This is a genomic window from Corynebacterium sp. ACRPH (genome assembly GCF_022347285.1).
GTDB lineage: Bacteria > Actinomycetota > Actinomycetes > Mycobacteriales > Mycobacteriaceae > Corynebacterium.
In genome coordinates this window covers 113,835-157,393 of sequence record NZ_JAKRND010000005.1, presented here as the reverse complement: position 1 = coordinate 157,393, position 43,559 = coordinate 113,835, and the positions used below count along the sequence as shown (strand labels likewise).

Sequence of the window (43,559 nt, the reverse complement as noted above, 5' to 3'; positions counted from 1 at the left end):
AGAGACAGTGGCGGGGGTGGAAAAAGAGAGCGCGGGGCGGGAATGTCGGAAATGTTGCAGTTCTCAGGCCTAGATGTCGGTAAAGTTGCAAAACTAGAATTCCTGCCAACGACGCGTGAGTAACAAATCGCTCTGACCTGCAGGTTTAGGTAAGTGAGAATGTCTCCCAATAACAAATTGCAACTTTTCCGACATTTAGCCGCTCCGAGGGGTAGTAATAACCGCTCCGAGGGGTGGCAATGGCCGCTGCCGGGGTGGGAAACGTGTCGCCGAGGTGCTTGCCGGGCACGGCCGGGCAGTATTGGGCACTGCGGGTAGGCCTGAAAGGCAGAAAACAGCAAAAGGGCGCCCGCAGGCGCCCTTTTTAAATACAACCGGACCAGCCAGCCGCAGCCGCAGCCGGCTAAAGCCGCCAGCCGGACCAGCAGAAACTACTGCTCCGCGCGTGGCACGTCCAGGTCCGGGTCGTAAGGCTCAGCGGCAACGATCGTCACGGAGACGGTATCGCCAGTGGGGGTCTGGTACTCGCGGGTCTCGCCAACCTTGGCGCCGACGATGGCCGCACCCAGCGGAGCATCGGTGGAGTAGGTCTCCAGGTCCGGGTTAGAAGACTCCAGGCCACGGGTGCCGATCAGGAAGGTCTCCTTATCGTCCTCGTCACCGTCGTAGTAAACGTGGATCACGGAACCAACCAGTGCCACGCCGGACTCCTGCGGAGCCTCGCCGATGGTGGCGCTATCCAGCAGCTCCTCCAGGTAGGTGATGCGTGCTTCCTCCTGGCCCTGCTGCTCGCGGGCCGCGTGGTAGCCACCGTTCTCCTTCAGGTCGCCCTCTTCGCGGCGCTCGTTAATCTCGGCAGCCAGCACTGGACGGTTCTCCTTCAGAGCCGTCAGCTCTGCGTTCAGTCGGTCGTAAGATTCCTGGGTCAGCCAGCGAGTCTGGTTCTCGGCCATTGGGTTCTCCCATCTTCGTTGAAGGTTGACGCGGTCTCTCACGTGGGCGTCAATAGATTATTAAGCAGGCGTGCAAAGTGTAGCACCTGGGCGCCAGGCTACCTGGGCTGCCCGGCCTAGTCGCGCGGGTCGAGGTGCGGCGGTAGCGTGGCGGCGCAACCGTAGGCGGTGGCTGCGTAGCCGCGCTCGCGGGTGGGGATGTCTACCAGGAAGCGCTCTACTTCTTCGCCGCCGCGTGGCACGACGAACTCGCGGCGCCCGACTTCGTTCTTGTCGTAGTCCAGGGCGGTGACGATGCAGTACGCGGGCTTGGAGGGATCCTTGCGGGTGACGTCGATGCTCATGGTCATGCGCTCGTCCGAGACGATCTCTCCGCCAGATTCCTGCGCCGTGACATCCGCTTCCGAATTACGCATGAACTGCGTGACCGCATAGGTCAGCGCCGCTGCCAGCATTACGGCCAGGATTACTACAACGATTTTCCCGGAGAATTTCTGGTTGCGCGTTTCGCCGTAGCGCTCTTCTTGGATGCTCTTCTTCGCCGCCTTCATGATGTCTCTAGTCTAGCCCACCCTTTTATTATTGACGCCCACGTCCCCGGGCTGCCTGGACTGGTGGCTCTATTGGGCAGGGGAGGGCTGGGTAGTAGATTGTATTGGCGTGAGTGAAAAGACATCTTCCGCAGTTACGCCGCGTTATCGCCTGTTGGCGATTCATGCGCACCCGGACGACGAATCCAGCAAGGGTGCGGCCACCATGGCTCGCTATGTTGATGAGGGGCACCGGGTGAAAGTGCTGACGTGCACCGGCGGTGAGCGCGGGGACATCCTGAACCCAGAGATGCAGGAGCTGGCCGAGCAGGGCATCGGAGAGATGATCGAGGTGCGCCGCGAGGAGATGGCTCAGGCAGCCTCCATCCTGGGTGTGGAGCATGAGTGGTTGGGTTATGTGGATTCCGGCCTGCCGGAGGGCGACCCGAAGCCGCCACTGCCGGAGGGCTGCTTTGCCCTGCAGGACACGGAAGAGGTCACACAGAACGTTGTGCGGGTGGTGCGTGAGTTCCGTCCGCACGTCATCATCACCTATGACGAGTACGGCGGCTACCCGCACCCGGATCACATCAAGGTGCATGCGGTTTCCGTCCGTGCCTGGGAGGCTGCCGGCGACCCGAACTACCATCCGGAGCTCGGCGAACCTTGGGAGGTAAAGAAGCTCTACTACACCCATGGCTTCATCCGCGAGCGTTTCGAGAACCTGGCCACCGCCATGTACGAGCGCGGCGCGCAGCTGCCGGAGCACGTCCTGCGGCACTTGGAGATCTGGAGGCAGCTGCCCGATATTTTCTCCCGCGTGACTACCCGCGTGAATGTCGCCAACTGGTTCGAGCGCCGCGATGATGCGCTGCGTGCCCACCGCACTCAGATTGACCCGAAGGGGGCGTTCTTCCTTGCGGACACGGATCTGCAGCAGCAGGTGTGGCCTACCGAGGAGTTCGAGCTCGCGCAGTCGCGCGTGCACAGCGAGCTGCCGGAGACGGAACTCTTCGCGGGCCTGGATTCGGCGGATTAGCGCAGCACTGGGCTGATTCACGCAGCACAAGCCTGATTCACGCAGCGCAGGGTTTCCCCACAGGCGAGCGACAAACTACAGTTAATGGGCAGATAACAAGAAGGAGTTTCCAGCGATGAACACCGCCACCTGGATCATTGCGCAGGCAGAGCGCACCGGCCCGAAGGGCGCCGAGTTCGGCAAGGCCGCCCCCGTGGGCCTGTTCGTGATCGTCATCTTGCTGCTGGTTGTGCTGCTCATCGGCTTCGCCATGAACAAGCGCATCCGCCGCCTCGAGCGCCGCCAGGCTTTCGCCAATGCGCGTGGCATTGATCTGTTCGACACGGAGAAGCTGGAAGCTGCAATGAAGGCCGAAGGCTTCGACGAAACCGCCGGCAAGCGTTCCATGTTTGCCCGAACCGAGGTGCCGCAGACAGATGAGCGTTTCTTGCCCTCCTCCGGCACACTGACCGGCCCCGCTGCTATTGACGCGGAACGGGCGCGGGCTAAGGGCGTCAATAAGGATGGCGAAGAACCCCCGAACCAGCATCAGTAGGATCAATACCGTGAACCGCATCCCCCAGCTGCTATACCCAGCGTACGAGGCCAGCCTGGCGCGCTCGCTGCGCGATAAGCCGCGGCCGAAGCACGTCGCCATCATGGCCGACGGCAACCGCCGCTGGGCGCGCGAGAACGGGTTCACGGATGTGTCGCACGGCCACCGCGTAGGCGCGAAGAAGATCGCGGAAATGTGCGGATGGTGCGATGAACTGGGGATCGAAACCGTCACGGTGTACCTGCTCAGCACCGAAAACCTGAAGCGCTCCCCGGAGGAGCTGTCGTTGCTGTGCAGCATCATTGGTGACGTTGCCGAGGAATTGGCGGATTCTGACGCCGGGTTCCAGCTGCGCACCGTCGGCCACCTGGAGCTACTGCCTGAACAGCTACGCATTCGCCTGGAAGAAAACCAGGCCAAAACGGACGACCACACGGGCGTGCGCGTGAACGTGGCCGTGGGCTATGGCGGGCGCCAGGAGATCGTGGATGCGGTGCAGACCCTCGTGGCCGAGCTGGCGGAGCAGGGGACCGCGCCGGAGGATATGGCGGAGGCAATCACCGCCGAGGCGCTGGGGAACCACATGTACACCTCGGGGCAGCCGGATCCGGACCTGGTGATCCGCACGTCGGGGGAGCAGCGCCTATCCGGTTTCCTGCTGTGGCAGTCCGCGTACTCGGAAATCTGGTTTACCGATACCTATTGGCCGGCTTTCCGGCGCGTGGATTTCCTGCGCGCGCTGCGCGACTACTCGCAGCGGCACCGTCGCTTCGGGCTTTAAGCCGGGGATAACCGGCGATAGGGCGCGGACGATAACTGCCCGCGATAGAGCTCGGGGCTAGATCTTCCGCATCCGCACTTTTTGCACCAGGTGGTCCGGGCCCTTCCGCAGTACTAGAGAGGCACGCACGCGGGTGGGAAGGATATTTTCCATGAGGTTCGGCAGGTTCACGGTCTGCCAGATTTCCCTAGCGACCACGGTGGCCTCTTCATCGCTGAAGTTGGCGAAGTGGTGGAAGTGCGCTTTCGGATCCTTAAACGCAGTGTTCTTCAGGCGCAGGAAGCGGTCGATGTACCAATCCTCGATGTCCTCGCGCCGGGCATCGACGTAAACGGAGAAGTCGAAGAGGTCGGAGACCATGAGGGTGGGGCCGGTCTGCAGAACGTTCAGCCCCTCGACGATGAGGATGTCCGGGCGGTCGACGGTGATGGTCTGGTCCGGAATGCGGTCATAGGCTTCGTGGGAGTACACCGGCGCCTGCACCTTCTGGGTGCCGGACTTCACCTTGGTGATGAAGCTCAGCAGTTCCGCCTGGTCGTAGGACTCCGGGAAGCCCTTGCGGTGCATGAGCTTGCGGCGCTCGAGTTCTGCGGTGGGCAGCAGGAAGCCGTCGGTGGTTACGAGGTCCACCCGCGGGTTTGTCTCCCAACGCTGCAACAGAACCTGCAGCACGCGGGCGGTGGTGGACTTGCCTACGGCGACGGAACCGCAGACGCCGATGATGTAAGGGATCTGCGGCATTGCCTCGCCGAGGAACGTTTCGGTAGCGGCGTTGAGCCTGCGGTGCGCCTCGACACGCAGGAAGATCAGGCGAGACAGTGGCAGGTAGACCTCGGAGACTTCTTCCAGGTCGATTTCGTCGCCGATGCCGCGGAGCTGTTCCAGTTCATCTTCGGTGAGGACCTGGGGCATCGACTTTCTCAAGGTGCGCCACTGAGTACGGTCCAGCTCAATGTAAGGGCTGGGGGAAGTCATAGCACCCATTGTGCCCCGAAAATGGGGCAAGGTGAAATTGGATCGCTTTGGGTTTGTCATGGGACCGCAATGGGAACGCAATGGGGTCGCAATGAGACCGCAATAGTTTGGCAGTGGGGTGGGTGTGGGCTGGGGTTGGGATGAGGTATGGGTTGGGTATAGGGCGCTGCGGGCACTCGCTATGATGGTGATGCAGATAAGCAACCGGTTTTATCTTTCTTAGATTCATCCACAATGGAAGGCCTTGGTAGACGTGACTTCTCCGCAGGATTCGTCCACTCAGAACTCGCAACAGCACAACACTCCTTTGGCGGAGCTGGATCCTCAGGTCGCAGAAGCCATCGCAGGTGAGCTGCGCCGCCAGCGCACAACCCTGGAGATGATCGCTTCGGAGAACTTCGTGCCGCGCGCTGTGCTGCAGGCACAGGGTTCGGTGCTCACCAACAAGTACGCCGAGGGCTACCCGGGCCGTCGTTACTACGGTGGTTGCGAGCACGTGGACGTCGTCGAGGACCTGGCCCGCGACCGCGCCAAGCAGGTCTTCGGTGCAGAGTTCGCCAACGTGCAGCCGCACGCTGGTGCACAGGCCAACGCAGCAGTCCTGATGTCCCTGGCTAACCCGGGCGACAAGATCATGGGCCTGTCCTTGGCACACGGTGGCCACCTGACCCACGGCATGCACCTGAACTTCTCCGGCAAGCTCTACGAGGTCGCCGGATACGAGGTGGATCCGGAGACCTTCCGCCTGGATATGGACAAGATCCGCGAGCAGGCCATTGCAGAGAAGCCGCAGGTGCTGATCGCCGGCTGGTCCGCCTACCCGCGCCACCAGGACTTTGCAGCTTTCAAGTCCATCGCCGATGAGGTCGGGGCGAAGCTGTGGGTGGACATGGCTCACTTCGCTGGCCTGGTTGCCGCGGACCTGCACCCGTCGCCGGTTCCGCACGCTGACGTGGTCTCCACCACCGTGCACAAGACCCTGGGTGGCCCGCGCTCCGGCATGATCCTGGCTAAGCAGGAGTACGCCAAGAAGCTGAATTCTTCCGTATTTCCGGGACAGCAGGGTGGCCCGCTGATGCACGCCGTTGCCGCCAAGGCCGTGGCCATGAAGGTTGCACAGACCGACGAGTTCCGCGACCGTCAGCAGCGCACCCTTGAGGGTGCGAAGATCCTGGCTGAGCGCCTGAACGCTCAGGATACGAAGGACGCTGGCGTGCAGGTGCTCACCGGCGGCACCGACGTACACCTGGTGCTGGTTGATCTGCGCAACTCTCAGCTGGATGGCCAGCAGGGCGAAGACCTGCTGCACGAGGTTGGCATCACCGTCAACCGCAATGCAGTGCCTTTCGACCCGCGCCCGCCGATGGTCACCTCCGGCCTGCGCATCGGCACCTCTGCCCTGGCTTCGCGTGGCCTGGATACCGAGGCCTTCACCGAGGTTGCGGACATCATTGGTACTGCTCTGGCCGGCAACGCGGACATTGCTGCGCTGCGCGCCCGCGTGGATAAGATTGCCGCGGACTTCCCGCTGTACGAGGGCCTGGAAGACTGGAAGCTGGTCTAAGGAGCCCAGCGGCTTCAAGACAGGCAGCTTCAAGGCAAGCGGCTTTGAGAATAGCGGCTATAAGAATTGGGGTTTAGCACTATGGTCAGCACGCAGGTGAAGGATGCAATCATCGTCGTCGACGTTCAAAACGACTTCGTCGATGGTTCCCTGGGAACCGACCGGGGCCTAGAAGTGGCACGGGGGATCAACGCCTGGCTGGGCGGCCTGGTGCACGCCGAGGAGGAAGTCGAAGCAGGCGACGGTTCCTCCGTTGCCGCCCGCCCGCTTATCGTCGGCACAAAGGATTGGCACATCAAGCCCGAAGGCCACTTCGCGCCAGAAGGGGAGGAGCCGGACTACAAGGACACCTGGCCGGTCCACTGCGTAGCCGACACGCACGGCGCGCAGGTCTGTGCCGAGCTGAACCCCGAGCTGGTGGACGCCTGGTTCCACAAGGGCGAATACACCGCCGCATATTCTGGCTTCGAAGGTCACCTCGCGGGCGAGGAGCAGACACTTGAGCAGTGGCTGAACTCCCACGAGGTAGAAAACGTGACGATCGTGGGCATCGCCACCGACTTCTGCGTGCGCGCTACAGCCGAAGATGCGCTCCGGGCGGGCTTCGGCGTGACGGTCATCGAGGAACTTTGCGCCGCGGTGAGCGAGGATGGCGCTACCCAGGCTCTGGACGCCCTCAGGGCTGCCGGCGCCGAGGTTATCGCCCAACCACGCTAGCCATCCCGCGCTAGCGGGTACACAAGAGGGCGATGGCGAGGGGGCGTCACTAGACAAGAAACCACGACAGCATCTGCCCAAAGCACAGCTTTACGCAGCCGCTCCACGTAGCGTATCCAGTATGAGCGAAAACACTAATCTTGTACTGGTCGAAGACAAAGCCGGCGTACGTTACATCACCATCAACCGCGCAGAAGCATACAACTCCCTAGACCAAGGGCTGCGTCTCGCGCTGATCGAGGCATTCCGCAATGCGCAAAAGGATTCGGAAGAACTCGGCTCCGCAGTGCGCGCAGTGGTTCTGCGCGCCAATGGCAAGGCGTTCTGCTCTGGCCAGGATCTGAAGGAACAGCTGCGCGACACGCAGAACCGCACGGGGATGGAAAAGGTGGTGGAGGAGTACAACCCCATGACTGAGCTCCTCGCCGGGATCAGCGTGCCGACGATCGCCGCGATCCAGGGGCCGGCGGCAGGCGCGGGCTGGGGACTGGCAATGGCCTGCGACTTCCGCGTGATGTCCACCGCCGCCTCTTTCAAGGGCGCCTTCACGGGCGTGGGGCTGGCGGCGGATTCGGGCCTGTCACAGACCCTCGTCGACTGCGTGGGCCGCGCTAAGGCCCTGCAGTTGCTGCTCTTGGACCGCAAGGTGCCCGCCGAGGAAGCCGCAGAGCTGGGCCTGGTAGCGCAGCTTGTGGAGCCAGCGGATCTCGAAGCGACCGTGGAGAAACTGGCCAACAGCTTCGCCGCCGGCCCGACCGCGGCGTACAAGGAGATGAAGGCACTGGTGAAGAACACTGCGGCGATCAGCGAGGCTGCCGCAGCGGAGGCAGAGGCACAGCTGCGCCTGTTTAACACCGCCGACCATAGCGAAGCGGTGGCCGCCTTCCTAGGAAAGCGACCACCGCAGTTTAAGGGGGAGTAAGGCTAGACCCTAGCTATCGCCCTTGGCCAGGCGGCGAGAGATGATCTCGATCATGATCTCGTTCGGGCCGCCGTAGATCGGCTGGACGCGGGAGTCCAGGTAGTGGGTGGAGATCGGGTACTCCAGCATGAAGCCGTAGCCGCCGTGCAGCTGCAGAGCCTCGTTGACAACCTCGATCTGCAGCTCGGTGGTCTGGTACTTAGCCATTGCACCGGTGACCTCGTCCAGGGTGCCGTTGACCTTCTCCATGATGCAGGCATCAACGAAGGACTGGGAGCCCTGGATGTTTGTGGCCATCTTGGCCAGCTCCCAGCGGTATGCCTGGTGGTCGATCAGGCGCTGACCGAAGGTCTTGCGGTCCTGAGAGTGCTTGTAAACCAGGTCGAATGCGCGGCGGGAGGTAGCGATGGAGCCCACGGCGATGGACAGGCGCTCCTGTGCCAGGTTGGTGCGGAGGTAGCCGAATGCGGCGCCCTCTTCGCCCAGCAGGTTCTCCTTCGGAACGCGAGTGTCCTCGAAGGACAGCTCAGCGGTGTCCTGGGACTTCAGGCCTACCTTCTTCAGCGGGCCGGTCTTGGTGTAGCCCTCCATGCCGTCCTCAACGATCAGCATGGAAACGCCTGCGCGGCCCTTCTCCGGGTTGGTGACGACGACCAGTAGGGTGAAGTCTGCCTGGACACCGTTGGAGATGAAGGTCTTCGCGCCGTTGACGATGTAGTCGCCGTTCTCGTCCTTCTTCGCGAAGGTGCGGATGCCAGCCAGGTCGGCACCTGCGCCCGGCTCGGTCATTGCCAGTGCGGCGATCTTCTCACCGGCACACAGCGGCTTCAGGAAACGCTCCTTCTGCTCGTCGTTGCCGAAGCGCTGCAGGTAGGGGATGACCAGGTCGTTGATGGTCTGGATGCCCACGATAACGGAACCGGAGTCAGCCTTAGCCAGCTCCTCGGTCAGCACAGCGTTGAAGCGGTAGTCGTTCTCCATACCGCCGCCGCCGAACTCCTCCGGAGCCATCATGCCCAGCAGACCCTGTTGACCGGCCTTCTGGAACATCTCGCGGTCGCAGTAGCCCTGCTCGTGCCAGCGGTCAACGTTCGGGGCGATCTCGGCCTTCACGAAGTCCGCGCAGGCCTCGCGGAACATGTTGTGCTCTTCTTCGAAAATGTTGCGTGGCAGGAAGTTCTTCATGGGTTCCTTTCAAACCAAGACGTTGGCTGCTTGAACTGCCGAACTTGAACTACTGGAATACCAGCAGCGTGCGTAGCGCCAGTGGCAGCAATGTCGGTTATAGAGATTTCTGTGTGTTGCAGCTCGATGTTACATCGCTATTGTGACGTGCATCTCTGCGTTGTTTATGAGAATAGCATTTCTTTGGGGTGAAAGTACAAGGAAACCCCTCGATATTGGGCGAAAACACACTGTTATGTGTCGCACATGGTTGCCACTTCACCCCTGCGGGCAGATCTAGCCACCCCCGCCTGAAAAAAGCCCAGGTCAACTATTTATTCAACATTTTTGTTGTTTAAATATTGACAAGCCAGGTGAGGCTTGGCTAACCTCTTGGATGTGTCGCAGGCTAGTCACCTGAGGCGCACTGCAGTTGTGGAATATGTTGCAGCACCTGTCGAAAGTTCAGTTGTCGGCGCAGTATTCATGCGACGAGGGTTTCTCTCTTCTCCCCGAAGCGCACGAGCATCGGTAGCCACTTTCTCCTCCGAGGTGCTGTGGTTGTTCATCCGGTTACCCGGCAACCGTCAGCTTCGTCACCTGGAGGTTGCTTACCGGATAAAGCTTCTGATGGCTCGTCACCATCGAAGGCCCAAGGTCAATGGCCAAAGGCGAAAAGGCGAGGAAAGGTCCGAAATATCGGGCTTATCCTCGCCTTTTTCTTATTCTTATGCCGCCTCTAGCTGAACTTATTGACGCCCCGTCTCCTCGCGCTCACTAGCCAACTTACGGCGAGCCTCTCGCAGCCACTCCGGCTGCTTTTCAAGCAATGCCTTAATCTCCGCGGTCGTCAGTGGCTTGTCCATGTCATTGTTCTTCAGCGACGTAATGCTAATGCCCAGCTTGCGAGCTACCTCGGGGCGGGGGTGTGGCCCCTCTCGGCGCAGCGTCTGTAGCCACTCGGGCGGGTTCTTCTGCAGCTCCACGAATTGCTCATGGGTAAGTGCGGAATCCTGGAACTCCTGCGGCGTGGCTGGAAGGTAGATGGCCAGCTTCTTTGCGGCGGTGGCGGGCTTCATGGGCGGGCCGGACTTGTAACTTGGGATCGCGTCAGTCATGTTCATCATTCTAATGAACGGCTCTATTATTGGTGCCATGCCCACTCAGCAGAACCACGCCGCGAAACCGCGCCAGCACCTAAAAGTTGTCTTTAGCACTGGCGTGCAGCCGGATAAGTGGTTCCGCCGTTTTGACGAGCGGGTTCCCGGGTGGAAGATCGCCAGCGCGGGCACCGATGACCCGTTGCCTTATATACGCGCAGGCCAGGCGGATGTTGCCTTGGTGCGTCTCCCGGCGGAAGGGTTCGAGCGCCCGGCTGACATGCACGAAGTTGCCCTCTACGAGGAGCAGATCGGCGTTGCCGCACCCAAGGAGCATCCCGCCAGGGTCATGGATTCCATCAACTTCCGGGAGCTGGCCGACGAGAAACTTATGTACGTCACCCCTCCTACCGGCTGGGATAATGTGGCAGCTCTGCGCGAAGCCCTGCAGGTGGTTGCCGCCAATGTTGGCATTGCCGTCGCGCCGCGTCCCTTGCTGCGGGCTATTAACCAGCGCGGGGTGGTGCATCGGGATCTTTCGGGGATTGACGCCACCACGTGCCCCCGCACCCGGGTGGCCCTGATGTGGCTTACCGAATCCGACAGTGACGTCATCCAGGACTTCGTTGGGATATGTAAAGGGCGCACCGCGAGCAGCTCGCGACAGGTGGCTAAGCGTGGGCGTGGTGGCGTCCATAAAAATGCAGATAAAACAAAGAAAAGAGGTAAGAAAAAGACCTCTCAAGGCGCGCGGCGAAAATAAAGAATTGGTTCCGATTGGGTTAAAGATCCTCAACAACACGTGCATTTTTCGTTGGAACACTATTAGGAATGGAGGGGTATTGCTTTTGCAATAAGCGAGAGCTGAAAAAGAGCCGACAGAAAGGTATTAGTAATGAACTCCAACAAGCGCTTCCGTCGTTCCGCAGTGGCACTGGCTGCAGGTGCATCTCTGGTATTCGGTGCTGCTGCATGCTCTGACGATGCTGAGGACGCCAAGGACAAGGCTGGCGACGCAGCAAACTCCGCTACTGAGAAGGCTGGCGAGGCTGCCGACTCTGCTACCGCGAAGGCCGGTGAAGGCGAGGACGGCGAGTCCGAGGCTGAGGGTGCTGACGCTGAGGGCTCTGAGGGCGCAGACGCAGAGGGCGCCGAGGGTGAGACCGAGAAGGTCCAGACCGCTAGCGGTGAAGAAGTTGAGCTGCCGAAGGACGTCAAGACCGCTTGGGACAACGAGGGCGGCGAGTCCGGTTCCTTCGGTAAGCTCGCCGAGTTTACCGAGGGCGAGAACGGCTCCCTGGCAACCTTCGAAAAGGGCTGGATCGCCAACTCCAAGGACCACGGTGCAGTTCCGCTGATCGGCAAGATCGGCGAGACCTGGAACAACGGCGGCGGCCTGGACAACGAGCTGGGTCTGCCGACCGCTCCGGAGAAGGGCGACGCAGCTAACGGCTGGACCCAGTCCTTCGAAAACGGCACCATCACGTGGGCCAAGGACGAGTCCGGTCAGTTCTCCGAGACCATCGAGAAGCGCTAAGTTCTAACCCTCAAGTAGAACTTGATAACCCCAGGTGAGGGGCAGGAACTGCCCCGAAGCCTGGGGCTTTTTATGTTTACCCAGAGTTCATCTGACAACAATGTAATTTCCATGCGGTGCGCATAGCGTCGAGGGTGTCCGAAGCAAGTAACAACTACCCACCTCATCCGTTTCCCGGATGTAAAGCGTAGCTTTTGCGGCGTGGAACGTCCGGGTTGATTGACTCATAATCCCTTACAAGGAGCACCACCTCCATGACTTCCGCCGCACCCACCGATCAGGCACATCAGAACTTTCAGGCAGAGCAGGCTCTCAACGCCCATTCCGACGCAGAGCTCGGCCTAAGCACCTATGTCCTTGACACCTCGGTGTTGCTATCCGATCCCTGGGCACTCATCAAGTTTGCGGAACACCGCATCATCCTCCCCGTCGTCGTCATCAGTGAACTCGAAGGCAAGCGCCATCACCCGGAACTCGGCTGGTTCGCCCGGCAGGCCTTGCGCATGCTCGAGGACTTTCGTCAGGAGCACGGTCGACTGGACATGCCCAGCATCGTCAATGAAGCTGGCGGCACCGTACAGGTTGAGCTGAACCACGTTGACCAGTCCGTGCTGCCCACGGGCCTGCGCGGAGAACAGAACGATCACCGCATCCTGGCCTGCGCTTTGAACCTGCGAGCGGAGGGGCACAACGTCACGCTGGTGACGAAGGACGTGCCGCTGCGTGTGAAGGCCGGCGCCGTTGGTCTTGACGCCGACGAGTACCACGCCCAGGACGTCGTGCTAACCGGGTACAACGGCATGGCTCGCGCGGAGGTGCCCACCAGCATCATCGACGAGTTGTACGACGTGGGGGAGGCCGACATCTCCGGCGCCCTGACGGTAGACGGCGACGAGGTCGACGAGCTGCCGATCCACTGCGGCTTGCAGCTGACCGCGGGCAGCCAGTCCGTTCTGGCGCGTTCGATGGGCGACGGAATGGTCCGCCAGGTTCCCACCGACCTGGAAGCCTTCGGCATCCGGGGGCGCAGCGCCCAGCAGCGCGTGGCGTTGGACCTGCTGCTGGATAACGAGGTTGGCATTGTCAGTCTCGGCGGTTCCGCGGGCACCGGCAAATCCGCTCTGGCGCTGTGCGCCGGGTTGGAGGCAGTGCTAGAACGCGGTGAACACAAGCGCATCGTCGTCTTCCGCCCCCTGTACGCCGTCGGCGGCCAGGATCTGGGCTACCTGCCCGGTAGTGAGACGGAAAAGATGAACCCCTGGGCGCAGGCGGTGTACGACACCCTGGAAGGGGTGGTGAGCGACAACGTGCTGGAGGAGATCGACGCCCGCGGGTTGCTGGAGGTGCTGCCGCTGACGCACATCCGTGGCCGCAGCCTCAACGACAGCTTCGTCATTGTGGACGAGGCCCAGTCACTCGAACGCAACGTCCTGCTAACAGTGCTCTCTCGCCTGGGGCGCAACTCCCGCGTTGTACTGACTCACGACGTTGCGCAGCGCGATAACCTGCGGGTAGGGCGCCACGACGGAATCCAGGCGGTGATCGAAAAGCTGAAGAACAATCCGCTGTTCGCGCACGTTACGCTGACCCGGTCCGAGCGTTCCGCGATCGCTGAACTGGTGACGAATCTGTTGGAAAAAGGATAGTTCGCTCACAGCTGCCGGTAGTCAGGTGGCGTAAACGATGGGTTTTAGGGCACAATTTCTTCCATGACTTCCGCGAACACCGCAGGTAACACTGCGCACTCTGGGAACGCTGCGAACACTGCAGGGAGAGCCGCAGATAGCAGTGCTGGCAACAACGCCAAGGACAGTGCCAAGCAGGCTATCTCCATCCGCCTGATGGAGGAGAAGGACTATCCGCAAGTCCAGAAGATCCTGCAGACCGGTATGGATACGGGCGAGGCTACCTTTGAGGAAAGCGCGCCCGAAGCGTGGGATGACTTCATGCGCCACCGCTTGCCCGAGCTCTCCTTCGTTGCCATCGACACGGATCCCGCAGCTGCGGCGGCCGCGGGGCTTGGGGAGGATGAGGAGAAGATCCTGGGGTGGATCACTGCCACCTCCGCCAGTCACCGCGACGTGTTCGACGGGGTGCTGGAGGACTCGATCTACGTCCACAATGACGCCGCCGGCAAGGGCGTGGCCGGCAGCCTGCTCGACAGGCTGCTCAAGGAGGCCGCAGAGCAGGGCCACTGGGCGATGCACTCCAGCATCTTCCCGGAGAACGAAGGCTCCGTGCGGCTGCACGTCTCCCGAGGCTTCGAGGAAGTGGGAGTGTTCCACTGCATGTCTCACATGAACTACGGGCCGAAGAAGGGCACGTGGCGCCACAACATGGTGATGGAGAAGATTCTCGAGGGCGGCCCGGCATGGAAGTACTACCAGGAGAACCTGGACCACCCCGACGAGGGCGACGCTGAGGGCAACGCTGAGAGCGCTAGCAACGCGGGCAGCTCTGAAAACGCTGAGGAATCGGCAGAAAAGTCCGAGTAACTTTCCAGCACGTATCCCAAGCACGTTTCTCAGGCACGTTCCCGAGCGAGCTCAGACACAGCAAAAGGCGACCGTATTAGCCATTAGCGCGGTCGCCTTTTCTCTTTGCGCAGGATCCCATCTGGGACTACTCGATGGTTTCCTTCAGATTGTCCTGGCGGACCAAGACCAGAATCAGCGCAGCCAAAATAGCCACCGGCGCCATTGCCCCGAGAACGGGGACGAGGGCGTCGTTATACGAGGTAGTGATCGCGTCATGCAACGGGCCAGGCAGCGTATCGACGATCTCCGGGGTTAGCCGCGCACTGCCGCCGCCCTGGAAGTCCTTTGCGAACTCAGCCCCTTGCGGACCCAGCTCCTTGAGCGCGCCGGGTACCCGCTGGCCCATCAGATCCGCCACGCGGTGCGTGAACAGCGAACCGATGATAGCTGAGCCAGCCGTACCGCCAATCTGGCGGAAGAAGTTATTCGAAGCCGTCGCAGTGCCCACCATCGAGATTGGGAAAGAGTTCTGCACGATCAGCACCAAAATCTGCATCGAAAGCCCCAGGCCAACACCCATCAGGGCCAAGACAAGACCGAGGTGCACGAGGGAATCGTGGGCGTCAAAAAGCCCCATAAGACCGACCGCCGCGGCGGCGACGAGCAGACCCGCGACGGGGAACCACTTATAGCGGCCCGTGCGGGACACGTACTGGCCGGAGGCGGTGGCGGTGACGATCATGCCGGCCATCATCGGGACCATCATCAGACCGGCCTTGGTGGGGGTCATGCCGTGCACCATCTGGATGTACGTCGGCATGTAAGCCAGCACGCCAAACATAACCACACCCGTGATCGTTCCCGCCGCAGTCGTGACGACGAAGTTGCGGACGGTGAACAGCTGCATCGGGATCAGCGGATCCTTCGCCTTGCGTTCCACCAGTACGAACAGCGTAGCCAGGATTGCCGCTGCGATGCCCAGGCAGATGATGACCGGGCTGGACCAGGCGTAATCGCGCCCACCCCAGGTGAGCAGCAGAATCAGCGCGCTAGTAGCGCCGGCCATCAGGACCGTGCCGGGGACGTCCAGGCGGGCGCCCGAGCCACGTTTCGGCAGCTGGAGATTGAAGAACACCATCAGGAACGTGATGACCGCCAGCGGAACGTTGAACCACAGCGCCCAACGCCAGCCCGGGCCGTCGGTGAAGAAGCCACCCAGCAGCGGCCCTAGTACGGAGCTCAGGCCGAAGACGGCACCCATGATGCCCATGTAGCGGCCGCGATCACGTGCGGGAACCACGTCGGCGATGATGGCCTGCGCGCCGATCATCAGGCCGCCGGCGCCGAGGCCCTGTACGCCGCGGGCGACGATCATCATGTCCATGCTCTGCGCAAGCGCACCCAGGACGGAGCCGGCCAGGAACAGGGTTACCGCCACCAGGTACAACGGCTTACGACCCATCTGGTCACCCAGTTTGCCGTAGACGGGCATGCCGATGGTCATGGTCAGCAGGAAGCTGGTGATGACCCAGCTCATCTTGTTGGCACCGCCGAGCTCGCCGACGAGGGTGGGCAGGGCGGTGGAGAAGATCATCTGCCCCAGTGAGGACATCAGCATGCCTAGCATCAGGCAGCCGAAGACTAGGGGGACGTTGTTGTGGTTTTCCTGGCGCTGCTTTTCCGCCGCGTCGAGCCGTGCCTTGGCTGCAGCGGCTTCTTCGCGAGTATCTTTCATGGGCGGTTCTCCTTGGTTTTCTGTGCTTTCTGCGAGATGTTTTCTGCGGTTGAGGCTGTTGACGGCTTGAGGGTGGCCGGTTCGATGGCACTGAAGACTTGCCGTAGCCCGGTTAAAGCAACGTCGAAGTCCTTTGTGCTGTTCAGGGTTCTGCCGCGCCGTGTGGCTGAGGTTGCTGCGGCCCATTGCACCGTTGTTGCCGCGGTGACGATGAGGTGTGCTTCCTCCATCGCCTCCATGTCGGTGCTGCGGTTATGCGGGTGCCTTTCGAGGTTCTTGCACACCGCTTCGGCAAGGTCGCTGCGCAGCTTTTCGTAGCTGGCGAGCTTCGCAAGTGCCAGGCTGGGGAATCTCTTTATTATTTGGGATCGACGCCACCTTATCGACTCCGCCAGTTCCGGATCGAGGTTGGCATTGTCCGACTTCTTGGCCTCCTCGATGCGCTTCTTGGTCAGCATGTCGTAGAGGTATTGAGGCAGGCTGCCCCGTGCCGGGGAGAAGCTTTCGAGTTTGTTGAAGTCGTCTTCGGTGAGCAACGGGGGTTGTTTGCCGACCGCAACGTGTTCCTTGGATGAGAAGTAGTTGAAGAAGGTGCGGCGGCTGATGTCCGCTGCTTCGCAGATTTCCTCCAGGGTGACTCCATCGAAGGAACGATCGAGGAAGAGGCGAGTGGCCTCGTCCTCGATCCTTAGCCTGGTTTCCAGGCGTTTGCGCTCGCGCAGTCCCATGGTTGGGGGATCTGTGGGCTCTGGGGGAGCTGGAGGTTCCGTGGGGTCTGGGGGAGTTGTGTGGTCCGTGGGTTCCGTGGGCTCCGTGGACTCTGGGGGAGCTGGGGGATCGGAGCGGTTCGAATGCATCACTCGAACAAAGTTACACCCAGTGCAAAGTTGTATCTAGTGCAAAGTTTGTGTGATTCTTCATACGGGTTTGCCTAGTGTGTGGTGGTTAACGGTCTGCGCCGCGGGTGGGATGGGGTGCTGTGACTGGCTTTGCGGGTGGGGGTGCTGCGCCTGTCGTCACGGGTGGGTTTGTGGTGGGCGTGGTCGCGAAGTTCCATTGTGGGGGTGTAAATGTCGGAAATGTTGCACTCCGGTTGGGTAAATGTCGGAAATGTTGCACTCCGGTTGGGTAAATGTCGGAAAAGTTGCACAACCTTGTCGGGGCGAATTTTCAATAGTGTAAAAGTGTAGGTCACGGGGGTGTTGCTGAAGGGGCCAATTCTGGAGGGGAGGCCTTTTGCAACTTTTCCGACATCTATGAAACGTGTGGTGTTGGTGTGACCAATAGCTTCTGAAGGATAGTGGTTGGTTGACGATGTGACGGCAGATAGTGGGTATTGGTCGGTGCTGGAGAGGCTGAATGTCGCTAGAACGAGAATCCGTTAATGGGATCAAATCCCAGTAAAGTAAAAGCCCAGGTCAGAGGGTTTTGATTTTCCGGAGTCGGCTGCGGCGCCGTGCGTATTCCCGTTCTAACGACATTTTGGCTCTATGGGAGCGGCGAAAGGGAACTAAAAGGGGCAGAAGAGGCCGGGATGGAAGTAAGGCGGAGGGACAAGAAAGGTGTAGGCGAGGCTGGCCGCGGTCAGACATAGGAAAACCCGCTGTCGCTCCTCCAAGGCGGTGGCTAGTACTTACTAGTAGCGCTAATGCCTACTAGTGCCTTCGGAAAACAACAGCGGGTGTGTCGGCCCGGCTTGCAGGCCAGCCAGGATGACCCGGCAAGTGTGGCCACCCGAGCCAGCGCCGCAGAAGCTAGTGTGGCCAGCCAACTAGCCGGCTGGCCCCGCAACAGCGTCAGTACTTAGTTTTCGCCTACTTGTCGCGGTCGGTGTTTGCCATAGCCAGGACGTCGAGACGCTTATCCAGCTCCTCCTCGGTCAGCTTCTCGCCGTCGACAAAGCCCAGGTCGATAACAGTCTGACGGATGGTCTTGCCTTCCTTCAGAGCAGTCTTAGCAACCTTCGCCGCAGCCTCGTAGCCAATAGCAGAGTTCAGCGGGGTGACGATGGACGGGGAGGACTCAGCCAGAGTGCGCATACGCTCCTCGTTCGGCTCGATGCCGTCGACCAGCTTCTCCGCAAATACGCGGGCGGTGTTGGCCAGCAGCTTCGCAGACTCCAGCACGTTGCGGGCCATCATTGGGATGTACACGTTCAGCTCGAACGCACCCTGGGAACCGCCGAAGGCAACGGCAGCGTCGTTACCGATGACCTGTGCAGCGACCTGGGTTGCAGTCTCACACAGAACCGGGTTGACCTTGCCCGGCATGATGGAGGAGCCCGGCTGCAGGTCCGGCAGGTGGATCTCGCCCAGGCCGGTCAGCGGGCCGGAGCCCATCCAGCGGATGTCGTTGGCGATCTTGTTCAGGGAGACAGCGATGGTGCGCATAGCGCCGGAGAACTCAACCAGGCCATCGCGGTTAGCCTGTGCCTCGAAGTGGTTCTCTGCCTCGCGCAGCTGCTCCACGCCGGTCAGCTTCACCAGCTCGGCGGTCACGTTGGCGCCGAAGTCAGCCGGGGTGTTCAGACCGGTGCCGACTGCGGTGCCGCCGATCGGCAGCTCACCCAGCCGGGGCAGAGTGGCCTCAACGCGCTCGATGCCTGCCTCGATCTGGCGGGCGTAGCCGGAGAACTCCTGGCCCAGGGTTACCGGGACGGCGTCCATCAGGTGGGTACGGCCGGACTTCACGACCGTCTCCCACTCCTTGGCCTTCTTGGCCAGGGACTCCTGCAGCACCTTCAGACCCGGGATCAGGTCGTTGACGGCAGCCTGGGTTGCGGCTACGTGGGTGGCAGTCGGGAACGTATCGTTGGAGGACTGACCCATGTTCACGTGGTCATTCGGGTGGATCTCCACGCCGTTGTTCTTGGCGATGGAGGCGATGACCTCGTTGGTGTTCATGTTGGAAGAGGTACCGGAGCCGGTCTGGAACACGTCGATCGGGAACTCAGCGTCGTGCTTGCCCTCGCCGATTTCCTTGGCGGCGGAGATGATGGCATCCGCCTGCTCGTCGGTCAACAGGCCACGGTCCTTGTTCACCTGCGCGCAGGCCGCCTTCAGCAGACCCATCGCGCGGATCTGTGCGGACTCCAGCGGACGGTCGGAGATCGGGAAGTTCTCCACCGCACGCTGCGTCTGCGCACGCCACAGAGCCTTCGCGGGAACCTTAACCTCGCCCATCGTGTCGTGTTCAATGCGGAATTCTTGCTCGGTCATTCTTTCATCACCTTTATCTTCTAAGCTTTTTGACGCCTCCCGCTTCGAACCCACCGAAGGACTCAAAGTCGGGAACCGTGGGAAAGCGGATTGTCTTTCGTGCCCCGCACGGACACCGCCCAATCTACCTAAAAGGCCTGCTGTACGGCGGCGGCGTGGGGGCGTCATAAAAAGAGTTAGTTACGGGTGTAATCCAGCACGGAGTAGGACTGCAGCTTCGCCAGCTGGTGCTGCGACTCGATGAAGCGGATTGTGCCGGAGCGAGAGCGCATAACCAGGGAACGGGTGGTGGCGGAGTTCTGGTGGTAGGAGACACCGCGCACCATGTCGCCGTTGGTCACGCCGGTGGCCACGAAGTAGCAGTGCTCGGAGTTCACCAGGTCGTTGGTGGTCAACACGCGGTTGAGGTCGTGGCCTGCGTCGAGAGCCTTCTGGCGCTCGGCCTCGTCCTTCGGCCACAGCTTGCCCTGGATCTCGCCGCCCATGCACTTCATGGCGGCGGCGGCGATAACGCCCTCCGGGGTGCCGCCGATGCCCATCATGATGTCCACGGAGTTGGTGGAGGTGTCCTGGGCAGTTGCCACAGCACCTGCCACGTCGCCGTCGCCGATCAGGCGGACCTTCGCGCCGGCCTCGCGGATTTCGCGGATCAGATCCTCGTGGCGTGGGCGGTCCAGCACGACGACGGTGATGTCGCCCGGGACGGTGCCCTTGGCCTTGGCGACGGCGTTGATGTTGTCGGCGACCGGAGCGTCGATGTCCACCTTGCCCACGGCCTCCGGGCCGACGGCGATCTTCTTCATGTAGAACACGGCGGACGGGTCGTACATGGATCCGCGCTCGGCGGCGGCGATTACGGAGATTGCGTTCGGGCGGCCCTCGGCCATCAGGGTGGTGCCGTCAACCGGGTCGACTGCGATGTCCACCGCCGGGCCGTTGCCGGTGCCGACCTGCTCGCCGTTGAACAGCATCGGGGCTTCGTCCTTCTCACCCTCACCGATCACGACAACGCCGTCCATTTCCACGGAGTTGATCATCTGGCGCATCGCATCCACGGCTGCGCCGTCACCGGATTCTTTCTGTCCACGGCCAACCCACTTGCCGGAGGCGAGGGCGGCGGCTTCCGTCACGCGGACCAGCTCCATCGCCAGGTTGCGGTCCGGAGCCTCCGGGTTGGGGGAGACAGCAGGGATGTGCTCAGTAGACATGATCTTCAAGCTCTTTTCTGTTGCTGATTGGTGGCTGATAGGTAATTGTTTCCACTCTTCTTCCATTGTGCCTCATTTACCCCGGGCGCTGTCTGATGCTGCGCCTTATGTTTCGCCGTCCAGCCCTGCCTAGGGTTGGGTTCCGCCCTGTGCAGGGCTGATTTGGCCAGGCCAGCGGTGGCAATGCGATAATGGCGGGCGTGCAGATTCAAAAACCCCGTGCGTTTCAATCCACCAAGGACATTGTGCTTTCCCTGGTGGTGCTGTTGGTTGCCATGTTCCTGACGGTCGGGTTTACGGGCCTGTGCTCCTATAACCCTGGAGAGGCTGATCGCTCGGGCCCTGTGCAGGAGGTCGACAAGGATACTGTGCTGCAGATGGATGCCCGGACCTTCGACTTCCCGATCCGTAATCCGGAGATGCCGGAAGGCTGGGTGGCCAACTCCGCCCGTCGTGTGATGGTCGGCGGCGAGCCGTCGAGCCTGGTCGGTTGGGTTATTAACGGGGAGAACTACATTTCCTTGACCCAAACCGGTGCCGACTTTAAGGCTGCTTCTCAGCCTGATGATTCCGTGCGGGAAGAGACTGGCACGGAGACCACGGGGGACGTCGAGTGGCACGTCTTCACCGGCGAGGATGCTCGCCCGCTGTGGGTTGCTGACCTGGGGGATGTGCGCTTGGCTATTGAGGCGATGGCCTCCCACGAGCAGACTCGCACTGCCGCGGAGAAGATCGCTGCGACGGAGCCGATCGACGTCACCGACGCTTCCGACGCTGACGCTAACGAAGCGACCGTCGAGCCCAGTAGCGGCGAAACAGCTAACTAGCCCCTGGCGCTAGCTCGCACGCTAGCTCTCGCTCTGCGCCGCGGCGTTGCGGGCCTCGCGCTGTTGTAGGGCTTGCTCGATGCGCTTGGACGCGCCGTTGAGGTAGTCCTCGCAGTACGCGGCCAGCTCCTCGCCGCGTTCCCAGTAGTTCAGCGACTCGTCGAGGCTCATCTGCCCGAGCTCGAGGATCTTCACGACCTCCACCAGCTCGTCGCGTGCCTGCTCGTAGCTCAGCTGGTCGAGCGGGCGAAACTTCTGCTGATCGCCGTTGTTGGTGTTGTTAGTGCCGTTGCTGGTGTTGTTGTCCGCCATCGTTTTACGCCTCTCCTGTGCTGTTCTCGGTGCTGTCGGTACTGCCGGTACTGTCTGTCGTGTTGCTGTTTCTATTCATGACGCCCCCAGGCGCCGCCTGCACGCCCATTGCCGCGGCCGTGATGGATCCGTCGGGGACACGGATGCGAAGCTGCGAACCGGGGTCAACCTGATCCACCGTGGTGACCACTTGGGCTCCCGACTTGTCGCGCGGAATAACCTGCACGATGGAATAGCCACGCGCGAGGGTCTGGGATGGCCCCAGGGCGTTGACCTGTGCCTTCAGCGACTCGATCGAGGAACGCAGTGAGCGGACATGCACCCCCAGGGCACGGTCCTTGCGCTGCAGAGCTTCCGCGATGATGTCCTTCTGGCGGGTGACCGGCAGGCTGGGATCCGCCATCACAGGCCGGGTGCGGATCTGCGCCAGCCCCTTACGTTCGTGCGCCACCCAATTACGCAGGGCCCCGGCGCCGCGCTGGCGTGCTTCGCTGATGATTCGCAGCTCCTGAACCACATCCGGGACTACCGTCTTGGCCGCATCTGTGGGAGTGGCCGCGCGTACGTCGGCCGCGTAGTCCAGCAGGGGATTGTCCGGCTCGTGCCCGATGGCCGACACCACTGGGGTTCTCAGTCGGGATACTTCGCGCACCAGTGCTTCCTCGGAGAACGGCAGCAGGTCTTCCACCGAACCACCGCCACGGGCGACGATGATTACGTCGACCGCCGGGTCTTGCTCCAGTTCGTGTAGAGCATCGACGACCTGCGGAACCGTTTTCGGGCCTTGGACGGCGGTGTTAATCACCCGAAAGCGCACTGCGGGCCAGCGGCGCTTGGCCACCTCCATCACGTCCCGCTCCGCCGCCGAACCACGACCGGTAATCAAACCAACGGTGGTGGGCAGGAAGGGCAGGGGAGCCTTCAGGCGGGGATCGAAAAGTCCCTCGGCGAACATGGCCTTCTTCAGCTGTTCGATCTGCGCGAGTAGCTGGCCGATACCGACCTGCCGGATTTCCGTGACCCACAGGGAAAAGCTGCCGCGCTTGGAATAGAACGATGGCTTACCGTGCACGACGATGCGGTCGCCGTCTTTCACTGGCGTGGCCAGGTTCTTCAGCGCGCTCGTCTCCACGGTCAGGGAGACCGAAGCTTCCAGGTTCACGTCGCGCAGAGTGATGTAGGAAAACCGCCAGGTACTCTTCATGTTTACCTGTGTGACCTGGCCTTCGACCCAGATGAACCCCAGCCTTTGGATCCAGTTCTTCACCTGGTCGTTTAGCTGCCCGACCGCCCACGGGGCCTCAGGGGAGTTTGGAACACTCATGGTTAAGCATTCTAAATGACGGCCCGGACGCCAGGGGATGGGCACTGTCAGGTACTTCCATTACGATGGGGCACATGACTACCCCAACTACCGAGGCAACTGCCGATACTAAGAAGGTTTATCTAGCTGCCCCGCGCGGTTATTGCGCCGGAGTCGACCGCGCCGTCGAGTCCGTCGAGAAGGCTTTGGAAAAGCACGGTGCACCGCTGTACGTACGCAAGGAAATCGTGCACAACAAGCACGTTGTGAAGACTTTCGAGGATCGCGGCGTGATCTTCGTCGACGAGACCTCGGAGGTCCCTCGCGGTTCCAACGTGGTGTTTTCGGCGCACGGTGTATCGCCCGCGGTGCACGAGGAGGCACGCCAGCTCGAGCTGAAGACTTTTGACGCCACGTGCCCGCTGGTCACCAAGGTTCACCACGAGGTCACTCGCTTCGCTAAGCAGGGATACCAGATCATCCTGATCGGCCACCACGGCCACGAAGAGGTCGAGGGCACCGCGGGTGAAGCCCCGGACGTCGTCCACCTGGTCGACGGCGAGGAAGACGTGAATGCACTGGACTTCCCGGAGGGCACGAAGCTGGTGTGGCTCTCCCAGACCACCCTGAGCGTGGACGAGACCATGACCACCGTGAAGCTGCTGCGTGAGAAGTTCCCGCACATCCAGGATCCGCCGTCCGATGACATCTGCTACGCCACCCAGAACCGCCAGGTAGCGGTTAAGGCCATTGCGCCGAAGGTGGAGCTCATGATCGTGGTCGGTTCGCAGAACTCCTCCAACTCCAAGCGCCTGGTGGAGGTTGCCCTGCAGCACGGTGCGCAGGATGCCCACCTGGTGGACTACGCGGAGCAGGTCGATCCCGCTTGGCTGGATGGCGTGACGCACGTCGGCGTGACCTCAGGCGCATCGGTGCCGGAGATCCTCGTTCGCGGTGTGCTGGAGCTGCTGGCGGAGAAGGGCTATGGCGAGGTGGAGGAAGTCACCACCGCCACGGAGGATCTGATCTTCTCCCTGCCACGCGAGCTGCGTCCGCCGCGCACCCAGAAGTAAAACGCGATGTAAATCGCCAAAGGGGGGGGGTAGAACTAGCCCCCGTCTGTTTAGTCGCGCTCGTCGTCGAGGTAGCGCTTGGGGGACATGCGCCGCTCCGGGAAGGGGACCCGGCGGCGCTGAGCGTTCTCGCGCAATTCTTCAGAGCTGCGGGTTACCCGCTTGGCGCTAGAACGGACGTCATCGCTGCCGGAGCGTTCTTCGAACCGCAGGAACTCCTCGTCCCTATCGAAACTCCTGTCGGAATCCCTATCCAAGCTTCTGGCGGCGCGCTCCTGATAGGGGGCAGGAACCGAATCCCCGCCCCGCGGGATGCGGGTAATACGCTGTGTCGTCCGCTCTGAACGCTTCCGCGGTTCGTAGCTGGGGGCGTCATCAGAAGAACGAGTACTTCTGCGCGCGTGGCTCCGAGCATGCGAACGCTCCTGTGCGCGACCGTAGGTCTCAATGTTGCTGCGGTCGGATTCGCTGCGACGACGGCGCTGCATCTCCAGCTTCGCGGCCTTGCGGGTGAGGGACTCGCGGAAGTTCCACCAGCGGAAAATCGCGATGCCCAGCGCGACGAGGAAGGGGATCAGCAGCCACAGGTAGTGCTCAATGGCGGGGTAAATAGAGGTGATGACCTTCGTCTTCCGGCTGGCAATCGTCGCCCTACCGGAACTGAACCAGCCAATCAAAAGCGATCCGAACAGGTAAAACAGTGGGAACGACGCGACGGTGATGAACAGCCCGCGCGGCTCGACGAAGATGGTAGAGGCAATCATCCCGACTGCGAAGAGTCCAAAGAAAAGAGTCGGGATTGTGGTATCGCCATTGGCGAGAACCAGGCCGGTGAAAACGATGGCCAGCATCACCAGCGCGGGCGCCCAGACGGGGAACCAGTGCGCCGGTGAATCATCGTGCGTCACCTCAGCCATGCCGCGGTTGCGTACGCCACGCTGCACGGAGCGGCTATTGCTTCTGTGTCGGCTGCTTTCGGTCACGGGGTAATGCTACTTCTTTGGCTCGCTCTACTCGTTATTGCCACGGAGGGACTTATAGATTGACTGCACCCTATCGCGGATCTGTGCCCTCTTGTCGCTGAGGGATGACGCCCCCTCGCCTCCGTCGGCCGCCGCCTCCGCAGGATCGTCGCTGCCTGCTGTGGCGGTCGTGGTCTCGGAAGAATCGGCAGAATCAGTCTTGTCGGAGCTATTCAGCATCATTGCCTTGCGCAGCTCCTGCCAGCGTTGGGCGGCACGCTCCGACTGTTCGCCTGTGAGGGAACCGGCGGTGGTAGCAAATTCGATGTCCTGGGAGGTTTTCTCGCCCGTGGCGAGGTCCGTCAGGTCGCCCATGTAACGCAGGATCACGGCGATCATAGCGGCGCACGGCACGGCCAGGAAGGCACCGATGATGCCGAAGAGGGTGGAGCCCAGGGTGACGGAGAGCAGGATGATGACAGGGTGAACGTTCATCGCGCGGGACTGCAGCACCGGCTGCAGGATGTTGCCCTCTAGCTGCTGGACGGCAATGACCAGGAGCAGTGCCATAACGGCGGTGTTGAAGTCGACTGCCACCAGCGCGATCAACACGGACAGAGCACCTGCGACGAATGCACCGACCATGGGGATGAAGCCGCCGAAGAACGTCAGGATAGCCAGCGGGCCGGCCAGCGGCACGTTCAGCAGGACGAGGCCCAGGCCGATGAAGATAGCGTCGATGGCGGACACGATGGCCTGGGTGCGGATGAAGCCGCCCAGGGTGTTCCAGCAGCGAGTCAGGACCTCGGTCAGGTGCCAGCCGACGCGGCGGCCCGTCACGCGGCGCAGCATCGGCAGGAAGTTCTCTCCGTCCTTCAGGAAGAAGAACGTCAGCACCAGCATCACGAAGAGAGTGACCAGCAGGGAGGCAGTCTCCGTGCCGAAGGCGGCAATGCTCGTAGCGATGTCGCCGGACTTGTTCTGTAGCCAATCGGTGATCTGCTGGACACCGTCGTTGAACTGGCTTTCCTGCAAGTTCACGGGAGGGCCTTGCAGCCAGTCCTGGATTCGGCCGATGCCGTCGCTGGCCTGGTTGACGATCGTCTTGCCCTGTTCCACGGCACTAGGTGCGATGGCGGCGAAGGTGCCGATGATGAGGGCGAAGAAGCCCAGGATAGAAATCAGCACAGCCAAGCTGTTGGGGATCTTCAACTTGCGGAGCAGGCGCACGACCGGCCACAGCACGGTACATACGATCACCGACAGGCAGACCGGCAGAATGCCAGCCCAGAGCTTGCCGAACACTTGGAATCCCAGGTACAGCGCCGCGGCGATGATGATAAAGCGCAAGCACCAGCCCGCAAACCAGCGACCGGTGGTGCCGATGACCTCCGCGCGGTCGCGCAGTTCAGGGTTTAGCTCCTCATCGATGGGAGACTTCTGAGCAGGCTTCTTAGCCTTCTTCTTAACCTTTGCCGCGTGCGAGCGAAGCCCAGGGCGGTCGTCGGCTTCCGTTTCCCCGTCCGGTTCGTGATCTTTGGTCAACGGCTTTTCCGTTCCTGTCGTGGCGCGGGCAGTGTTGCGCTCCTGGACGTAGGCATCGCCCTTTTCCTCCACAGTGGGGGTCGTCTCCGCTCGCTTGTCCTCGACCAGCTCGGCCTCGGGGGAGTGGGGGTTTACCGTTGGGTGCTTGGCGGCTTCCGGTTCGTCAGCGAACTGACCGTGGCCGAGGCGCTCTTCGTCCCTATCGTCCCCCGGGATAGGAATGTTTTCCGTATCCATTCGATGGGAACCCGCGATGAAGTCTGCAAAGTCACGGCCATCCTTATGAGGAAAGGACCTGTTGTGGGGGTTCTGGGAGTTCATTCTCCCTATTCTGCCTCACGCAGGTCCAAAACGGGAGTTTATAACGCACCCCGGGGCGTGTTGATAGGCGGCTTAACGCGCCGCAGAGGATGTGTTCACCCTGAGCAGGGATTCATTGTCCGTGCCGGGTGCAGTTCCCAGCTCGCCGGTGGTGGCGTCATCCGTTTTCGCGAGCATAAGAATCGCTGCAACGAGCCCGCCCCAGATCACGAGAATGAACAGGGCCATCAGGAGAATTGCGGGGCCGGTCATGACAGTTCCTTTCCATTGTTAGAGCCATTGTTAGAGCCGGGAGCAGAGACAGCAGCGGCAGTCGCGAGCGGATTCGGAGTGTTCTTCGGTCGTCCCTTTGGTGGCACGCCGTAGTCCGAACTCGGCAGACCATCGAGGAACAGGTTGCCGCGGAAAGGCACGAAGCTCCATACCACCGCGCCGAGGCCGATGATGATGAGCACCAACCAGCCGTAAGCGAAGATCGTCCCGGATGCGTATCCCTCGTAGCCTTCGGAGAGGAGAGTACGGATCTCCTCGAACAGGAAGTACAGCAGCACCGCAGGGGTGATGGCGAACACGCAGGCCTGTCACACAACACCCAGGCGCAGCTCCGAAACAGCGTTGAGGTGCTGCGCCATCTCGTTACGGCGCCCCTGGATCCAGCCAATGCTCAGAACCGCGGCGACGGCACAGATCACGATGCCCAGGTTGTTGGTGAACTTGTCCATGATGTCCAGGGTGATCAGACCAGACGTGGTGGAGAACAGCAGGCAGGAGACGACGGCCATGACGCCACCGATGGTGATGGAGGCGACCTCACGGGTCAGGTTTAGCTTGTCCTTCACGGCGGAGATAACGACCTCCATGATGGAGATCAGCGACGTAATACCAGCCAGGAACAGGGAGCCGAAGAACAGCACGCCGAACAGGGGCCCGGCTGGCATTTCATTGATGATGGTCGGGAAGGCGATGAATGCCAGGCCGATGCCGCCGGAGACAGATTCCTCGACGGAGGTGCCCGACTGTGCAGCCATGAAGCCCAGGGTGGCGAACACGCCGATGCCGGCCAGAACTTCGAAGGAGGAGTTGGCGAAGGCCGTCACCATACCGGTGCCGGTGAGGTTCGTGCGCGGCTTGAGGTAAGACGCATAGGTAATCATGATGCCGAAGCCGATGGACAGGGAGAAGAAAATCTGACCGTAAGCGGCGATCCATACGGAGGTATCGGACAGGACGCTCCAGTCCGGGGTGAAGAACGTGTTCAGGCCGTCGGCGGAACCTTCGAGGAATAGGGCTCGGACCACCATAACGACGAAAAGGACGATCAGCACCGGTACGAAGAACATGGTGACGCGGCCGATACCCTCGTTGATCCCGCGGGCAAGGGTGAAGATACAGACCACCCATACTGCGGCCATGACCAGCAGAATCGGGATGACGAAGTCGCCTGTCCAGGCGGAGGAATCGTCAACCTTCAGGAAGTCGCTCATGAAGTAAGACTCTGCGTCTTCACCCCACGTCTTGCCAATGGACTTCCAGGTGAAGAGGCCCGCCCAGGCGATGATGGCAGCGTAGTAGACCGCAATGAAGAAGTTCACGCCCACCTTCAGCCAACCGATCGGCTCGGCGTACTTGCTGGTACGGCGGAATGTCAGGGGAGTGGAACCGCGGAAGCGGTGGCCCATGGCGAGGTCGAACCACAGTAGTGGAATGCCCGCGGTGAGTAGTGCAACCAGGTAGGGAATCAGGAAGGCGCCGCCGCCGTTTTCGTAGGCGACGTAGGGGAAGCGCCAAATGTTACCCAGGCCGACCGCGGAGCCGATTGCGGCCATGATAAACACGAGGCGGGTGTTGAATGTTTCTCGTCTCTGACGGGGACTGGCTTCAGGCGAGGAAGATGAAGTGGTCATTGAGGTGCAACTTTCTAGCAGGCATCTCGCAAGGCGAAGAGTTAACAGAAGAGGCTTAATGGGTGGTAAAGCCTCAAGGTTTTCTAAGGTGCATTCACTATATGACCGTTGAAAGGTTCTGATAGTGGGTTTCCACAATTCTTTTCCGAGATTGACTAACCGATGAAGAGATGGGGGTAGTTTCTTTGGGGTGTCTGGGGGTAACTGGGACGTCCATAGGTGGGCAGCGGTGGGCGTCAAAAAGAAACAATAAGTATGGCAATAGAGGCAATAGAAAGGGCGCATTGGAGGCAGCGACGGCCGGGCGATAGGATGGGGCACGTGACTCTTACTCTTGGAATTGTTGGCCTGCCCAACGTGGGCAAGTCCACGCTGTTTAACGCCCTGACCCGCAACGATGTTCTGGCTGCGAACTACCCGTTCGCGACCATTGAGCCCAACGTGGGGTTGGTGGAGTTGCCGGACCCACGCCTGACGCGCCTGGCCGAGATCTTTGAATCCGAGCGCATCCTGCCCGCGACAGTCTCCTTCGTGGACATCGCCGGCATCGTGAAGGGTGCTTCCGACGGCGAGGGTATGGGTAATGCCTTCCTGGCGAACATCCGCGAGGCGGACGCGATCTGCCAGGTGGTGCGTGCGTTCTCTGACGACAACGTGATCCACGTCGATGGACGTGTGGACCCCGCCAGCGACATTTCCGTCATTGAGACGGAGCTGATCCTGGCCGACCTGCAGACGGTGGAGAAGGCTCTGCCGCGCCTGGAGAAGGAAGCGCGGAAGAACAAGGATCTGGCCGAGCAGGTCGAGGGGGCTAAGAAGGCGCAGGAGATTCTGGAGGATAGCCGTACTCTGTCGAGTGCCGCGGCGCAGGGGGAGATCGACCTGGCGACCGTGCGCGACCTGCACTTCCTGACGGCCAAGCCGTTCCTGTACGTGTTTAACTCCGACGAGTCTGTGCTGACCGACGAGGACAAGAAGGCAGAGCTGCGCGAACTGGTAGCCCCGGCAGATTGCGTGTTCCTGGACGCCGCGACAGAGGCGGACCTGCTGGAGCTGGACGACGAGGAGGCGGCTGAACTGCTGGAATCCGTCGGGCAGACCGAACCGGGGTTGCAGACGCTGGCAAAGGCTGGCTTCGCGACGCTGGGCCTGCAGACCTACCTGACCGCTGGGCCGAAGGAGGCCCGCGCGTGGACGATCCACCAGGGTGACACCGCCCCGCAGGCGGCCGGCGTGATCCACACGGACTTCGAGAAGGGCTTCATTAAGGCTGAGATCGTGGCCTTCGAGGACCTGGACGAGCTCGGTTCCATGGCGGAGGCTCGCGCCCACGGCAAGGTGCGCCAGGAGGGTAAGGACTACGTGATGGCCGACGGCGACGTGGTCGAGTTCAGATTTAACGTGTAGTGCTTAACCTCTGCGATGAACTCTTTGATCCCGGGACGTGATGAGGACTGGGGCTATTGTGCTCCCCCGAACGCTACAGCCCGGGGACACGAGGCTGTGTCGCAGGTGCAAGCGAGAGGACCAGGAGCGAAACACAGACCGCTGAGTCGACGCAGTCACGGTAAAGACGGAGCCGTCTAGGCGGTGCTCGAGGTTGCGCGAGATACGGTGACGCTGGGCGTCGGTAAGCGATGCGCATTCGGCGACATCGATGGAAAGCTGGACTTTGCCGTCCGTCGTGTTGACGCCCTGGCCGCCCGGAGTCGACGATTTCGCGAAACGCTCCGCGAGATCGGCGGCGATGACCGCACCGTCGGGGATCCCCGGGCCGGGCGCTATGGTCATGTCGTTCATGCCGCCCAGCCTAGGTGCCCACAACCCTTTCTCGTCTCGGCGGAAGCGGAGACCGCGTCGCGACGGCCGGGATCCAGCCTCAGTATTATCCTCGTCACCGGTTGATTCGAACGCTTTTTGCTCCTCCTTCTCCCGTCGGGCTTCGATTTCAGCGGCCTCCGCAGGTGGCAGTGATCGCTGGATCCGCTCGAACTACCGGTTCCGATCAGCGGTCGAAGGATTTTCGCAGCAGCCGGACCTGCGGCGCCGGTGCCGCCGCCGTAGCCTGACGAGCATCCCCGCCATGACGGCCATCACGACGGCGGTCCCGGCACCGATGATCCAGGGATTACCGAGGAGCCCACCGACGCCTGCGAGTGCTCCGCCCGCCGCGATGAACGGCAGGCCGCAGCAGAGCAGCGACGGAAGCGCGCAGCATGCCAGCAAGAGCAGCCCGGTCACTGCAGCGACGACGGGACCGGCGCGCCATTCGTCGCGGTCCTGATCGGCGCTCATCGTCTGCTTCAGGATGAGATCTCCCCGATTGCCTGCGTTGCCGTTCATGCGCAGCACGACAGCAGCGACGGGTCGGTGGTGAAGGCCTTCGCGGCGATCCGGATGCCCTCGGCCATGGTCAGGTAGGGGGCCCAGGCGTTGGCGACCTCGGCGACGGTCCTGCCGAGCACGTGGACGCCTGCGGCGGCGAGCTCCCCGGCGTCCTTGGCGACGGCGGTCAGGCCGAGGATCTCTTTCGTCTCGGCGTTCACGACGATCTTGATGAACCCGCGGGTGTCGCGGTTCACCAAGGCGCGGGGCACGTGGTGCAGGGGCAGGACGCGGCAGTCGCAGCGGATCCCCGCGGCGAGGACGTCCTTCTCGGTCATCCCGACCGCGCCGATCGCGGGCCCGGTGAACGTCACCCGCGGCAGGCGGGCGTAGTCGACGGACCGGTCGGCGTCGGCGAACGCGTTCTCGGCGACGAGGGTGCCGTGGTGGGCGGCGACGTAGACGAACTCGGGGTGCCCGGTCACGTCGCCCGCGGCCCAGACCCGCGGGTTCGAGGACTGCAGCCGGTCGGAGACGACCACCTCGCCGGAGTCTCCGGTATTCACCCCGACCGCATCGAGGTTCAGGCCATCGGTGACGGGACGGCGTCCGAGGGCGACCAGGACCTGGTCGGCGCGGAACTCCTGCGAGCCGCCGGACAAGGCGGCGGTCACGACGGCCTCGCCTCCCGTGCCGCGGGAGACCCGGGTGGGCACTGCGCGGCTGACGACGCGGATGCCCTCGTCGGCGAACACCTCCTGGAGCGCCTTCGACACCTCCGGCTCCTCCTTCGAGGCGAGCCGGGACCGCACGAGCAGCGTGACCTGCGAGCCGAGGCGGGCGAACAGCTGCGCCTGCTCCAGGGCGACGTAGCCGCCGCCGAGCACCAGCAGCGACTCGGGGACCTCCGTCAGCTCCATCGCCGTGGTCGAGGTCAGGTATCCGGTCTCCTCCAGGCCGTCGATCGGCGGTGCCCACGGGCGAGAACCAGTCGCGACCAGGTAGTGGTGGGCCTCGATGGTCTCGACGCTTCCGTCGGATCCGGCAACATCGAGAACCGGCGCATCAGGGGTGCCCACGAACGAGGCGTCGCCGCGGAGGACCTGCCAGCCGTAGGAGTCGGCGACGTCGGCGTACTTCTCGCCGCGCAGCGACTCCACCAACGCTTGCTTCCCAGCGATCAGCGCGGGCATGTCGACGGGATCCGCCGTCGTCGCGATCCCGGGGAACCGGGTTGCGGCGTCGACCGCGACGTGCCGCGCGCCGGCCGCGGCAATGAGCGCCTTCGACGGGACGCAGCCCGTGTTCACGCAGGTGCCGCCGAGCGTCCCGCGCTCGATCATCACCACCGACTTCCCGAGCGTGCTGGCGCGGATCGCAGCGGCGAACGCGCCGCCTCCCGATCCGATGATGGCGAGATCGTACTTCGTAGGCATCGCTACTCCTGTCAACTCTTGGCTTTCTGCTCTGTCTCAGCCATACTGGACCTTCCAGTGCAGGGGAAGGTCAAGCGCGGCCACGGAGGGAGACAGCAATGTGGATCGGAGAACTCGCCGAGAGGGCGGGCACTACCGCGAAGACCCTTCGCTTCTACGAGGAACAGGGCCTTCTACCCCCGACCGAGCGCACGCCGTCCGGATACCGCGACTACGCGCCCGAGATGGTCGCTCGGATCGACTTCATCCACCGCGGCCAGGCCGCGGGCCTCACCCTCGCCCAGATCCGCCAGATCCTCGACATCCGCGACGGCGGCCATGCGCCCTGCGGGCACGTGCGCGACCTGCTTGACGTGCGCCTCGCTGAGATCGAGCAGCAGATCGCGCAGCTCTCCGTGCTGCGCGACACTATCGCGGACCTTAGCCAGGACGCCGCGCACCCGGATCCTGAAACGTGCAGCACCGATCAAGTGTGTAGGTACTTGTAGACGGCGGGAGTCAATGACTCAAACGCTACAACCCCGATATGCGCTAGCGCATGTCGATGCCGCCGGTGCCCACCTCGATGATTTTGGTGGTGGCCGCGATAGCACACAGCAGCGGCATCGGGGCGGAGGCCTGCAGCGCGAAGTGGTGGACTCGGAAGGACGCGTTGTTCACGCCGATTTCGTCCGCAGCCTGGGTGATCTCCAGACGAGTCTTGGCGATCTTTTCCGCAGATGGCCCGCACTAGCTGCCGAAGGCGTAATGCCCGAAGCTTAAGAAGCCGATCGCTTTCATTGAATAACACTCCTTTTGATGGTGTTAACGAGAGGGGGTAACTTTGCAACGACATACCGTTGAGTTCAAATTTAACGTGTAACGTTATTGACGCTTCGCGTTATGGGGGATAGGGTGAAGCATGATCCAGTCGTTCGCTGACAAGGACACTGAGCGTCTGTGGAATCGAGAGCGGGTTCGCTCGATCGATTCCCGCATTCACTCAGTAGCGCTGCGTAAGCTTCGCCAGCTTGGGTACGCGCAGACTCTTGATGAGTTACGGATTCCCCCGGGAAACCGGCTTGAGGCGTTGAAAGGTGATCGGCGGGGTCAGTTCAGCATTCGAATCAACGACCAGTGGCGGATCTGTTTTCGGTGGTCCGCTGCGGGGCCAGAGGAGGTTGAGATCGTTGACTACCACTGACAAGCTCCCTCCGGTTCACCCCGGTGAGATCTTAATGGAGGACTTTCTCAAGGGAATGGGGATCACCCAGCACAAGCTCGCCGTCTCCATCGGCGTTCCGCCCCGCCGGATCAACGAAATTGTTCACGGTAAGCGCGCTGTAACCGCTGACACGGCCCTTCGTCTAGCGAAGTTTTTCGAGATGAGCCCCCAGTTCTGGCTCGGGTTGCAGACCCAGTACGACCTGGATGTGGCAGAAGACAAAATCCTCGCCGAGATCGAGCGGATTCAGCCGGTCCAAGCTGCTTCGGCGTAGGCCGCACCTAGGGAATTTGGGGCCGTTGCCTCATCGCTTTCAGCTCCGAGCGCCGCTTCTTTGCTTCGAGACGGCGCCGTACCGAGCCCCTCGTCGGCTTCGTTTTGTGCCGCGGGGGAGGGGGCGGAGCTAGGGCCTCGCGCAACAGGGCGGCCATGCGTTCGCGTGCCTCAGCTCGGTTGCGCACCTGCGACCGCTGGGTCGACGCAGACACGGTGAGGACGGAGCCGTCCAAGCGGTGCTCGAGGTTGCGCAAGATGCGGCGGCGTTGGGCGTCGGTAAGCGATGCGCTTTCAGCGATATCGATGGAAAGCTGGACCTTGCTGTCGGTCGGGTTGACGCCCTGGCCGCCCGGACCCGACGACTTCGCGAACCGCTCCGTTAGGTCGGCAGCGGCGATGACTGCACCGTCGGGGATCCCCGGGCCGGGCGCGATGGTCAGGTCTTTCATGCAGCCCAGTCTAGGTGCCCTACGAGTCGTTCTTGTCTCGGCGGAAGCGGAGGCCGCGTCGCGACGGACGGGGTTCGGCCTCAGAATTATTCTCGTCGTCGGTTGAGTCGAGTGCTTTTTGCTCTTCCTTCTCCCGTCGGGCTTCGATTTCAGCGGCCTTCGCAAGTAGCCGGTCGTCGTTCATGTCGCGAATTTTCTCGGTGGCTTTCTGCGCCTGATCCACCGCAGCCTGACGGGCGCAGTTCGCGACATTGACTGTGTCTCCCGCTAGCGACATCACAGATTGACGCCAGCCTTGGACCTAGAGACGCTCCGCGTAGTGTAGCTAGTCCCCGGGGTTACCCACGCAGAACTCGTTGCCTTCCGGGTCCTGCATGACAGTCCACACCAATCCCGGCGCCTCGTGGGTGGTGAGTTCGGTAGCGCCTAGGTCTTTGAGGCGTTCTATTAAAGTTTCGCGCTCCGCCCCGCCAACGTCGATGTGCATGCGGTTTTTCCCAGGTGTCGGATCCTTGACGCGCTGAAATCCCAGCGCCGGGGTGGAATCAACCATCACAAAATCGCCGTAATCCGCGGCGATTTCGCATCCGGTTGCGGCGGACCAAAACTTGGCGAGCTTTGAGGGATCGTGGCAGTCGAAGGTGATCTGCCGGATCGTGAGATTGGCATCATTCATGGTCTCTATTATGAGGATGGGATCTGACGCTTGCTACGTGCATTTCTAAATAGCATTCTTTAGCGCTTCGCGGATTGCCTGGGACCGTGACCATCCGTGGGCGGCTGCGTATTTGTCGAGGTCCAAGATTTCGCGAGGAGAGAGCCGAATGGAGATAACCTTCGCAGTATCTTCGTTGCGAGGTTTCCTTCCTCGTCGACGAAGTATTTCTACGTCGTAGCCTTTCTCGGCTTCGGTTACCCACGCATCGATTTGCTCTTCGCTGACTGGCTTTCCGTTGATAGTTTTCATGAACATAATCGTAATACGGAAAAGGGCTTGGCGGCTCGGGGGAGGTTATAGTCTTTCGACAATCCGTGGAGTTCAAGTTCAACGTTTAACGCGGGCAGCCACCGCCGGATTCTCGGTGGCGATTCCGGCCCGAACCTCGGGGACATTGTCGCGCTTCCTCATTTACGTGAGCTCCGCGACTCCGGCCAGCTCACCGCTACCCCCATCTTCGATAGCTTGAGCGAGCTCGACCACGACCATCTGATCTGGTGCACTGGTTTCCGTCCGGCCCTCAGTCCATTCCGCCACCTCATGCGTGGCCGCGAAACCGCAGTGAAGAATCTGCATCTAGTCGGTTATGGCAACTGGACCGGCGACGGATCGGCAACCCTGATGGGTGTGGGGCTCTTTGCCAAACACACTGCCCAGGTAGTCGCGGACCGTGTCGATGAAGCTCGGCAGCAAAAGTTTTGAGGCGACGCTTGGTCCCTGAGCAGCTCGATCCTTCCAAGATCCGCGCTGGAGAGCCAGCGCGCTGGGCGAAGGTGTGTCTCAGCGCTTCGCTTGCGCAGCCCGCAGGCCGTTCAAGATGACAATGACTTCAGCGACCTCGTGAACCAATACGACGGCGGCCAGACCCAGCACGCCGCTGATCGCCAGCGGCATCAACACGATGATGATGGCCAGAGACAGCACGATGTTCTGGTTAATAATCCTGCTGCCTCGACGGGCGTGCTGCAGCGCCTGCGGGATCAGTCGGAGGTCGTGGCCGGTGAAGGCGACGTCAGCGGACTCGATTGCGGCGTCAGAGCCGGTCGCTCCCATCGCTATGCCCACCGTCGCGCTCGCCAGCGCAGGAGCGTCGTTGATGCCGTCGCCAATCATCGCCGTCGGCGTCTTGGAGGAGAGTTCGGCGACGATGCTTGCCTTGTCCTCTGGGCGAAGCTCGGCGCGCACGTCGTCGATTCCGGCGATTTCAGCCAGCGCCCGGGCGGTGCGAGTGTTGTCGCCGGTGAGCATGCTCACTTCCACGTCGTTGGCGTGCAGGGTCTGCACGGCTTCGGGCACCTCGGGCCGCAGCTCGTCGCGGACCCCGATCGCCCCAGAGAGGGCGTCATCGACGGTGACAAGGACGCAGGTCTGGCCCTCGGACTCCATGCGCTCAACGTCTGCCTTTAGTGGCCCGGCGTCGATCCACCGGGGGCTGCCCACCAGCACCCGTCGACCTTCGACAGTGCCGCCGATGCCATGTCCGGCTTCCTCGCTGATGTCCTGGGCGGCGGGCGCTTCGGGCACCGCTGCCGCGATCGCCGCAGCGAGGGGGTGCGTCGATTGCTGCTCAACTGCCGCCGCGAAGGCAAGCACCTGCGCCGGATCGAATCCGTCTGCCGGGACCACGTCGGTAACCTCGGGCTGGTTGCGGGTAAGGGTTCCGGTCTTGTCCACCGCCAGGTGACGGATGCCACCGAGTCGCTCGAACGCCGCGCCGGACTTGATGACCACGCCGAACTGGCTGGCCGCGCCGATGGCGGCTACGACCGTCAGCGGCACGGAGATTGCCAGCGCACACGGGGATGCTGCGACCAGGACCACCAACGCTCGGGTGATCCACGTCTCGGGGTTGCCCAGCAGCGAGCCGATCACGCCGACCAGCACCGCCAGGATCATCACCCCGGGCACTAGGGGTTGGGCAATTCGGTCGGCGATCCGGGCGCGGTCGCCCTTTTCCGCCTGCGCCTGCTCGACGAGGTCGACGAGTGTGGTCAGCGAGTTGTCCGTTCCAGCTGCGGTCGTCTCGACCTCCAGCACACCGGCGGAGTTGATCGCTCCCGCGGGTACCTCGTCGCCGGGCGCAACCTCCTCCGGAATGGATTCTCCGGTGATCGCTGAGGTGTCAAGGCTGGAGCGTCCGGACCGAATGATGCCGTCCGTGGCGATCCGCTCCCCGGGGCGTACGACCATTAGCTCGCCAACCTCAAGGTCCTTCGCAGCGACCTCGGCCGTAGTACCGCCGCGCAGCACGGTCGCGGTTTGCGGTACCAGCTTCAACAGTGCCCGCAGTCCGCCTTGGGCCCGGTCCATTGCCTTGTCTTCCAGCGCCTCGGCGATCGAGTACAGGAACGCTAGCGCCGCGGCCTCTCCGACGTAACCGAGGATTACCGCGCCGACCGCGCTGATCGTCATCAGCAAACCAATGCCGAGCTTGCGCTTCGTGACAAGGTTTCGGATCGCGCCGGGCGCGAACGTATACGCCCCTAGCAGCAGGCCGACCCAGAACAGTACTGTCGCGGGTGTCTCTACCCCGGACCAGTCCAGCGCCAGACCTATGCCGAGGGCTACGCCGGAGAAGATCGGCAGTAGCAACTCGGGGTCCTTCCACCATGGCCGATCGAGTTCTTCGATCTCTGTGGCGGGTTCGTGTGCGCATCCACACGCCGAGCTCATGCGTCCGCTCCCTTCTCGCCGCAGCCGGGCACCGAGCATTCAGGGTCGATGCACGGGGCGTTTTCGTCGACAGCCAACGTCGCGTTCACCAGCGCGTTGAGCGCTGCCGCGAGGTGCGGATCGGCGATTTCGTAGCGTGTCTTGCGGCCCTCCGGCTCGGCGACGACGATGCCGCAGTCGCGCAGGCAGGTCAGGTGGTTCGAGACGTTCGAGCGGGTCAGGTCCAGGTCGCGCGAAAGCACGGCCGGGTAGCTCGGGCCGTCGAGTAGTGTCATCAGGATTCTGGAGCGCGTCGGATCCGCCATGGCCCGGCCGAGCCGGTTCATGACGTCGAGGCGTGAAACAATGGTCAGCATGTGCTGAACAATACATCGTGTGCTGAACTATTCAAAATGCGCTGAACTGACAGTTACGCGAAGGTCCTGCGACCTGCAAGAATTAGTCGATGGGATAGCAGATGACTGATCCTTTGTGGTTCGGCTGCCACCCAACGCGGGAGCGACGTGGGCGGCGAGGTTCTCGAGAAAGTAACTTTGCAACTACATACCGTCGAGTTTAAGTTCAATGTGTAGCTAAGGGCCTTATTAATAGCGTTTGACAACACGCGCTCCTATTTACCTTCGTATCTCACGAGACGCTGACGTGGATGGCCTCACCATCGACCGGCAGCGTCAGGACTGTGAAGCCATTGCAAAGCAGCGTGGCTTGCACGTTGGACATAGGACATAACTACGTCGATCAGTCCATTTCCGCGTCAAAGAAGAATGTGGCTCGCCCCGACTACGACGCCATGGTGGCGTCCTTTGAACGCGGCGAAATCGACGCGATCATCTGCTGGGACCTCGAACTACCCGCCCCACGTCGGTGGATAGTCCGATCGGTCGGACAAAATTACTCCCGCACCACAGCGTAATCAGGGGTGCACCTTAAAAACATCCGGAGGTGGGGGTAACTCCCCCTCGTTGCCCAGAGACAAAATACGCCAGTGGCGTCTGTACGACGAGCCGAAAGTAGGACAAATTCCAATCCAGAGAGGTCTTGCACTGTTGCGGTGCGGTTGTCTTCTTTCTCACCGTATTGGACCCTGCGAAATTAATTGGATACGATAGGCCCATGTTGATTTCAGGTTCCGTTTTCATGCGGCCGCTCACCAGCCGCTAAGGCGGTTTTCTCCCTCCCGCAGGTTAGAAACCGCTCCGGTCCTTTAGCCGGGCGGCCATTTGCCATGCCCGGCTTCGTTTCAACTCCACGGAGCACACCTGATGTCTACATACGGATACGGCCGTCACGAACATGGCCAAAATTTTCTCACAGACCACAAGATCATCAACTCCATCGTCGATCTTGTAAAACAATCCTCTGGCCCCATCATTGAGATCGGGCCAGGAAGCGGTGCCCTCACTCACCCGCTATCCCGCTTGGGGAGGCCAATAACGGCAGTTGAGGTAGACGCAAAACTAGCTGCCAAACTCACAAAAAAGACCGCCTCGGCGTCGGTCGAAGTGGTCCATGATGATTTCCTTAACTTCCCGTTACCCGCCACTCCCTGCGTCATTGTGGGAAACATTCCCTTTCACCTCACCACTGCCATTCTTCGAAAGTTGTTGCATGCGCCGGCATGGACTGACGCTGTACTCCTCATGCAGTGGGAAGTCGCTCGCCGCCGGGCCGGGGTAGGCGCAAGCACAATGATGACGGCTCAGTGGTCCCCATGGTTCACATTTCACCTTGGTTCCCGAGTACCAAGGTCTGCTTTCCGGCCACAGCCAAACGTTGACGGGGGGATCTTAGTGATCCGCCGGGTGGGTGACCCGAAGATCCCGATAGAGCAGCGCAAAGCCTTTCAGGCGATGGTGCACACCGTTTTCACCGCCCGGGGACGCGGGATAGGGGAAATTCTCCGAAGGGCAGGGTTGTTTTCATCACGTTCAGAGACACAATCATGGTTGCGCTCGCGAGGAATCGACCCCGCAACCCTACCTCCCAGATTGCGCACCAGCGACTGGATCGATCTCTTCCAGGTGACTGGTTTCTCTCCACCGCGCCATCGGCCCATTTCACAATCGGGAAGTAGTCAACGCCCTCCTCAACGGAAAAAACGAGGCCGGCGGCGGTAATCCCCCCACCACCAAAACCGAAATCCACCAGTAGTAGTGAACGACCCATGCTCGTCTACCGTGAGCCGCGTTATGACAGTGACGTGTTCTCGTCGGGCACAGTCATAGTTCCCGGCGTTGCCAGCGACAGGGTTCTACACCCGGCAGCGGGCCGATCAAAATCACCCGCACGGGGAACGACCCTGCTGGTGGTTTCGATTTTGATGAAAGCGAGGAGACATAGCCCCTCGCCAACTCCCCGTAGCTGGCGAACAGTAGCTCCTGGCGGTGGCGCTCGTTGGTGAGTTTGCGTGCCGCACCGAAAGCCTTATCGACTTCCTGGTCCAAGTTGTTGTGAGCCTTGAGCAGAATTGGGTCCATCGATAACGGGTTGTAGTGCTCCGCGAGTGACCGCCGGGGGTGCCGCTCGCGTGCCCGCAGCACCAACTGTCCAGCGTCGATGATTCGCTGCTGCGCCTTCTCATCTAGTTCACACAGAGCTGGTCCGCAGTTGTAGCTCCCGATGTACTCCGAAAAACGGAAAAAATAAATAGCGGGGATACATCAACCTTCCACTTTCCATTCTTCCGGCTCAGAGTATTGAGGGGTCTGGGACCGGGTCCGTAAACCCTTTATGTTTTCCGCGCACAGCGGTTTTTAGCGACGCGCCCTATAGGTTTTCCGCAGAACCTATATGTGTTTCTGTGCACCCCATATGTTGTCTGTTTTAGCGGTATTTCGTTGTTAATTCCGCACGCGCGCATCAAATGGTTAGTTATCGCCGACACTCCGTGGAGTTCAAGTTCAACGTAACCTAAGGCGCGCTAGTGTTAGTCGTATAACAACACGTGCTGCCATTTACCTTCGCATCTCGCTCGATACCCTGCTGTGGGGGTTACTCGTAGCGAAGCGAGCTGAGCATCCCGGTTTCCATGTGATAGGCGTTATGGCAGTGAAATGCCCACTCACCGGGGTTGTCAGCGATCAGGTCGGCGATCATGGTTTCACCGTGGCGGAGAAGGACGGTGTCCTTGCGTAGTCCGCCGCTGCCGGGCAGCGCCCACGTGTGGCCGTGGATGTGCATGGGGTGGGGCATCATGGTCCTGTTGCGCATGACCATCCGCAGGCGCTGGCCCTCCTGCACGGTCGCGGAGGAGGATTGGCCGTCGGTGAGAATGCTCCATTCATACGGCATCATCTGCCCGCCCAGGTCGATGCTGACTTCTCGGTCTGGTGTGTCCTCGGGTAGGAGTGCACGGTCTGCTGGCTTCAGGGAGGACAGGAGCAGTCCGGTGGACGACAACTCGGGGAAGTCGACATCGGGGTGGGGGGCCTGGCCGCCGGCGGTGCGGATGACGGCGAAGGCGCGGTCGTCCTTACCCACCGCCAAAGCCGTGAGCGGGAAGATGCCGTCGCCGAGGATGACCTCGACGTCGACACGCTCGCCCATCGACAGGTAGATCGATTCGGTCTCCCGGGGCTGGACGGGGAAGCCGTCGGTGTGGGTGACGGTCATGCGGTGACCACCGAGGGCCACCTTGAAGATGGTGTCACCGCCGGAGTTGATAAACCGCAGGCGGGCCTTGTCGCCCGGGCGAGCCTCGAAGGTCCGGTGAGCACGGGGGATACGTCCGTTGATGAGGTAGTGCGGATACATCACATCGCCGACATCCCCGCCCAGTACCCGGTCCGGGGTGCCGTGCATCATCTGGCCGTGACCTCCCATTCCCATACCCCCGTTATGGTCGCCCGAACCCATTCCGGTGAGCTTGTCGAGCTCATCGTCGGGAGTGCCCTGAATGCCATCGACCCAGTCGTCGAGCACGATGGTCCACTCAACGTCCTGGTCTTCAGCGTCTTGCGGGTCACGGATGATCAGTGGGGCGTGGAGGCCGCGATCAAGCTGCAGGCCGGTGTGGGAATGGTAGAAGTAGGTGCCACCGTGGGGGACTTCAAAAACATAGGAGAAAGACTCGCCAGGTTCAATGGGGTCCTGGGTCATGCCGGGCACACCGTCGGCTGCGTTGTGGAGTGCGATGCCATGCCAGTGGATGGAGGTGCTCTCAGGCAGTTCATTGGTGATATCGACCTGGAGGACGTCGCCGGCGGTGGCCTCAATGGCCGCATCCCCGGTGTCAGAGACGTATCCCCACGTCTTGGCTTCGATACCGCCGATATCCAGAGAGAGGGGCCGGGCGGTCAGTGTCCTGCGCACCGTCGGCTCACCGAGCGCAGTGGGGGTGGGGCGAAGGGAAGGACCTGGTGCCGAGGCAGCGGGTCCAGGGGCGCTGGTGCAGGCGGCCACGGCCCCGGTGCCGGCGAGGACGAGCCCGCCGAGCAGAAACTGTCGTCGGGAAAACGCGTTCGTCATGATTTAACCTTTCTTGGTGCAAGATTTCAGTGACACGGGAGACAGGCGCAGGTGAGGATCCTGCTGAGCCATCACGTCAGGCGCAGGTCTGTGACACAGGTGGCACCGTCGTCGGTGGTGGAAAACTCCGTGGTGCCGGTACGCCCCTGGTAGCTGACCTCAATCAGGCCGGTGACATCATCGGGAAGCCAGAAGCCGACAAACCCGTTGTCGAAGGTGGTTGTCGCCTCGTCCACCAGCACCTCACCGGTCGCCTCATCGGTGATCTTGACCTGGATATCCTCATTGTCGAGTTCCCCCTGGCAGGTCGTGAGGCTGTGGTAGAAGCAGTCGTGGGTGGAGGTGAGATAGGGTGCGATCGAGACATACGTCTGATTGTCGGGAAGATCAACCACGACTTCCTGGTCATCGCTCGAGAGCAGCAGTTCATCGTTACGCACTGAGGCGATCAGATCCGTGGGACGCTCAGTGACCTTCTGCCGGTCGAGGTGATCAATAATCTCCACCGCGTCCATGCCGGCCAGGCCATGGGTAGTCAGGAATGTGTCCTGGGACACCGTCCCATCGGCGGTGGGTTCCGGGTCGGCGGCCGAACACCCCGTGAGGGCGAGGGCAAGGGCGGCGGCTGCGATCGCTGCTCGTTTCACGTCAATCTCCTTGGATCGTGGCTGGGCCATGAGAAGACACCGCCTCAAGGTCGATGCCATACCTTTATCTAGCACGGGTGCCTGACGGACTAGAATTCAAAAACCCTGCTCACAGTCTTATAACAGGGCGAAAAGGGGGGTGAATTCGGTGGGCTGGGTCACCACCGGAACACCACCCCACAGCCGTGGGCGATGTCCTTCTACCCGCCCCGGGTATGCAGTGCAAGCAGTGAAATCCCTGGTGGCGCCTGCTGAACCGACCAGGGGAGGCGATGCCGCCGGCCCGGGGCGGGGCACAGGGGTGACGGCGGTCGAAGGGTGATGTTTGAAGATTTGATGAAGATTCCCCGGCGGGCACTGAGCGAGGATGGTATTCCCCCTTGGCCGGAGCGATACTGGGGTCTATGGCTGACCACACACCGACCACCGCCACGCCCCCGGGGCGGGTGCTGGTCGTCGATGATGAACAACCCCTGGCTCAGATGGTGGCCTCCTACCTCATCCGGGCCGGCTTCGATACCCGCCAGGCGCACACCGGCACCCAGGCCGTGGACGAGTCCCGTCGCTTTTCCCCCGATGTCGTGGTGCTGGATCTGGGGCTGCCCCAACTCGACGGCCTGGAGGTGTGCCGACGCATCCGCACCTTCTCGGACTGCTACATC

Annotated in this window: 45 protein-coding genes and 3 pseudogenes (1 of these 48 only partly in view); 20 read left to right on the top strand and 28 right to left on the bottom strand. The window is 61.7% G+C overall.

Translation table 11 applies throughout. The features are described 5' to 3' along the window. Nucleotides 1–431: 431 nt before the first annotated feature. Together greA and MHX66_RS04290 are read right to left on the bottom strand one after the other, a co-directional pair. Nucleotides 432–953, bottom strand: coding sequence for a transcription elongation factor GreA (gene greA, locus MHX66_RS04295; RefSeq protein WP_239200315.1), 522 nt, complete (start codon nt 951–953; stop codon nt 432–434). 116 nt (nt 954–1,069) lie between these two features. Further along, a complete protein-coding gene (locus tag MHX66_RS04290; RefSeq protein ID WP_239200312.1) occupies nt 1,070–1,504 on the bottom strand; it encodes a DUF4307 domain-containing protein in 435 nt (144 codons plus the stop codon). A gap of 109 nt (nt 1,505–1,613) precedes the next feature. Between MHX66_RS04290 and mca the strand changes: the two genes are divergently transcribed. The 3 genes from mca to MHX66_RS04275 all read left to right on the top strand — a co-directional run bounded on the left by mca (nt 1,614) and on the right by MHX66_RS04275 (nt 3,838). Continuing rightward, nucleotides 1,614–2,522 carry a mycothiol conjugate amidase Mca gene (mca, locus tag MHX66_RS04285; RefSeq protein WP_239200292.1) on the top strand — a complete coding sequence of 303 codons (909 nt, stop codon included), beginning with the start codon at nt 1,614–1,616 and terminating at the stop codon, nt 2,520–2,522. A 115-nt stretch (nt 2,523–2,637) separates the two neighbouring features. Then, entirely contained in the window at nt 2,638–3,057 is a 420-nt protein-coding gene (locus MHX66_RS04280) for a hypothetical protein (protein WP_239200289.1), read from the top strand. A gap of 10 nt (nt 3,058–3,067) precedes the next feature. Beyond that, nucleotides 3,068–3,838 (top strand): isoprenyl transferase, encoded by a 771-nt coding sequence (locus MHX66_RS04275; RefSeq protein WP_239200286.1) that lies wholly within the window; start codon nt 3,068–3,070, stop codon nt 3,836–3,838. A 57-nt stretch (nt 3,839–3,895) separates the two neighbouring features. Here MHX66_RS04275 and coaA read toward each other — a convergent pair whose 3' ends face one another. Further along, entirely contained in the window at nt 3,896–4,822 is a 927-nt protein-coding gene (gene coaA / locus MHX66_RS04270; protein WP_239200284.1) for a type I pantothenate kinase, read from the bottom strand. A 244-nt stretch (nt 4,823–5,066) separates the two neighbouring features. Here coaA and glyA point away from each other — a divergent pair, with 244 nt between their 5' ends. The 3 genes from glyA to MHX66_RS04255 all read left to right on the top strand — a co-directional run bounded on the left by glyA (nt 5,067) and on the right by MHX66_RS04255 (nt 8,016). Continuing rightward, a complete protein-coding gene (gene glyA / locus MHX66_RS04265; RefSeq protein WP_370646269.1) occupies nt 5,067–6,377 on the top strand; it encodes a serine hydroxymethyltransferase in 1,311 nt (436 codons plus the stop codon). 81 nt (nt 6,378–6,458) lie between these two features. Next, a complete protein-coding gene (locus tag MHX66_RS04260) occupies nt 6,459–7,094 on the top strand; it encodes an isochorismatase family protein (RefSeq protein WP_239200281.1) in 636 nt (211 codons plus the stop codon). Nucleotides 7,095–7,215: 121 nt separating this feature from the next. Next, nucleotides 7,216–8,016 (top strand): enoyl-CoA hydratase/isomerase family protein, encoded by an 801-nt coding sequence (locus tag MHX66_RS04255; protein WP_239200278.1) that lies wholly within the window; start codon nt 7,216–7,218, stop codon nt 8,014–8,016. Nucleotides 8,017–8,025: 9 nt separating this feature from the next. On the opposite strand, the gene MHX66_RS04250 is transcribed toward MHX66_RS04255, so the two are convergent. Next, nucleotides 8,026–9,201, bottom strand: a complete 1,176-nt coding sequence (locus MHX66_RS04250; protein ID WP_035004419.1) for an acyl-CoA dehydrogenase family protein — start codon at nt 9,199–9,201, stop codon at nt 8,026–8,028. A gap of 728 nt (nt 9,202–9,929) precedes the next feature. Continuing rightward, on the bottom strand, nt 9,930–10,298 hold the full coding sequence (locus MHX66_RS04245; protein WP_239200275.1) for a DUF5997 family protein: 369 nt from the start codon (nt 10,296–10,298) through the stop codon (nt 9,930–9,932). 37 nt (nt 10,299–10,335) lie between these two features. On the opposite strand from MHX66_RS04245, the gene MHX66_RS04240 reads away from it, so the two are divergent. The 4 genes from MHX66_RS04240 to MHX66_RS04225 all read left to right on the top strand — a co-directional run bounded on the left by MHX66_RS04240 (nt 10,336) and on the right by MHX66_RS04225 (nt 14,312). Further along, nucleotides 10,336–11,043 (top strand): LysR substrate-binding domain-containing protein, encoded by a 708-nt coding sequence (locus MHX66_RS04240; RefSeq protein WP_239200272.1) that lies wholly within the window; start codon nt 10,336–10,338, stop codon nt 11,041–11,043. 132 nt (nt 11,044–11,175) lie between these two features. Further along, nucleotides 11,176–11,817 carry an LGFP repeat-containing protein gene (locus MHX66_RS04235; protein WP_239200269.1) on the top strand — a complete coding sequence of 214 codons (642 nt, stop codon included), beginning with the start codon at nt 11,176–11,178 and terminating at the stop codon, nt 11,815–11,817. Nucleotides 11,818–12,071: 254 nt separating this feature from the next. Then, a complete protein-coding gene (locus MHX66_RS04230; RefSeq protein ID WP_239200266.1) occupies nt 12,072–13,463 on the top strand; it encodes a PhoH family protein in 1,392 nt (463 codons plus the stop codon). Nucleotides 13,464–13,526: 63 nt separating this feature from the next. Next, nucleotides 13,527–14,312, top strand: coding sequence for a GNAT family N-acetyltransferase (locus MHX66_RS04225; protein ID WP_239200263.1), 786 nt, complete (start codon nt 13,527–13,529; stop codon nt 14,310–14,312). 127 nt (nt 14,313–14,439) lie between these two features. Here the strand turns inward: MHX66_RS04225 and MHX66_RS04220 are convergent, their stop codons facing one another. The 4 genes from MHX66_RS04220 to glpX form a co-directional block, all read right to left on the bottom strand. Continuing rightward, entirely contained in the window at nt 14,440–16,029 is a 1,590-nt protein-coding gene (locus MHX66_RS04220) for an MDR family MFS transporter (RefSeq protein WP_239200260.1), read from the bottom strand. After that, a complete protein-coding gene (locus MHX66_RS04215; RefSeq protein WP_239200257.1) occupies nt 16,026–16,757 on the bottom strand; it encodes a TetR/AcrR family transcriptional regulator in 732 nt (243 codons plus the stop codon). Before MHX66_RS04215 ends, MHX66_RS04220 begins: the two co-directional genes overlap by 4 nt. Nucleotides 16,758–17,843: 1,086 nt before the next feature. Then, nucleotides 17,844–19,247 (bottom strand): class II fumarate hydratase, encoded by a 1,404-nt coding sequence (locus tag MHX66_RS04210; RefSeq protein WP_049049125.1) that lies wholly within the window; start codon nt 19,245–19,247, stop codon nt 17,844–17,846. A gap of 176 nt (nt 19,248–19,423) precedes the next feature. After that, complete coding sequence (gene glpX / locus MHX66_RS04205; RefSeq protein ID WP_035012344.1) at nt 19,424–20,455, bottom strand: class II fructose-bisphosphatase; 1,032 nt, start codon at nt 20,453–20,455, stop codon at nt 19,424–19,426. Nucleotides 20,456–20,646: 191 nt separating this feature from the next. On the opposite strand from glpX, the gene MHX66_RS04200 reads away from it, so the two are divergent. Continuing rightward, on the top strand, nt 20,647–21,282 hold the full coding sequence (locus MHX66_RS04200) for a DUF4245 domain-containing protein (protein WP_239200254.1): 636 nt from the start codon (nt 20,647–20,649) through the stop codon (nt 21,280–21,282). Nucleotides 21,283–21,303: 21 nt separating this feature from the next. On the opposite strand, the gene MHX66_RS04195 is transcribed toward MHX66_RS04200, so the two are convergent. Both MHX66_RS04195 and xseA read right to left on the bottom strand, forming a co-directional pair. Continuing rightward, a complete protein-coding gene (locus tag MHX66_RS04195; RefSeq protein WP_239200251.1) occupies nt 21,304–21,594 on the bottom strand; it encodes an exodeoxyribonuclease VII small subunit in 291 nt (96 codons plus the stop codon). Between the two features lie 4 nt (nt 21,595–21,598). Further along, nucleotides 21,599–22,918 carry an exodeoxyribonuclease VII large subunit gene (xseA, locus tag MHX66_RS04190; protein ID WP_239200248.1) on the bottom strand — a complete coding sequence of 440 codons (1,320 nt, stop codon included), beginning with the start codon at nt 22,916–22,918 and terminating at the stop codon, nt 21,599–21,601. A gap of 65 nt (nt 22,919–22,983) precedes the next feature. Between xseA and MHX66_RS04185 the strand changes: the two genes are divergently transcribed. Continuing rightward, nucleotides 22,984–23,970, top strand: coding sequence for a 4-hydroxy-3-methylbut-2-enyl diphosphate reductase (locus MHX66_RS04185; RefSeq protein WP_049049122.1), 987 nt, complete (start codon nt 22,984–22,986; stop codon nt 23,968–23,970). Between the two features lie 50 nt (nt 23,971–24,020). Here MHX66_RS04185 and MHX66_RS04180 read toward each other — a convergent pair whose 3' ends face one another. The 4 genes and pseudogenes from MHX66_RS04180 to MHX66_RS04165 all read right to left on the bottom strand — a co-directional run bounded on the left by MHX66_RS04180 (nt 24,021) and on the right by MHX66_RS04165 (nt 28,702). Continuing rightward, nucleotides 24,021–24,953, bottom strand: a complete 933-nt coding sequence (locus tag MHX66_RS04180; protein ID WP_035005771.1) for a DUF6542 domain-containing protein — start codon at nt 24,951–24,953, stop codon at nt 24,021–24,023. Between the two features lie 27 nt (nt 24,954–24,980). Next, nucleotides 24,981–26,798 (bottom strand): AI-2E family transporter, encoded by a 1,818-nt coding sequence (locus MHX66_RS04175; protein WP_239200245.1) that lies wholly within the window; start codon nt 26,796–26,798, stop codon nt 24,981–24,983. A 72-nt stretch (nt 26,799–26,870) separates the two neighbouring features. Further along, nucleotides 26,871–27,050 (bottom strand): methionine/alanine import NSS transporter subunit MetS, encoded by a 180-nt coding sequence (metS, locus tag MHX66_RS04170; protein WP_239200242.1) that lies wholly within the window; start codon nt 27,048–27,050, stop codon nt 26,871–26,873. Further along, nucleotides 27,047–28,702: pseudogene (locus tag MHX66_RS04165) on the bottom strand (sodium-dependent transporter). The gene metS and the pseudogene MHX66_RS04165 overlap by 4 nt, the downstream one beginning before the upstream one ends. A gap of 321 nt (nt 28,703–29,023) precedes the next feature. Here MHX66_RS04165 and ychF point away from each other — a divergent pair. Beyond that, complete coding sequence (gene ychF / locus MHX66_RS04160) at nt 29,024–30,109, top strand: redox-regulated ATPase YchF (RefSeq protein WP_239200239.1); 1,086 nt, start codon at nt 29,024–29,026, stop codon at nt 30,107–30,109. A 3-nt stretch (nt 30,110–30,112) separates the two neighbouring features. Here the strand turns inward: ychF and MHX66_RS10605 are convergent, their stop codons facing one another. The 3 genes from MHX66_RS10605 to merA all read right to left on the bottom strand — a co-directional run bounded on the left by MHX66_RS10605 (nt 30,113) and on the right by merA (nt 32,463). Beyond that, nucleotides 30,113–30,502, bottom strand: a complete 390-nt coding sequence (locus MHX66_RS10605) for a peptide chain release factor I (protein WP_370646268.1) — start codon at nt 30,500–30,502, stop codon at nt 30,113–30,115. A gap of 192 nt (nt 30,503–30,694) precedes the next feature. Further along, the gene (locus MHX66_RS04155; RefSeq protein WP_005293255.1) at nt 30,695–31,045 is read right to left on the bottom strand and encodes a hypothetical protein; all 351 of its coding nucleotides are present in this window, start codon (nt 31,043–31,045) and stop codon (nt 30,695–30,697) included. Further along, complete coding sequence (gene merA, locus MHX66_RS04150) at nt 31,042–32,463, bottom strand: mercury(II) reductase (protein WP_034978272.1); 1,422 nt, start codon at nt 32,461–32,463, stop codon at nt 31,042–31,044. Before merA ends, MHX66_RS04155 begins: the two co-directional genes overlap by 4 nt. A gap of 98 nt (nt 32,464–32,561) precedes the next feature. Here merA and MHX66_RS04145 point away from each other — a divergent pair, with 98 nt between their 5' ends. Beyond that, on the top strand, nt 32,562–32,951 hold the full coding sequence (locus tag MHX66_RS04145; protein WP_239200236.1) for a heavy metal-responsive transcriptional regulator: 390 nt from the start codon (nt 32,562–32,564) through the stop codon (nt 32,949–32,951). Between the two features lie 46 nt (nt 32,952–32,997). On the opposite strand, the pseudogene MHX66_RS10540 reads toward MHX66_RS04145, so the two are convergent. Further along, nucleotides 32,998–33,243: pseudogene (locus tag MHX66_RS10540) on the bottom strand (alkane 1-monooxygenase); the annotation flags it as partial. A 121-nt stretch (nt 33,244–33,364) separates the two neighbouring features. On the opposite strand from MHX66_RS10540, the gene MHX66_RS04135 reads away from it, so the two are divergent. Together MHX66_RS04135 and MHX66_RS04130 are read left to right on the top strand one after the other, a co-directional pair. Continuing rightward, entirely contained in the window at nt 33,365–33,646 is a 282-nt protein-coding gene (locus MHX66_RS04135; RefSeq protein WP_005290974.1) for a type II toxin-antitoxin system RelE/ParE family toxin, read from the top strand. A 34-nt stretch (nt 33,647–33,680) separates the two neighbouring features. Further along, nucleotides 33,681–33,941 (top strand): HigA family addiction module antitoxin, encoded by a 261-nt coding sequence (locus tag MHX66_RS04130; RefSeq protein WP_049049231.1) that lies wholly within the window; start codon nt 33,681–33,683, stop codon nt 33,939–33,941. Nucleotides 33,942–33,948: 7 nt separating this feature from the next. On the opposite strand, the gene arfB is transcribed toward MHX66_RS04130, so the two are convergent. The 4 genes from arfB to MHX66_RS04110 are packed head-to-tail and all read right to left on the bottom strand — an operon-like array spanning nt 33,949 to nt 35,359. Beyond that, complete coding sequence (gene arfB, locus MHX66_RS04125; RefSeq protein WP_035005746.1) at nt 33,949–34,392, bottom strand: alternative ribosome rescue aminoacyl-tRNA hydrolase ArfB; 444 nt, start codon at nt 34,390–34,392, stop codon at nt 33,949–33,951. Between the two features lie 19 nt (nt 34,393–34,411). After that, nucleotides 34,412–34,672, bottom strand: a complete 261-nt coding sequence (locus tag MHX66_RS04120) for a hypothetical protein (protein ID WP_239200233.1) — start codon at nt 34,670–34,672, stop codon at nt 34,412–34,414. A gap of 45 nt (nt 34,673–34,717) precedes the next feature. Beyond that, a complete protein-coding gene (locus tag MHX66_RS04115) occupies nt 34,718–35,068 on the bottom strand; it encodes a VOC family protein (RefSeq protein WP_035005743.1) in 351 nt (116 codons plus the stop codon). Between the two features lie 45 nt (nt 35,069–35,113). Continuing rightward, a complete protein-coding gene (locus tag MHX66_RS04110) occupies nt 35,114–35,359 on the bottom strand; it encodes a CopG family ribbon-helix-helix protein (protein WP_080716819.1) in 246 nt (81 codons plus the stop codon). 114 nt (nt 35,360–35,473) lie between these two features. Between MHX66_RS04110 and MHX66_RS04105 the strand changes: the two are divergent. Further along, nucleotides 35,474–35,812, top strand: a pseudogene (locus tag MHX66_RS04105) (pyridine nucleotide-disulfide oxidoreductase); the annotation flags it as partial. A 78-nt stretch (nt 35,813–35,890) separates the two neighbouring features. On the opposite strand, the gene MHX66_RS04100 reads toward MHX66_RS04105, so the two are convergent. Both MHX66_RS04100 and MHX66_RS04095 read right to left on the bottom strand, forming a co-directional pair. Next, a complete protein-coding gene (locus tag MHX66_RS04100; RefSeq protein ID WP_239200230.1) occupies nt 35,891–37,783 on the bottom strand; it encodes a cation-translocating P-type ATPase in 1,893 nt (630 codons plus the stop codon). Then, nucleotides 37,780–38,139 carry a helix-turn-helix transcriptional regulator gene (locus tag MHX66_RS04095; protein ID WP_005293231.1) on the bottom strand — a complete coding sequence of 120 codons (360 nt, stop codon included), beginning with the start codon at nt 38,137–38,139 and terminating at the stop codon, nt 37,780–37,782. The genes MHX66_RS04100 and MHX66_RS04095 overlap by 4 nt, the downstream gene beginning before the upstream one ends. 323 nt (nt 38,140–38,462) lie before the next feature. Here MHX66_RS04095 and MHX66_RS04090 point away from each other — a divergent pair, with 323 nt between their 5' ends. Further along, entirely contained in the window at nt 38,463–38,696 is a 234-nt protein-coding gene (locus MHX66_RS04090; protein ID WP_230580688.1) for a recombinase family protein, read from the top strand. 349 nt (nt 38,697–39,045) lie between these two features. Next, on the top strand, nt 39,046–39,900 hold the full coding sequence (erm, locus tag MHX66_RS04085) for a 23S ribosomal RNA methyltransferase Erm (protein ID WP_065422277.1): 855 nt from the start codon (nt 39,046–39,048) through the stop codon (nt 39,898–39,900). 102 nt (nt 39,901–40,002) lie between these two features. On the opposite strand, the gene MHX66_RS04080 is transcribed toward erm, so the two are convergent. The 3 genes from MHX66_RS04080 to MHX66_RS04070 all read right to left on the bottom strand — a co-directional run bounded on the left by MHX66_RS04080 (nt 40,003) and on the right by MHX66_RS04070 (nt 42,897). Further along, nucleotides 40,003–40,377, bottom strand: a complete 375-nt coding sequence (locus MHX66_RS04080) for a type IIL restriction-modification enzyme MmeI (RefSeq protein WP_332253768.1) — start codon at nt 40,375–40,377, stop codon at nt 40,003–40,005. 397 nt (nt 40,378–40,774) lie between these two features. Then, nucleotides 40,775–42,250, bottom strand: coding sequence for a multicopper oxidase family protein (locus MHX66_RS04075; RefSeq protein WP_239200227.1), 1,476 nt, complete (start codon nt 42,248–42,250; stop codon nt 40,775–40,777). 71 nt (nt 42,251–42,321) lie between these two features. Continuing rightward, the gene (locus MHX66_RS04070; RefSeq protein WP_239200369.1) at nt 42,322–42,897 is read right to left on the bottom strand and encodes a CueP family metal-binding protein; all 576 of its coding nucleotides are present in this window, start codon (nt 42,895–42,897) and stop codon (nt 42,322–42,324) included. Nucleotides 42,898–43,301: 404 nt separating this feature from the next. Here MHX66_RS04070 and MHX66_RS04065 point away from each other — a divergent pair, with 404 nt between their 5' ends. After that, nucleotides 43,302–43,559, top strand: the beginning of a protein-coding gene (locus MHX66_RS04065) for a response regulator transcription factor (RefSeq protein ID WP_141747080.1). The gene runs 465 nt beyond the window's last position; the window shows 258 of its 723 coding nt (coding positions 1–258); the start codon lies at nt 43,302–43,304; its stop codon lies off the right edge, out of view.

Bases quoted from the DNA above. Each gene is read 5' to 3' on its own strand.
- greA (WP_239200315.1), bottom strand. From the start codon at position 953: ATGGCCGAGAACCAGACTCGCTGGCTGACCCAGGAATCTTACGACCGA.
- MHX66_RS04290 (WP_239200312.1), bottom strand. From the start codon at position 1,504: ATGAAGGCGGCGAAGAAGAGCATCCAAGAAGAGCGCTACGGCGAAACG.
- MHX66_RS04280 (WP_239200289.1), top strand. From the start codon at position 2,638: ATGAACACCGCCACCTGGATCATTGCGCAGGCAGAGCGCACCGGCCCG.
- coaA (WP_239200284.1), bottom strand. From the start codon at position 4,822: ATGGGTGCTATGACTTCCCCCAGCCCTTACATTGAGCTGGACCGTACT.
- MHX66_RS04260 (WP_239200281.1), top strand. From the start codon at position 6,459: ATGGTCAGCACGCAGGTGAAGGATGCAATCATCGTCGTCGACGTTCAA.
- MHX66_RS04255 (WP_239200278.1), top strand. From the start codon at position 7,216: ATGAGCGAAAACACTAATCTTGTACTGGTCGAAGACAAAGCCGGCGTA.
- MHX66_RS04250 (WP_035004419.1), bottom strand. From the start codon at position 9,201: ATGAAGAACTTCCTGCCACGCAACATTTTCGAAGAAGAGCACAACATG.
- MHX66_RS04245 (WP_239200275.1), bottom strand. From the start codon at position 10,298: ATGACTGACGCGATCCCAAGTTACAAGTCCGGCCCGCCCATGAAGCCC.
- MHX66_RS04240 (WP_239200272.1), top strand. From the start codon at position 10,336: ATGCCCACTCAGCAGAACCACGCCGCGAAACCGCGCCAGCACCTAAAA.
- MHX66_RS04235 (WP_239200269.1), top strand. From the start codon at position 11,176: ATGAACTCCAACAAGCGCTTCCGTCGTTCCGCAGTGGCACTGGCTGCA.
- MHX66_RS04230 (WP_239200266.1), top strand. From the start codon at position 12,072: ATGACTTCCGCCGCACCCACCGATCAGGCACATCAGAACTTTCAGGCA.
- MHX66_RS04225 (WP_239200263.1), top strand. From the start codon at position 13,527: ATGACTTCCGCGAACACCGCAGGTAACACTGCGCACTCTGGGAACGCT.
- MHX66_RS04220 (WP_239200260.1), bottom strand. From the start codon at position 16,029: ATGAAAGATACTCGCGAAGAAGCCGCTGCAGCCAAGGCACGGCTCGAC.
- MHX66_RS04215 (WP_239200257.1), bottom strand. From the start codon at position 16,757: ATGGGACTGCGCGAGCGCAAACGCCTGGAAACCAGGCTAAGGATCGAG.
- MHX66_RS04210 (WP_049049125.1), bottom strand. From the start codon at position 19,247: ATGACCGAGCAAGAATTCCGCATTGAACACGACACGATGGGCGAGGTT.
- glpX (WP_035012344.1), bottom strand. From the start codon at position 20,455: ATGTCTACTGAGCACATCCCTGCTGTCTCCCCCAACCCGGAGGCTCCG.
- MHX66_RS04200 (WP_239200254.1), top strand. From the start codon at position 20,647: ATGGCGGGCGTGCAGATTCAAAAACCCCGTGCGTTTCAATCCACCAAG.
- MHX66_RS04195 (WP_239200251.1), bottom strand. From the start codon at position 21,594: ATGGCGGACAACAACACCAGCAACGGCACTAACAACACCAACAACGGC.
- xseA (WP_239200248.1), bottom strand. From the start codon at position 22,918: ATGAGTGTTCCAAACTCCCCTGAGGCCCCGTGGGCGGTCGGGCAGCTA.
- MHX66_RS04185 (WP_049049122.1), top strand. From the start codon at position 22,984: ATGGGGCACATGACTACCCCAACTACCGAGGCAACTGCCGATACTAAG.
- MHX66_RS04175 (WP_239200245.1), bottom strand. From the start codon at position 26,798: ATGAACTCCCAGAACCCCCACAACAGGTCCTTTCCTCATAAGGATGGC.
- metS (WP_239200242.1), bottom strand. From the start codon at position 27,050: ATGACCGGCCCCGCAATTCTCCTGATGGCCCTGTTCATTCTCGTGATC.
- MHX66_RS10605 (WP_370646268.1), bottom strand. From the start codon at position 30,502: ATGAACGACATGACCATAGCGCCCGGCCCGGGGATCCCCGACGGTGCG.
- MHX66_RS04155 (WP_005293255.1), bottom strand. From the start codon at position 31,045: ATGAACGGCAACGCAGGCAATCGGGGAGATCTCATCCTGAAGCAGACG.
- merA (WP_034978272.1), bottom strand. From the start codon at position 32,463: ATGCCTACGAAGTACGATCTCGCCATCATCGGATCGGGAGGCGGCGCG.
- MHX66_RS04145 (WP_239200236.1), top strand. From the start codon at position 32,562: ATGTGGATCGGAGAACTCGCCGAGAGGGCGGGCACTACCGCGAAGACC.
- MHX66_RS04135 (WP_005290974.1), top strand. From the start codon at position 33,365: ATGATCCAGTCGTTCGCTGACAAGGACACTGAGCGTCTGTGGAATCGA.
- MHX66_RS04130 (WP_049049231.1), top strand. From the start codon at position 33,681: ATGGAGGACTTTCTCAAGGGAATGGGGATCACCCAGCACAAGCTCGCC.
- arfB (WP_035005746.1), bottom strand. From the start codon at position 34,392: ATGAAAGACCTGACCATCGCGCCCGGCCCGGGGATCCCCGACGGTGCA.
- MHX66_RS04115 (WP_035005743.1), bottom strand. From the start codon at position 35,068: ATGAATGATGCCAATCTCACGATCCGGCAGATCACCTTCGACTGCCAC.
- MHX66_RS04110 (WP_080716819.1), bottom strand. From the start codon at position 35,359: ATGAAAACTATCAACGGAAAGCCAGTCAGCGAAGAGCAAATCGATGCG.
- MHX66_RS04100 (WP_239200230.1), bottom strand. From the start codon at position 37,783: ATGAGCTCGGCGTGTGGATGCGCACACGAACCCGCCACAGAGATCGAA.
- MHX66_RS04095 (WP_005293231.1), bottom strand. From the start codon at position 38,139: ATGCTGACCATTGTTTCACGCCTCGACGTCATGAACCGGCTCGGCCGG.
- erm (WP_065422277.1), top strand. From the start codon at position 39,046: ATGTCTACATACGGATACGGCCGTCACGAACATGGCCAAAATTTTCTC.
- MHX66_RS04075 (WP_239200227.1), bottom strand. From the start codon at position 42,250: ATGACGAACGCGTTTTCCCGACGACAGTTTCTGCTCGGCGGGCTCGTC.